We start from the raw sequence: 57,671 nt of genomic DNA, 5'->3' as shown, positions 1-57,671 counted from the left end.
CGGTCACGGGCACCAGCAGGCTATGGCGATCATGCACGCGACCAACCGGGGCGACACCGAGTCCGCCTACCGGCTCATCGACGCCGCGCACGTCGCGCTGCTCGCCGAACGCGACACCCGCACCGAGGTCGCGACAGCCCTTGGCGTCCTGTCCGCCACGACACCGACCCCTGTCGACGGTCGACCGCTCACCGTGGGCGAACTCGCGCGCCGCATCGGCGTGCACCCGGCGACGCTGCGCACCTGGGAGACCGCGGGCATCCTGCGCCCCGCACGCGAGCGGGCAACGGGTTACCGCCACTACGGACCGGACTGCGTGCGCGACGCCGAGATCGCGCGGCAACTACGCCGAGGCGGGTACCTGCTGCACCAGGTCGCGCGGTTCATCGAGTCGCTGCGCGAGGCGGGCGGGACGGATGCGTTGAGCGCCTTTCTCGACTCCTGGCAAGACCGGCTGACCATGCGCAGCCGCAACCTTCTCACCGGCGCGGCCCAGCTCGATACCTACCTCACCATGCTCGATAAGACACAGCAGGGGTGGCCGGCGACGTAGTTGCCCGATGCCCGCATGGCCACGGCCGGCCACCGCGAAGGCCTGCCCCGCGGGCGGTCATCGGAGTCTCCAGCAGTCAGAGCCGGAAGATGCGCGCGCGCACGCCCCACCCGGCGCTGGACCAGTTGGGGCCGAAGCAAGCCACCGTGCCCGCCTGTCCGACAGGCAGGTCTTCGCGCGCTGTGTACTGGCCAAGGGCCGGCGGATTGGCGGTGAAGTCGTATCCGATGCAGTCGATCTCGAGTCGGTAGCTGCCCGTATCGCCTTGGCAGATCCCGTTGTAGGACCATGGGCCGTTCATCGATCCTGAGCAGCCGGGCTCGGCGGCGGCCGTTCCGGTGGCCATCCCCGTGAGGGCGACTGCCACAGCGGGAGCCGCCAGGCACATCGCTATTGCTCGAGCCGAGGTTCGCATACTGAGCTCCGAATGTTGTTGTGGTTGATTACATGGGATGTATTCGAAGCTATGGCGTTTACGTTACAGAGTTGCGGCCGTGGCAACTGTGTGGCTCGCTATTGGCTTGCGTCCCGTCGGGTGCCGTGCGCGGCGTGGCTGGAAAGGGGTTTGCCCTGGCTCGAAGTAGCGGTGCCTTCGCGCACGGGCAGCATCGAAATTCGTTGGCGCGTACGGGTATCTGCTCGAGGTGACGGCGGCCGATCTGGACAAGTTCGGATTCCTGCCCGGTGGCAACGACGGTGAACACCTCCTCCGCCGAGCCCTAACAGTGGCGAGCGCCAGCAGTCCTCACCGTTGCGCGGCGTCGCGGCTGAGTAAGTTCATCGAGCGTGCGGGTTATTCAGTGCGGTTCCCAGGGTTGCGGCTCTCGGAACACTCGAGAGGCAGCTTTGTCAGGCCGTAATCCGCGCCAGGATGGGTGCCGGAGGCGCCCATCCCCGGTCCACTCGGTGAAGGCAACCTCGCCGACGAGTTCGGGCTCGACCCAAATAGCGTCTTTGACGTCGGTGTCGACCGTGGGCGTTTTGCGTTGCAGCGGTTGGAGTTTGGACAGCAGATCGTCGAGCATCGCCTGTGTGAATCCGGTGCCGACATTGCCGATATAGACTAGTTTGCCTCTTTCGTCGTGAACGGCCATCAGCAGCGAGCCGATGCGGTCGGCGCGTCGACCGGTTCCCGGCCGCCAGCCGACGATGACGACTTCCTGGTTGTTGACGTTCTTGACCTTGATCCAGAGCGGGCTGCGTTGCCCGGGCAAGTAGGGGCTTTCGAGGCGTTTGCAGACGATGCCCTCGAGCCCGAGCCGTCTGGATTCGGCGAGCATGTCGGTGCCGGCGCCGCGCAGTCGTGGCGGAACCTGCCAGTGTGCGCCTTTGAGGCCGAGCTTTTCCAGCAGCTCGCGGCGCTGGTCATAGCGTAGATCGATCAGCGGGTGGTCGCCGATGTGAAGCAGGTCGAAGATCATGTAGGTCGCTGGAACCGCTCTGGCGAGGGCTCGGATCGTGGCGGGATTGCGCTGGTGCATCCGCGGTTGCAGAGCCTCGAATGACGATCGGCCGTCGGCAGCGAAAGCGACGATCTCGCCGTCGACGACGAAGGGAGGGATCGCTGGGGCGATGTCGGCGAATTCGGGCCAGGCCGGTGTGATGTTCTTGTCGTTGCGCGACATCAGCCGCAGACCACTGTCGACGTAGCCGATGGCGCGGATCCCGTCGAACTTCACCTCGTATCCCCAGCGCTGACCATCGCCGGGAAGCAGGCCCGGTGTCGCAAGCATTGCCGCGTAGTGCGGCAGTCTTGTCATTTCCGCCTCGCCGCCATCGTCGGCCCCTTCACGAACCTAAGCATTGCTGGCAATTAGCTGTATCATACCGACCGGTCTGACAGTGTGCGATATCGTGGTTCAAACACTGGACGTGTCAGCCCGGGCAGCGCGCGAGCAGGAGGCGGGATCTCCAGCTCGGAACGAAGGCTTTGGTTTTCGGCGATCAGTTCTTTCGTGCGTCGCAGCAGCGCGAGCGCGTCAGGGCCTTCGAGCTGCTGACCCGCGACTGGCGTCCAGGCGGGGTGCAGCGGCGCAGTATCGAGCAGGCCCGCATCCTCACCGCCGCCGAGTGGCCCAGATCGAGCGGGGTCGGTGACGATGGCCAAATCGCAACCGTCGCACGGGCGTTCGTATGAGGTCGTGACCGACGCCCTGATTCGCCGGGTGGGTCCGGCCCGGTTCCCGCGGGAGCCGCAGCGGTGGACGAACTACTTGTGCCCGGTGCACGAGGGCGACGGCCACCACCACAACCCGTCCTTGGGTGTGCGGTATGACTGAGGCGCCGGGAGGGGTTGGGTGCGTGGTTACGTCGGGTGCGGAAGTTGCGTCGAGACCTGCGCCACCTACGGTGGCGTGTTCGCGCGGCGGGGCGCGCTCAGAGATCGCCGCTACTTCCCCGAGAACGCACGCACCCACTTTTTCAGAGGTAGGTAGCTAGTCGATCTTGGCCATCACATGCTTGACGCGGGTGTAGTCCTCCAGCCCGTACATTGACAGGTCCTTGCCGTGCCCGGACGACTTGAACCCGCCGTGCGGCATCTCGGCGATCAGCGCGGTGTGGGTGTTGATCCACACACAGCCGAAGTCAAGCGCGGCCGACACGCGGAGCGCCCTGGACAGGTCCTTGGTCCACAACGAGGACGCCAGCCCGTATTCGACGCCGTTGGCCCATCGGATCGCCTCGTCTTCGTCGGTGAACGCCTGCACGGTGATCACCGGGCCGAAGATCTCGTTCTGGCTCAGCCGGTCATACTGGAGCAGCCCGCCGATGACCGTCGGCTCGACGTAGTACCCGTGGTCGCCCTGCCGGTGCCCGCCGACCACGACCGAAGCGTGATCGGGTACCTCATCGAGGAAGGCGAGCACGCGCTGTAGTTGGTTGGCGTTGTTGACCGGTGGCACCCAGGCGTCCTCGTCATCGGTGGCCTTGCCGAACGTCGTTGTCGCACTGCTGGCTTGCTCGGCCAGCGCCGCGGTCAAATCATCGGTCACCGACGCGTGACCCAGCACCCGGGTGGCCGCCGTGCAATCCTGCCCGGCGTTGAAATAGCCCGAGGCCGCGATACCCTCGGCGGCAGCAGCGATATCGGCGTCGGGGAACACGATGACCGGCGCTTTGCCGCCCAACTCCAGATGCGTGCGCTTCAGGCGGCCTCCGGCCGACTCTGCGACCGCGCGGCCCGCGGCCACCGAACCGGTGATCGACACCATCTTCGGGGTCGGATGCGCCACCACCGCCGCGCCGGTCACCCGGTCACCGGTGACCACATTGAGCACGCCTGGCGGAAGGTGCTTGGAGGCCAGTTCGGCCAGCATCACCGTCGTCACCGGGGTGGTGTCGCTCGGCTTGATCACCACGGTGTTGCCCGCCGCGATCGCGGGAACAAACTTCCAGATTGCCATCATCATCGGGTAGTTCCACGGTGTCACCTGCCCGATGACGCCGACCGGCTCCCGGCGAATCCACGATGTATGGCCCGCGAGGTACTCGCAGGTCGACTTGCCCTCGAGAACCCGTGCCGCCCCCGCGTAGAACCGGGTCTGGTCCAGCATCTGCGGGATCTCTGCGGCCAAGGTGATGTGGTTCGGCTTGCCGGTGTTGCGGCCCTCGGCCGCAACAAGCGCGTCGGCGACATTCTCCAACTCGTCGGCGAAATCGAGCAGCGCCTTCTGGCGGTGCGACGGCGTAGTGCGTTTCCAGTCGCAGAACGCCCTGGACGCGGCTGCGTACGCGTTGTCGATATCCTGTTCGTTGGACGCCGGGGCGGTGCCGTACTGATCGCCAGTGGTGGGGTCGACGAGCGCCATCGTCGCACCGCCGACGGAGTCGACGAGCTTGCCGTCGATGAAGTTCTGGACCACTGTCATGATGCTGCTCCTCGGTTGCTTGTCAGTTGACAATCCTCTGGTGCGGAGCGTTCGGTCGCCGTCGTCTGCTACTACTTGTTCAGTAACATTTCGATGGTATCGATCACCGAAAGAATTGAGCCTACTCCTTTGTTGCTGCTCGGAACGGTGCAGCCGGAGCCTTGCTTATTTGCCGGTGGTGAGCATCGTTTCGTCTCCCATTGCGACGACTTTGTCTTCGCTCCCTGAAGGGCGGCGGCAGGTGATGCCAACAGAATCGTTGATGCTACCGATCGAGCTCCGCTTCCTCCTGACCACCCCGCCGACGTACGGAGCGGCGCTGCGGGCCACCTCGTGTTGGGTGATTCAGGAGCAGATTTGTTCGTACGACACTTCCGCTGGGATATCCAACGCCCACTCGTCGGGCGTGAACAACTCACGTGATTCGGTGCACAGGCGCCTCGCGACGGCGTCGACGTCGATAACGGGGCCGACATCCCATAGGTCCACACCTTCACCGCCGACGGCGAGGGTGGTGTCGTCCGGGGTGAACGCCAATGATTTGCCCGATCCGTACCGACCGATCAGTACGTCACCGAGAGAGTGGTGTCCGGGCACATCCCACAGCCGCACGGCACCGAAAATGTCACTGGTGGCAAGCACGGAATTGTCGTGGCTGAACGCCGCCATGGTGACCTGTGCTGCCGCACCTTTGTCGTCGGTGAGTGAGTTGCCGATCTGATGGTGGCCGGATACGTCCCACACTCGAATCTTTCCGTCGCCGCCGGCGGTGGTGAGTGTTTCGCCGTCCGCACTGAACGTCAACGACAGGACCCAGCTGTAGGCGCCGGAATTCGGTTCCCCGAATCGCAGTGGCTCGCCTAACTCGTGGCGGCCGGGCACATCCCACATTCGCACCATGCCGTGGCCCAAGATATCGCCACTGCCGGTCGCGAGGTTTCTGCCGTTCGGGCTGAACGCCATCGACCAGATCCAACCGGTGTCGGTGCCTAGTGGGTCGCCGATCTGGTGTTGGGTGTCTACATTCCACAGTTGTACCGTGCCGCCGCGGCTACCCGTGGCGAGGTTTTTCCCATCCGGGCTGAACGCCATCGATGAGATCCCACCGGTGTCGGTGCCTGTGAGTGGGTCGCCGATCTGCTGTTGGGTTTCCACGTTCCACAGTCGTACCGTGTTGTCGTAGCTGCCGGTGGCGAGGATTTTCCCGTCCGGGCTGAACGCCACTGACGCGACGTCGCCGTGGCCGACGAGGGGGCCGCCTACACGGCGGCGGTTGATGACATCCCACAGTTGTACTACCTTGTTGCCGCCGCTGCCGGGGCTCGCGAGCGTCCGACCGTCTGGACTGAACGCGAGGGTCGGGCCGGGATTGCCATTGCCGTCGTCGGACAACGGGGTGTGGAGATTACGGCCGCGTACGTCCCACAATCGCACCGTGCGATCACCACTTCCGGTGGCGAGGGTCTTGCCGTCCGGGCTGAACGCCATCGCGTGGACTGTCTCATGGTGGCCGCTGAGGGCGCCACCAACCTCTTGGTGCGTGGCGACGTTCCACATTCGTACTGCGTAATTGTGCTTGCTTGCGGTGGCTAGCGTTTTCCCATTGGGACTGAATACAATCGACGAGACAGAGCTTCTGTCGACGCGTCCGATGAATTGTCCGTCGGCCCTGATCAGATTTGCGATCAGACGCTGATCGGTGACATCCCACATCTCCACGGTGGCATCGCGATTACCCGTCGCGAGAGTCCTGCCATCCGGGGACAGCGCCACCGCGGTGACCGAGATGTGAGCTGCCTCGCCGGTCGAGATCGGGTTGCCGATCTGGTGCTGGCCGGACACATCCCACAGATATACCGTCCCGTCGCCAGCGCCAGCCGCGAGGGTCGTACCGTCCGCACTGAACGCGATCGCATTGACGCCGTGGAAGGCGAGTGGTGTGCCGATCTCACGGCGCCCAGGCACATCCCACAGTTGCACCGAGTCACCGCTGCTGGTGGCGAGAATTCTACCGTCCGCACTGAATGCCATCGACACAACCGATCTGTCGATGAGGTTGCCGATGCGTCGATGACCGAGTACATCCCAGAGAACGGTGCCCTGCTGGTCGCTGCTGATGGCGAGGGTCCCACCGTCCGGACTCGCCGCCACCGAAGCACCCGCGACGTCGATGGGCAGATCGGCTGTCGGGTCATGGCTCGATACGTCCCACAACGCCGCACCTTGCTGGCTTCCGGTGGCCAACGTCTCGCCGTCCTGGGTGAAAGCCACCGATAGAACCTCGCCCGAGTGCCCGTCCAGGATCCCGGGGCGGCTCCCCGCGAGCAGCACCGCGTACCGCGTCTCGGGAGAAGGATGGATCTTCCAGGCCGCCAGGGCTTTCAGCCTGGAAGCAGTGGGGTCGGTGTCCCCGAGGAGCTCGCTTTCGCTGACCAACTCGCGGGCGATCGCGATATTGCGCTGATGGGCCGCCGTGCGCGCGGCTGTATACGCGATGGTGGCGACCACACCGAGGACGACAGTCAGGCTGACGACCAAGGCCGCGATGCCACGTCGGACATGGACACGACGGCGGTGTGCCCGGTTGCTCGCGTCCAGGAATGCGTGCTCATCCCGGCTGAGCGGTGGGTGGCGATCCGGGTCGGTGGCGGAGCGGGCAGCGGTCGCGGTCGCAGCCTCCAGCACACTGCCCGCGTACAAGTAGGAAGGATCGTGGTCGTCACCGGCCCATTCATCGGCGGCTGCGCGCAGCCGGGTGCGCACGATGCGGTCGGCATGGGTTTCCGCGAGCCAGGTGTCGCGCAGTAGCGGCCAGGCGGTGAGCAGTACCTCATGGCTGATCTCGACGGTATCTGCGGCCATTGTGAGCAGTCGTTCGGCGACGAACGCCTCCACCACCGTTTCCACGTCCCGCGCTTCGTGGTCAGCTTTGCCATGCGTCAGATCGGCTCGCCCCGCCCGATCAGCTGTGTCGGTCCCGTCCGCAGCGGTCGCAATCAGCCGAATGAAAACCTGTCTGGCCGCGACCTGTTGCGCTGGGGTCAAACGGTCATAGGTGTGCTGAGCGCTGTCGGCAACGGCACGTTCGATGCCACCGGCCCGCTCGTAGTCGGCGACAGTGAGCCGCTCACCGACGCGGCTTCGCCACGCCCTATCCAGGGCATGTGACAGCAACGGCAGCACACCGGCACCGGACACCGGGTCGAGGAGATGACCTGAGGCTGTGGCGGACACCCGGCTTTCCATATCGTTCAGCAGCAGCTCGACGAGTTCATCCTCCACCTGTGACCCGGCCCGCTTGGCCGGTTCGGTGATCGCCAAGCGCAGTTGCCGCCGAGTCAGCGAGGTCACCAGGTAACGGTTCTGAACCGCATCGGTCAGCTCGGGGTAGTCCGCACAGCGGGCTTCGAAGTCGGCGCGCACCACCAACACCACCAACGCGGGTGCAGCCGAGTCGTTTCGGCGACCGGTCGTGGCGGCATACAGGGCGGTGATGAAGTCTCGACGCTGAGCCTCGTCCTGACACTGCGTGAACAGTTGCTCGAACTGATCCACCACCAGCAATAACCGTGCCGACTCAGCCGACTCCGGCTCGTTCGGATCGCCCGTGGATCCCGCCATGGCCGCCTGACCTGCGGTCAATGAGAACAGGGACGGATCACCATCAAGTCCGTGCCTAACCGATGCCGCATCGACGCCAGCCACCGCCGCTACTCGCGTTGCCAGCTGATCCAACGGGGCGTGGCCCGGCGTGAACACCACACACGGCCACGACCGGGAGCCCGGCCCGGATTGCAGGCCTGCACCGCGAAGACGTGGTAGCACACCGGCACGCAACAGCGAGGACTTCCCCGCCCCGGAGACCCCGGATACCACCATCAGCCCCGGTCCTTGCAGCTGACGCGACATCCGATCCAGCACTTCGGTGGCGGCGCCTTCGCGGCCGAAGAACAACCCGGCGTCACGCTCCTCGAAGGCCGCCAACCCACGATAGGGCGATGTGATCGTTCCGGAAATATCGACCAGCGGGGGCGGAGCCACACCATCGGTCCACGTTCCCGCGGTATAGCTGTAGACGATCTGGGTGTTTCCCTCGCCGACCTGCTGCACTGTCGCCATGTTGATCGTGCCGGCATTGTTGCCCGCGATGTTCACCTGGCGGCCATGTCCTTCGGCCTTCGGATGAAACTCTGCCATAGCGTCAGAGGTTGATGGAGCCGAAGTTGTCGCCTCGAATATTGGCTTGCTTGGCATTGTCGAACGCTTGTGCCACGAAGCTGTTCACGCCTCGGTCTTCGCTGGCCAGCGACACGAGCCGTTCGATCTCGGCAGCGAACACTACGTCCGATCGAGCCGCGGCAGTGATCCGCATTGCCACATCCGACCGGTTCGCCTCGACCGGAGATGCCTCCAAAGCCGCTACCGCGCTTTCGGTTTCGGCATCACCACGGAACTTCCGCGCGATCACCGCCCGTAAGCGATTCACCGCGTTCCATCCACTCGTTCCTGCGTCTTGCGCAAAGCCCTCACCGAACTTCGACGCCAACAACACAGCCGCAGCGAGACCGACCGACACCGGATCCATATCCACCCCACCTCGAACGAACGAACCTGGCCACCACGGTTCGTAGACCCTCCCGCCTACGACAGCCGACTGATGATCAATACCCGCCCCAAGCTATCACCCCCGGCCCATGCGGGGCACGGAAACCGATAACGTTGGGCCGCAAGCAAACCAACATGCCGAGGCACGGGTGCTGACACCTTCGCCCTCTTGCCCGCGGTCTGTCAGCGCAGCGAAGAGGATCGGCGTCCGCGCTACTCACACGCCAGGCCAATAGGCGAAATATTGTTATCTTGCAACAAGTTCGATGAAGCGGGCCGCCATTGATCGAAGGGGCTGGTGTGACGGCTCGTGTCTCGGTCGGCCGGATTGTTCCGCGCGGGAGGCCGCATTCCGCGTTGCGCGTTCCCATGTTCGATGTGCCCTACACGGCGCACAGGAGGACCGCATCTGACCTGGGATTTCTCGATATGGTCATTTTGGGGATTATCTTGAAAATCCCGTTGACCTGCGGAAATGCTGTCGCCGGTTTGTGCCCTCGGCAGGACACGCGAAACATGGGCAACTGGGAAACGCTTGGTCATCGTGAGTACGTATCCCATCTGAGGGGCTGATCAGTACGACACCGTGTGGTTGAGCGAGCGGTGTCGGACGTGGTGTTGCGTTGCATTACGCAGCGGGATTGACACCCCTGGAGGTGATCGCTACGGTCCAGCCATGACTGATGGGGGAGCTTCAACCTCCGGCGCAAGCATTTCGGTTGTGCCAGAGGAGGTTAGAGAGGTGGGGCAATACACCTACGAGCTAGCGGAATCCTTGCAGTCCGCCCTTCGGTCCGTAGCTCAGGACGTCGCGGCTTTGCTCGACGGGGCTGGTCTGGCGGCGCAGCGACCGACTTCTCCGCAGGGTGGTCCGAGGTCCGCGATGGGGGAGGTCAGATCATCACGGCGTTGAGGGAGATGGCTGAAAAGCTTGGTGTTTCCGCCCAAACCTACGAAAGCCGCGACTGGACCAACGCATCAGCGTTGAACACCTCGGGGGACTGCTGCACGATCGGGTGACAGATTCGATCACGCGGCCTGACTGGCCGGTGGGGTCATGATGGTCTCGTATTGGACCGGCGTCAAACGGCCGAGGGTAGCTTGGCGTCGGCGGCGGTGGTAGGTCCGTTCGATCCAGGTGACGATCGCGATGCGCAATTCCTCACGGCTGCACCAGGATCGGCGGTCGAGGACATTCTTCTGCAGCAGCGCGAAGAAACTCTCCATGGCGGCATTGTCACCGGCCGCGCCGACACGGCCCATCGACCCGGCCATGCCGTGACGAGTCAGGGCTCGCACGAATTTCCGGCTGCGAAATTGCGATCCGCGGTCGGTGTGCAGAATGCAACCGGCCACCTCGCCACGGCGAGCCACCGCATTGTTGAGCGCGTGCACCGCCAGCGCCGATTTCATGCGTGAGTCGATGGAGTAGCCGACGATCCGGTTGGAATAGACGTCCTTGACCGCACAAATGTAGAGCTTGCCCTCGCCTGTCTGATGTTCGGAAATGTCGGCCAGCCACAACCGATTCGGAGCCTCAGCGGTGAAGTCGCGTTGGACCAGGTCATCGTGGACCGGCGGGCCGGCCTTGCCCTTTCCGCGTCGCTTCTTGCCGAACGCACTCCACCAGCCCTGGGCCGAACAGATCCGCCATGCAGTGCGGTCGGCCATCGGTTCACCGGCGGCGCGGGCCTCGTCGGCGAGAAATCGGTACCCGAATTCGGGATCGTCGCGATGGGCGTCGAACAGCGCGTTGGCCCGATACGCCTGGTCGAGTTCGGCGGCAGTGACCGGTTCGGCCAGCCATCGGTAGTACGGCTGACGAGCCAGTTTCAGCACCCGGCACGTCACCGTGACGGGGATCCCGTCTTCGGCCAGCTCGCGGACGAGCGGGTAGATCATTTTCCCGGCAGGTTCGCCTGCGCGAAATAAGCGGCGGCCCGTTTGAGGACCTCGTTCTCCTGCTCCAGCAACCGGATTCGCCGTTTCGCCGCCCGCAGCTCGGCCGACTCGCTCGTGCTGGTGCCCGGTTTGGTTCCCTCGTCGACGTCGGCCTGACGCATCCATTTCGACAGCGTCATCGGGTGGATCCCGAAATCGGCGGCGATCTGCTCCAGCGTCACACCATCGTCGCGATTGCGAGCCACACGCACGACATCGTCGCGGAACTCACGGGGATAGGGCTTCGGCACGATGACATCCTTCCAGCCCACCCGAAGGGCAAGCCAACTCGGTTGTCACCTATCCGTGCAGCAGTCCCTGTCACGTCACCCCGGAGCCATCAGGTGGTGCCGCCGTCTTTCTGGGTCGCTTGCCATCATGCGATCTCGAGGAAGGCGTTGGCCTGCTGCTGGGCGAGTGCCTCGCCCTCGGCTTCGTCGAGGATGTCGTGTGAAGGAAAATCAGTCGGGGATGAGAGGGTGCCTTGGCAGAGTGCTCGACATGACTGTCTCCGGCCCCAAAACGGATCTGCACCGTTACCTGCGCTATGCCCCGAAGCCATGCTATGGAAGCTCGACGGCCTGTCCGAGTACGACGTGCGTCGCCCGATGACCCCAACCGGCACAAACCTGCTCGGCTTGGTCAAGCACCTCGGCACCATCGAGTTCGGCTACTTCAGTGACACCTTCGCCCGCCCATACGACGAACCCCTCACCGAACACGACTTCGAGGCCGATCCCACGGCTGACATGTGGGCCACGGCCGAACAGTCGCGCGAGGACATCATCGGGTTCTACCGTCGGGCCTGGGCACATGCCGACGCCACGATCGACAGTCTCGACCTCACCGCCGAAGGCTCGGTCCCGTGGTGGTCCGACGACCAGCGGGACGTCACGCTCCATCGGATCCTGGTGCACGTAGCGGCCGAAACCAACCGGCACGCCGGACACGCCGACATCATCCGCGAGCTCATCGACGGCGCCGCCGGCCTTTTCGACGGCAACGACAACATGCCTACCAGCGACTCGACCTGGTGGCAGCAATATCGAGGCAAGCTGGAGAAAACCGCAAAACAGGCCGCAGGGCTCCGGTGACCGATGAATCCCAGCCTTCTTGACAGCCTGTCCACCAGCGCTCGCTACGAGAATGAGGCAGCCTCGACGCTACCCGCCTGTAGCGGACGGCGCCTCGTATCGTGCGTTGGGTAGTCCCCGGTGACGGCGCTCACTGAATTTCCCCACTGACGCTCACCGAAATTCCCCATTTGTCCCGTGTGGCTCCGCCGTGAAGGGCGGGCCTCCTTCGATGCTGGTGGTTACCACACCTGACCAGCGCTTTCGTTCGGAGGAGGCCCGCTTTTCCATGTTGACACGTGAGGAAGATGTGGAAATCAGTGCCCTACGCGCCCGAGGCTGGACGATCTCCCAGATCGCCCGCCACACCGGCCGCGACCGCAAGACGATCCGCGCCTACTTGGCCGGGGAACGCACCCCCGGCGTCCGCAAACGCCATCTGCCGGACCCTTTCGAGCCGTTCGTCGAGTACGTGACCGCACGCCTGGCCGAGGACCCGCACCTGTGGGCCCAGACGCTGATGGACGAGCTGGAACCGCTGGGTTTCCCGCTGTCGTATCAGTCGCTGACCCGCAACATCCGCTGCCGGCCCGGGCAGCGGCGAGGGTGCCTGCGCGGGCTGTGGCTGCAACAGCAGTTCGAATCGGTGTCCGGGTGCTGCCCGCGGACCTGTCGGATACCCACGGTGTCTTCGCCGAGCGGTCGCCGGAGCGGGTCGTCGACGAGATCGCGGTCAATGTCGGCGCGGTGGTGGCGCTGACTCACGCGTTGCTGCCGGGGATGGTGGCCCGCGGTCGCGGTGCCGTGGTGAACGTCGCCTCGACAGCGGCCTTCCAGCCCATTCCCTACATGGCCGTGTACGGCGCGACCAAGGCTTTCGTGCTGTCGTTCACCGAGGCGCTGTGGGGTGAACTCGACGGCACCGGTGTCGAAGCCCTCGCGCTGTGCCCCGGCGCTACCGACACCGAGTTCTTCGAGGTCACCGGGGAAGCCGCCAGTGTCGGCGGCCGCCAGACCCCGGCCCGGGTGGCCGCGACGGCGATGAAGGCCCTCGACCGCCGCAACAGCCCGCCCAGCGTGGTCTCCGGACTCGCCAACAAGTGGTCGACCCGGCTTCCCCGGGTGTTGCCGCGGCGGACGGTCATCCGGGTCACCCGAGGACTGGTGGCGCCGAAATGACCTTGTACGCACTGCGGCCCAGCTACCTCGACGACATCGCGACGATGCGTCACCATCTGCGGACCGAGCGAACAGTGCGCTCCTCCGCCGATCGGGCCTTCGGCATCCTCGCCACGGGCGAAGGTCAGCGCGAGTGGGCCGAGGGCTATCGGTCCACCACGTGGTACGGCACGACGCCCCACGGCACCGCCACCGTGCGTGACATCCACCTGCGCTGGATCACCGTCCGCGAACGATTCCTCGTGTGGGAGCCGGGCCGCCGGTTCTGCTTCTCGGCCGACGCCATGTCGATCCCCTTGGCGCACAGGCTGATCGAGGACATCACCTTCGAGTCGATCGACGAGCACAGCTGCGTCCTGCGGTGGCAGGTCCACCTGGACACCGCCGCGCTTCTGCGCCCGGTCCAGGAGCGACTCGTGTCGACGACCTTCGCGCCGATGTTCGAACGCTTCGCCGCCGGACTGGCGTCCTACGCCGCAGCCGCGACGACACCACGGGGTGAGATCGGCGGCGAAGCCGCTACCGGCTAACGGGATTCGCTGATGCCGATCCGATCGTGCAGTGCGGCAAAGGGTTTCGGCGCCCACCAGTTTGCACGGCCCATCACGTGCATCGCCGCGGGCACCAGCACGGTGCGGATCAGGGTCGCATCCATTAGTACTGCCAGGGTGAGGCCGAGGCCGAACATCCTCATGAACGGCACCTGCGAGGCCGTCAGCGCGCCGAACGAGATCGCCATGAGCAGCGCGGCGGCGGTGATCACCCGCCCGGTGCGGGCCACGCCCAGCGCCACGCCCTCGTCGTTGGCCTCCGCGGTGCGGTCGGAGGTCTCCCAGTGCTCGCGGAACCGCGACACCAGGAACACCTCGTAGTCCATCGACAAGCCGAACGCGATGCAGAACAACATCACCGGCATGCTGGCGACCAGCGTTCCGGTGGGCGTGGTTCCCAAGCCTCCGAGGTTGCCGTCCTGGAAGATCCAGACGAGCGCGCCGAATGTCGCGGTCAGCGACAACACGTTGAGGATCAGCGCCTTCACCGGCAGCACCACGCTGCCGGTGAGCAGGAACAGCAGCGCGAGGGTGAGGGCGGCGATCAACCCGAGGACCAGCGGCAATCGCGAGGTGATCGCCTCCACGCTGTCGCGGTTGATCTGCGCGAGCCCGGATATCTGGACCGATCGGCCCGCCGGGCCCGCCAGTTCGTGAATCCTGTCCAGCTGCGTGTCGGAGGCGTCGGTACTCATCGGCGCGGTGCTGAAGACCGTCAGATACCCGCTGCCCTCGGCCAGGCCGGCCAACGCGGTGGGCGGCCCCACTTTCAGGCCACCGGCGAACGAGCCGCTCGGGGCCGCCACCGCGGCGACATCGGGCAGGAGCGAGAGGTTCACGGCGTACCGCTCGAGGTCGGCCTGCTCGAGGCCGACCGCGTCGGGGACGACGATGGGAATCGCCGCCGCGGGATCGATGGCGAATTCGCCGCGCAACTGGTCGCCCACCTGGTGTGCCGACATGGAGTCCGGGAGCAGGCGGTCGTCCGAGAATCCCCATTTCATGCCGAGGGCGGGAGATCCGAGCAGCAGGAGCAGCGCGATCACCGCCACGCCGACCGGTACGGCGTGGCGCATGACGCGCTTGGTCGAGCGGTACCAGAACGACTGCTCGATCGGCGTGGCCACCGGATCGGGCCGGCCCCGCAGCCGGCGGGCCAGGCGCCGCACATCCAGGGCGTCCAGCCGGTGCCCCAGCAGCACGATGACCGCCGGCGACACCACGATCGCCGCGATCGCCGCGAAGGCGACGATGGACACTCCCGCGTACGCGAACGATCTCAGGAAGTACATCGGGAACACCGCCAGCACCGACATGGACAGCGCGACGGTGATCGCGGAGAACGCCACGGTCCGGCCCGCGGTGGCCATGGTCCGGAACAGCGCCGCGTTGCCGGTGGCGCCGTCGGCCACTTCGTCGCGGTAGCGGCTGATGATCAACAAGGTGTAGTCGATCGCCAGGGCGAATCCCAGCGCGGTGGCCAAGTTCAGCGCGAAGGTCGAGACCTCGGTGCCGAAGGTGATCAGCCGGAGTACCGACATCGAACCGACAATGGCGATCAAACCGACGGCGACCGGCAGGGCCGCCGCCAGCAACCCGCCGAACACCCACACCAGCGCCACGAAACTCAGCGGAATCGCGATGGCTTCCATCAGCAGCAGGTCGTGCTGGCTCTGCTCGTTGACCTGCGCGTAGGCCAGCGGCGTGCCGCCCGCGCGCACGGTGACATCGCCACGGTCGTGCGCCACTTCGTCCGACAGCGCCTTCGCGTAGTGCTCCGCGTCGTTCTCCGAGCCCGCGAGATTGGCCACGATCAGCCCGGACCTGCCGTCCTTGCTGACCATGGCCGCCGCCGTCTGCTCGGGCGAGGTCCACGCCGACGACAGGTCCATGACGTGCGGCGAGCGTTTCAGCTGGTCGACGACGTCGACGGCGACCTGTCGTCCCTGTTCACCGCGGGCACCGTCCGGGGCGGTCACCACGATCAGCAGTTGCTGATCGCTGACGCCGAACTTCTCCGTCAGCAGCCGGGTGGCCCTGGCCGAATCCGACTCCGGATCATTGAAGCCGCCCGCCGACAGACTCCCCACCGCCGGGATGCCGAATATCGCCGCTCCGACAAACAGCGCCAGCGCGACGGCGACGACCCGTCGTGGTGCGGCGACTGCCAGTTGCGTGATCCGGTGAAACAATGCTGAGTCCTCTCGGGGCGGGAGCTATCGGCGGACGGCTAGGTGATCAGTCGCGCCCCGGCTTGGTTGCCGAGAAATACGCGATCGCGCCCGAACAATTGATGGTGATCTGTTCGAGGCCCGCCGCTCGGAGCCATTCACGGAGCTCGTTCTCCGGATAGACATCGGCGAAGATCCCGCGCCGCTGCCACAGGGACACAAAAAGATCGTTCTTGCGGCCCTTACCGGTGATGACCGTGCTGCCGCGCAATACACCGCCGGGGCGCAGCGCACGCCCGACCGCGGCGATCGCACCCGCCGGGTCGGGCATACAGTGCAGGCCCATGTAACTCAGGCAGAGGTCGAATTCCGCATCGTAGGGAAGTGTCACCACATCGCGTTCGAGCAATTCGAGGTTCGCGATCGCGGATTTCTCCGCCTCTTTGGCGGCGAGTGCGAGCATCGCCGGGGAGACGTCGGCGCCGATGTACCGCTTCGGTGTGGTGCCGGCCAGTGGCGGGAACACCGCACCGCCGCCGCACGGAATATCGAGGACCTCGGCACCGTCGACCAGGCCGCGCACGTCGGCCAGGTCGGTATAGAAACGCCGGTAATCGGATCCGAAAGCGACATATGTATAGACCATCGCAACAATCGGATGTTTCACCGTGTAATCCCAGCCCGAAGTGATGGAATTACCTTTACGCCATTTCTGGGTCACGATTGTCATTGTTTTTGTCATCCTTTTCTTCGTGCGCGGACGTGTGCCGGTCGATGTGCCGAGTTCGAGAGGTGCGCGGGTCGGGTTCAGGAAGCCGCGTGGATTGCGGGATGCTTGCGAAGGTGCCGCGTGGAGAGCCAATTACCTTGGGACACAAGGGTATTGGTGGATGTAACCACATGATCCCGAGTAACGCTCGCGGTCGGTCGGATCGGCGGCCGGCCCGGGTGGAATCGCCCGGGCCCGCCGCGCCGTCGTCGGGCCGGACCGGCCCTGAAAATGCATGCTGACGTGCTGAAACAAATCTACGCCTGGTATGGCGGCCCCCTGCCGATCCGAGTGGTCGAATTGCTCCCCAGGCTTCACGGAGGCCACCATCACCTCAAGCGACTGTGACTTATCTCACAGAAGGCCGGGAAGCTCCTGTCGTACATAGCTGGTAGCTTCCTCAATAAGGGGACTCGGGGCGAGGGAGCGTCGAAGTCACGGTCACGCGGGAGAGTCGTATTTCGTGGTTCGGAGGGGATGATTATGATCAACAATTCTGATATGAAAATCGATGCCGGTGTAGCCCACTGATGCAGCCCGGCGCGGAATCGCTGATAAAAAAGCTTTCTCCGGCCACCAGGGCCGCGCTCCGGCGTGCGCTCGCTGCCGAGGAAGCGAATGTATCCACGTCGGCGGAAACGGACGCTGTCGCGCTCGTGGGCATCGGTTGCAGGTTTCCCGGGCGTATCAACGATTCCGGTGATTACTGGGATTCCCTGATGGAAAAACGGGATACGATCACCGAAGTACCGCCCGGGCGCTGGAATATTCGCGAACAGTACGAACGGCATCCGGGTCTTCCCGAGAGCAGCTCCATGAACTGGGGTGGATTCATCGACGACCCCGCCGGGTTCGACGCCGAATTCTTCGGAATATCCAGCGCCGAAGCGACGGCCATGGACCCGCAGCAACGGGTCCTTCTCGAAGTCGCATGGGAGTCGCTGCAGAACTCCGGAATCCCCGCCGACTCGCTCGGTAACAGCCGGACCGCCGTGATCGTCGGGATGACGAGCTGGGACTACACGATCGTCAATATCGAGCGGCGCAGCGAGCCCGTCGCGCATATGGCCACCGGAAACACCCACAGCACCGCCGCCGGGCGCATCTCGTATCTCCTCGGTCTGCACGGGCCGTCTTTCACGGTCGACACGGCCTGCTCGTCGTCGCTGGTCGCCATCCACCTCGCGTGTCAGAGCCTGCGGTCGGGCGAAAGCGACCTGGCGCTCGCCGGTGGCGTGCAACTGAATCTGGCTCCCTATGCGGGACTGGCGATGTCGCGATGGTCCGCGCTGTCGCCGACGGGCAGGTGCCGGGCCTTCGACAGCGAAGCCGACGGATTCGTCCGGAGCGAGGGTTGCGGTGTCGTCGTGCTGAAACGCCTCGCCGACGCGCTGCGTGACAACAATCGCATCATTTCCGTCATCCGTGGATCGGCGGTGAACCACGACGGACCGACCAACGGGCTCACCGCCCCGAGCCGGGCCGCGCAAACCGATCTCATCCGCGACGCGCTGACCTCCGCCGACGTTCCCCCTGCAACCGTCGGCCTCATCGAAACGCACGGCACCGGAACGCCACTCGGCGATCCCATCGAGTTCGAGGCGATCCGCAGGTCCTACGGCGCCACGGGGATCGGTTGCGCACTGGGCGCGGTGAAGACGAACCTGGGCCATCTCGAAGCAGCGGCCGGGGTGGCCGGGCTGATCAAGGCGAGTCTGGCGCTCTACCACGACGCGATTCCGCCCAACAATCATTTCACCGAGTGGAATCCACAGATCGATGCGTCGGGATCGCGCTATTTCGTTCCGACCGAGTGTACGAAGTGGCCGGTCACCGATCACCCGCGTCGTGCGGGGGTGTCGTCCTTCGGAATCTCGGGCACCAATGCGCACGTGATCGTGGAACAGGCGCCGGAAGTGCCGTTGACAGCGGTGCGGGAACGTCCGGTCACGGCCGTGCGCCTCACCGGGAAGACTCCGGAACGCGTTGCCGCCGAGGCCGATGCCCTCGCGAACTGGATGGTCGGCGCCGGGGCGAAGGTGTCGATCGCCGATATCGCCCACACCGTCAATCGGACCCGGGCGAGCTACCGGCATCAAGCCGTGGTGGCCGGCCGGGACCGCGCCACGATCACCCGCAGGCTCCGGCAGCTGGCCGGGCCGGAAACCGAAGGTGCCGTGGTGCATCGACGGTTCCGCAGCGAGCTGCGGCCTGTGTGGTTGTTCTCGGGCCAGGGATCCCAGTGGGCCGGAATGGGTCGCCGGCTGATGGTGGACGAGCCCATCTTCGCCGCGGAGATCGCGCGGGTGAGTTCGCTGATCGCCGCCGAAGTGGACTTCGATCTCCACGACATGGTGAGCCGCGGCGAGGAATTCAGCGGGATCTCGCAGATTCAGCCCGCGCTGTTCGGCATCCAGGTCGCCCTCGCCGCGCTCTGGCGTTCGTACGGGGTCACGCCGGGCGCCGTGATCGGGCATTCCATGGGGGAGATCGCCGCGGCGGTCGTCGCGGGCGCCATCGACCTACCGACCGGAGTGCGCGTCATCTGTCGTCGCTCCCTGCTGCTGCAGCGAAACGCGGGCCGGGGCGCGATGGCGATGCTGTCGCTCAGCTCGGCCGACTGCGCCGAACTGATCCGCGACTACCGCGGCCTGGACATCGCCGTGCTCGCGGCGCCGAGCCAGACGATCGTCTCCGGCGACGAAACCGAGCTGGCCGACCTGATGGCGCGCGCCGAGCGGGAGTCGGTTCCGGTCTGGTCCATCAAATGTGATGTCGCGAGCCACAGTCCCCAGGTGGACAATCTGCTCGGCGATCTGCGGCAGCGCCTCGCGGGGGTGTCGAAAACCCAAGAGCCGGAATGCGGGTACTACTCCGCGACCTCGACCGATCCGCTGGAGGCGCCGCTGTTCGATCCCGAATACTGGGTCGACAACCTCCGGCAGCCCGTGCAGTTCCACCGAGCGGTGTCGGCCGCAGCCGCCGACGGATATCGGCTCTTCACCGAGATGTCCCCGCATCCCCTGCTCGCCTCACCGGTCACCGACACCCTCGAGTCCGTGTCGGCGGGCGACGAGTTCCTGGTGAACTACTCCATGAAGCGCGACCAGGACGACACCGAGGAGTTCCATTCTCAACTCGAGCGCGTCCTGTCCGCGCTCGCACCGGAATTCGGCGAACTCGGGCCCGACACGGGTCGATTCGTCGATGTCCCGGCGGCGCCGTGGTCGCATCAGACCTTCTGGACGGCTGATCAAGCGCCCGTCGTGGACACCGGCGGTCATCCGCTACTCGGCCGGAACGTCTGTGTCCCGCACACCGGCAGCCACGTCTGGAGTGTCGATGCCGGTACCGAACGGAATCCGTGGCTGAACGATCACCGGGTGCACGGAATGCCGGTGCTGCCGGCGGCGGTATTCCTCGATATGTGCCTGGGCGCGGCCGGTGACGTATTCGGTCTCGGCTCCGAACAATTGGCTTTGCGCGATTTCACCGTCGACCACATGCTCGTGCTCGACCAGACCCTCACCCTGACCACGCACCTGACCTGGCGGGTCGCCGATCGAACCGCCGAGATCGAGATCTTCTCCCGGTCGGGTGAAGGCGACTGGCTCCGGCACGCCGGGGCAGTGGTGAGCCGCGTCGATGAGGTGACCGGCGATGACGACCGGGCTTCCGACGAGATGGCCAGGGAGCCGGGCACTTCCACGAAGTCGGTGCCGGTGTCGGCGCTCTATGCCCTGTTGCGGCAATCCGGTCAACTGCACGGGCCTGCCTTCGCGGCGTTGACCAGGATCGAACGGCACGGTGGGGGAAGGGCTTCCACCACGATCGAACTCCCGGCCTCGGCGCCGCGGAACCTGCGATTCACGGCGCATCCGGTCATCCTCGACGCGGCCCTGCAGAGCATCGGCGCCGCGCTGAGTGACACCTCCTCGACGCTGCCCGCGGACGCCACCTATCTGCCGCAATCGATCGAGTCGGTCCGGGTCTTCGAACCGATCGGCCACACGGTCGGGTGCCGGGTGCGGGTACGGCAGTCCGACGATGTGGACGGCGGTGTCCGGGCATCGGTCCAGCTCGTGAACGAGGCCGGTCGGGTGGTGGCGGAATTCGCCGGTATCGCCCTGAAGCGGGTGAGCTCGCGGAGACTGGATCTCCCGATCGGGCACAAGGTCTTCGACACCACCTGGACCGCCGAACCGGTGGCGGCCCCGGTGAGTTCGTTCGATGGAAGCAGCTGGATCCTGGTGACCGACGGCGATGATTCGTCATCGACCGCGTCCGCCGTCGCCGCCGCGATCGGTGAGAACCAGGGGCGGGTTCTCACCGCCACGCTCGCGGACGAGCGATCATTGCTCGCGGCTTACGAGTCGGCCGCCGACGGTGCCGGCACCTCCCCGGCCGGGATCGTGATCTTCCTCGATTCCGCCGGGCCACGGGAGGCAGCCACCGCGGCGGGGATCGCGCGCGCACAGGGGTGGGTGCGGCACTTGTCGTCCGTCGTCCGGACGATGGTTCAGCACCCCGCCGAGCAATCGCCACGGCTGTGGCTGGTGGCTCGGGGCGGCCTCGCCGTGCACGATGACGAAGCCGGCGAACCCGGGGTCGGGGCACTGCGCGGGGTGATCCGGACGCTCGCGTTCGAGCATCCGGAATTGCGTGCGACGCTCATCGATCTCGACCCCAACGCCGACGGTGCCGCGGACCTGCTGCCCGAACTGAGGGCAGGCGCCGGAGGCGACACGGTCGCCGTACGCGGTGGTCTCAGATATGTCGAGACCCTCACCAGAGCGCAACTCGGTCCAGAGGTTTCGAGCGAGACGGTGCGCGCCGACGGCTCGTACATCATCACCGGCGGCCTCGGCGGGCTGGGACTCAGCATCGCGCGACGGCTCGTGGAACAGGGTGCGGGCCGCGTGGTCCTCAACGGCCGGTCCGCGCCGTCCGCCGAGGTAGCGGCGCTGCTGGCGGAGTTCGGCGGCAGCACCGAAGTGGTCGTCGAACTCGGCGACGTCTCGGCCGCCACGACCGCGGAGAAACTGGTCGCGGCCGCCGAGCGGACCGGTCGGCCGTTGCGGGGTCTGATTCACGCGGCCGGTGTGCTCGATGACGGAATATTCCTCTCACTGAACGACGAGAGCTTGACAAAGGTGTGGCAACCGAAAGCGGCAGGCGCGGTGGCCCTGCACAACGCCACTGCCGACCGGGAACTGGATTGGTGGATCGCGTTCTCGTCGATGGCCTCGATGCTCGGATCACCCGGCCAGGCCGCCTATGCCGCGGCGAACGCGTGGCTGGATGGCTTCGTTCGCTGGCGGCGTGCACAGGGCGCACCGGCCTCGGTGATCAATTGGGGCCAGTGGTCGGGGGTCGGATTGGCGACGTCGGTGATCCTTCCCGTCGTCGACCCGCTCACTCCGGCGGAAGGTGTCGACGCGTTCGCCACACTGCTTGCCCGCGACCCGGCCCGTATCGGCGTCGCCCGGCTACGGCTGGATCGGGCGCGGGACCTTCCGGAACTGAAGCAGCTCAGCTATTTCCGGGAGGTGACCCAGGTATTCGATCATGCGGAAGTATCGGAAGAATGGATCGGCCCGGACGGTCTTCGGAAATTGGACCCCGACGAGGCGCGTCAGGCGATAGCGCAACGATTGGCCTCCCGCCTGAACGCCATTGTCGGCGCTACGTCCTCGGCGGGAATCGATGCGAGTGCTTCCCTGTTTTCGGTGGGCATGGATTCGCTCATGGCGATTCGTATCAAGAACGCCTGTCGCGGGGACTTCGGGGTGGAACCGGCGGTCGGACTGCTGTTGCAGGGCGCTTCATTGCAGGATCTGGTGCAGGACATCGTCGGTCAGCTCGGGTTGAGCCGGTCCGAGCAGATCAAGGAAAACGACGAAACCCACAATCGGCCGGTGGCACGTGCACACGCTCGTCGAAGCGCACGGGCACGACGGTCGCGTGGCGGAGAATAGGATTGCGTGAGTAAGGTGACAGCAGCGGACGATTCCGGTATCGAGAACTCGACTGCGATCGTCGGTATCGCGGGGAAGTTTCCCGGCGCCGAATCAGTGGAAGAATTCTGGGACAATCTTCGTGCCGGTCGCGAATCCATTGTCGATATTTCCGACGACACGCTGATCGAGTCGGGTGTTCCGGAATCGGTCTTCCGGCGTCCGAATTATGTTCGGCGTGCCCCGATTCTGGCCGACATCGACAAGTTCGACGCTGAATTCTTCGGGTTCACGCCGCGGGCTGCACGGATCATGGATCCGCAACACCGGCTGTTCCTGCAGACGGCCTGGAAGGCGCTCGAGGACGCCTGCTGTGACCCGTACCGCTACGACGGCGCGATAGGAGTGTTCGGCAGCAGCGCGGCCAGCGGATACCTGCTGCACAACCTACTCTCGCACGGTGACCTGCGCGAATCGATCGCGCAGGGGGCGAACGCGGAGCTGCTCAACCTGTTGATCCACAACGACAAGGACTATCTGGCGACCCGGCTGTCGCACCAGTTCAATCTCCGGGGCCCCAGCCTCACCGTGCAGACGGCGTGCTCCTCGTCGCTGGTGGCGGTGCACATGGCGTGTCAGAGCCTGCTGTCCAACGAATGCGATATGGCGCTCGCGGGTGCCGTATCGCTTCGGATACCGCACCACGTCGGGTATTTCTACGAACCGGGATCCATGGCGTCGGCGAGCGGACACTGCCGACCGTTCGATGCCAGGGCCGACGGCACCGTCTTCGGCAGCGGTGCGGGCATCGTGGTGCTGAAGCGGCTCGAAGACGCCCTGGCGGCCGATGACATCGTGCACGCCGTGATCGCCGGTTCCGCCGTCAACAACGACGGGTCACGGAAGATGGCGTTCACCGCGCCCAATGTCGCGGCCCAGGCGGATGTCATCGCCGAAGCACAGGCTGTCGCCGGTGTCGACTCGTCCGATATCAGCTACATCGAAGCCCACGGCACCGGGACGCCGCTGGGCGACCCCATCGAACTGGACGCGCTGCGCCGGGCTTTCGAGATCTCGACGAAGCAGCGGTCGGCGCCCTGTTACATCGGCTCCGTCAAATCCAATATCGGACACCTCGAGGTGGCGTCCGGTGTAGTCGGCCTGATCAAGACCGTGCTGAGCCTGAAGAACCGCGCGATTCCGCCGACACTGCATTTCGAGAAGCCCAATCCCGAACTGCGGCTCGATCGCAGTCCTTTCGTGGCTCCGACGGAATATCGCCCGTGGGAGTGGGACGGCCTTCGGTACGCCGGGGTGAGCTCGTTCGGAGTGGGCGGGACGAACGCGCACGTCGTGGTGCACGAGGCCCCAGCCGTCGCGGCCGCGCCCTCGCGCTTCGGGCCGCAGGTGCTGTTGCTGTCGGCGAACACCCGCGAGGCCCTCGCGGAATCACAGGGGCGCCTGGCCGCGCACCTGGATGCGAACCCGGAGCTCGACCTTCTCGATGTCGCGTACACCCTCGACCGGGGACGAAAGCCGCATCAGGTGCGAGCAGCCACCGTGGTGAACGACCGGGGTACGGCGGCGCGGGCGCTGACCGGTCGCGGAAACGAGCCGAAGACCGTGCTCGACCCGGACCCAGCGGTCGCCTTCCTGTTCCCCGGCCAAGGAACTCAGCACCTGGGGATGGCCCGGGACCTGGTGGAATCGGAGCCGGTGTTCGCCGAGACCTTCAACCGGTGTCTCGACGAGTTCCACAGACTGTCGGGCCGCGATATCCGCTCGGCGATATTCGGCTCGGACCCCGCGCGATTGAACCGGACCGATTACGCGCAGCCGGCGATCTTCGCCGTCGAGTACGCCTTGGCGAAACTCCTGGAGTCCTACGGCGTCCGGCCCGCGGCGCTGATCGGGCACAGCATCGGTGAATATGTGGCGGGCACGGTGGCCGGGGTCTTCGATCTCGACACGGCGATCCGGGCGGTGGTCGCGCGCGCCGACCTGATGCATGCCGCGCCGACGGGCGCGATGCTCGCTGTCGCGTCCGCGGTCGGTGACCTCGCGGACGGGCTCGGGCCGGAGCTGGATGTCGCTGCGATCAATGACCCGCACCAATGCGTGGTATCGGGGTCGACGCAGCGGGTCGAGGAGTTCGAACGCTGGTCGGCGGGCCGCGGAATCCTGACCCGCCGCTTGGATGTCTCGCACGCGTTCCATTCGGGCCTGATGGAACCGGTGGTGCCGAAGTTCGAGGATGTGCTCCGGGAACTGCCGCTCGCCGAGCCGAAGATCCCGCTGCTGTCGAACAGGTCCGGTTCGTGGATGTCGGCGGCGGAAGCCACCGATCCGGCCGTGTGGGCGCGGAGTATTCGCGCGACCGTCCGGTTCAAGGACAATATCGAACACGCCCTGGACACGGCGCCCTACGTGTTCGTCGAGGTCGGCCCCGGTGGATCGCTGAGCGCGTCGGTGAAGCGGCACCAGAGCTGGACCGAGGACAATCACGTCGTTCGGCTCATGCGCAGGCCGTCGGAGAATACGAACGATCGCGAGGTCTTCCTCGGCGGACTCGGCCTGCTGTGGACCGCCGGAGTGGGTATCGACTGGTCCCCGCGGTATTCCGGCGCCACCGCGCGCTGGGCGTCGCTGCCGACGTATCCGTTTGCCCGCGAACGCTATTGGATCGACGCGGCCCCCGTTGTCGCGGGTGAGCCGGGTGCGGTCGACGCCGCTGAATCGCCGCGCGACGTGTCCGGGCGGGTCTCTGCCCCGAGCGAGACCGCTGAAGATGTGGGCGGTGTCCGGGCGATCGAGATCATGCTCAGCGAGATCGCGAACGAGGTGATCGGGGTGGATCACCTCGATCTCGACATGAACTTCTTCGATCTCGGGGTCGACTCGCTCATGGCGGTCGGCTTCGTCCGGCGGGCGCTGGAGTCCGGGGCGGATATCGAACCACAGGATCTGCTGGAGAATCAGACGATCCGATTGCTGGCGCGGGCCGTATACGAGCGCTCGTTGTCGAGTGAGGGCGAGAGCGCGGCCACACCCGAAGCGGAAGCGGCGGATTCGGTGACCGGCCCGGACATCCTGGCGGAATTCACCGCTGCCGAACTCACCGCGATCGCCGATCAGCTAGGTGGACCTCGCCCGGGAACACCCTTGTCCGGCAACGAGATCGAAGACATCTATCCGCTGTCTCCGGTCCAGCGGGACACCCTGGAACACGTCCTCGCGGACGGGGGCGCCGGTGTCTTCCTCGAACAGCTGGTGGCGACCCTGGTCGGCCCGCTCGACGTCGAACTGTTCCGCGAGGCGACACAGCGAGTGGTCGACCGGCACCCGGCCCTGCGAACCTCGATCGCGTCGAACGGGGATTCCGGGCCGCTACAGGTGGTTCGCCGCCACGCGACGATTCCGTTCGTCGTCGAAGACGCGACGACATCGGAGGGCCGCGCGGTGGCCGAGCGCGAGCGCGAGTTCATCGCCCGGGATCGGCGGCAGGGCTTCGATCTGGCCTCGGCGCCCCTCATCCGGATAACGATCGTCAAGGTCGCCGAGGACCGGCACCGAATCGTGTGGACGCATCATCGGATGCTGCTCGACGGAACCTCTTTCGCGATGGTCGTCGCGGAAACCGCCGCCCGCTACCAGGGTCTGAAGGCGGGGCGACAGAACGCGTCGAAGGCCGCTCGGCCGTTCCGGGACTACATTTCGTGGGTGCGCGAACTCGACGGCGATGCCGACGAGGAGTTCTGGCGCGCCGAGCTGAACGGTATGAAGTCCAACGCGCTGAAGCAGATTCGTCCCGCGCAAGCCCCCGCGGCTTCCGGCGAAGGTGACGCGCAGCCGGTTGTCGCCGTCGAGCTCACCGCCGCCCAGACCGCACACGTGACCGAAACCCTGCGTGCTCAGCGCGTCACCCTGGCGACCGTGGCCTACGGGGCGTGGGCCGGTGTCGTCGGGCGGCACAGCGGCGAATCGGACGTCACCATCGGCGCGGCCGTGTCCGGGCGGTTCGGTCCCTCGGCCGGCATGGAGCAGATCGTCGGTGCGTTCTCGAATGTGCTCCCGCTGCGCGTTTCCATCGATCCGTCGGTGTCCACCGGGGACTGGCTGCGGCAGCTCCAATCCCATGTCACCTCGCTCCGGAGTTTCGAGCACGTCGCACCGCCCGCGCTGGCGCCGTGGTCGGGCGTGCCGGCGGGGCGTCCGCTGTTCGAGACCGCGGTGTCGGTCGCGGTGCACGCGTACGAGGGGATGGATGTCGGTTTCGCCGACGTATCGTTCGAGGACGTCGACGTTCATCTCCGCTCGAATATTCCCCTCTGGGTGATGGTGATTCCCGGCGCCGAGATCTCCTTCCGGGTGATCTATCACCCCACCCGGATCGACGCGGCGGAGGCGAGATCGCTGCTCGAGGACTGGGTGTCGATGTTCCTGGAGCTGGTCGGGGAGGAGCGGCCGGGTGTCGACGGCGAACAGTGACGAGCCCGATCGGGTGGCGGTGCCGGTCGTTCCGTGGGTGATCTCGGCCAAGAGCGCTACCGCATTGGCCGCGCAGGCGGCCAAGCTGCTGGCTCATCTGGAGCGGCACCCGGGGCTGGACCCGGTCGATATCGGCTATTCGCTGGTGACGACCCGCTCCACGTTCGATCACCGGGCTGTCGTGCTGGGCAGGGACAGGGACCAACTCGTCGCGGGACTCACGGCCTTGGCGCAGGACGCCACCGCGCCCGGACTCGTGACCGGCCGCACGACGGCCGGGGGCAGGACCGCCTTCCTGTTCCCGGGCCAGGGCAGTCAGTCGACGGGCATGGGGCGGCTGCTCTGGGAACGGTATCCGGCCTATACCAGGGCATTCGACGCCATCTGTGCCGAGTTCGACGGGGAACTCGAGACTTCGCTGCGCGAGGTGATCTTCGCCGAACCCGGGTCCGCCACCGCCGAGTTGCTGCATCAGACCGTGTACACGCAGGCCGCGCTGTTCGCGGTGGAGGTGGCACTGTTCCGGCTGCTCGAGTCCTGGAACGTGCGGCCGGACTGTGCGATGGGCCATTCGCTGGGTGAGATCACCGCAGCCCATATCGCCGGTGTCCTGTCGCTGAAGGACGCCTGCACCCTGGTGGCCGCACGCGGGCGGCTCATGCAGTCCCTCCCGGCCGGCGGCTCGATGCTGGCGGTATCGGCGGCGGAGGATTCCGTCGTCGCCTCGCTGGCGGACTATGGGGACAGGCTCGGTATCGCGGCGGTGAACGCGCCCACCTCGGTGGTCGTCTCCGGCGACGACGACGCGGTCGGGGAATTCGAGGCGGCGCTGGCCGCCGCCGGAACCAAGACGAAACGACTGCGGACCAGCCACGCCTTCCATTCCGCGCGAATGGACCCGATCCTGGCCGAGTTCGCCGAGGTCTGCCGCGGCCTCGACTACCACGTGCCCGGTCTCGAAGTCGTGTCCAACCTCACCGGAGAGCCCGCCGACCAGCTCGGTTCACCGGACTACTGGGTTCGGCATCTGCGCGACCCCGTCCGATTCATGGCGGGCGCCCGATACCTGGGCCGGGGCGGTGAGCCCGGCAACTTCCTCGAAATAGGCCCCGGCACCGCGCTTTCCGCGATGACCCGGGAAAGCCTCGCGGCGGCGGACGACGCGACGCCACCGCAGGTCGTCACGTCGATGCTCCGGCTGAACCGCGACGCCGACACGGCCTTCGTCACCGGTGTGGCGGAAGCGTTCGTGGTCGGCGTCGGTGTGGATTGGGCCGCTGTCTTCGCGGGAAGCGGTGCGGGAGGGGTCGACCTGCCGACCTACGCCTTCCAGCGAAAGTCGTTCTGGCTGAACGAGACCACGACCACGAATGTCGGTGCGGCCGGTCTGTCCGCGGCGGGTCATCCGTTGCTGGGCGCGGTGGTCGATCTCGCCGGCGGAACCGGGGTGTTGCTCTCGGGCCGGTTGGCATTGCGGACGCACCCGTGGTTGGCCGGTCATCGGGTGGGTGGCGCGATCGTGCTGCCGGGGGCGGCGTTCGTGGAGTTGGCACTGCACGCGGGCAGTGTGGTGGAGGCTCCGGTGGTGGAGGAGCTGATCCTGCGGGCGCCGTTGGTGGTATCGGACGCGGGCGCGGTCGAGCTCCAGGTCGCCGTCGACGAGCCGACCGGGTCCGGGCAGCGTTCGGTGACGGTGTTCTCCCGCCCCCAGGTCTCCGGTGCGGCATGGGTATGCCATGCGACGGGCGTATTGCGTTCGGAGAGTCCGGGTTCCGGAAGTTCGGGCGATTCGGCGCCGTGGCCACCGGCGGGTGCGTCGGTGGTCCCACTGGGTGAGGTGTACGGCGATCTGGCCGAGGCGGGTTACGAATACGGATCGGTCTTCCGGGGACTCCGGTCGGTGTGGCGCCGGGGCGACGAGACGTTCGCCGAGGTGAGTCTGCCGGAGGATGCGCGGGCGGAGGTGGAGGGGTTCGGCATTCACCCGGCCTTGCTGGACTCCGCCCTGCACGCGCTGCTGGTCACCGGTGCGCTCGGCGCCGGAACCGCCGCCGGGGACATCCGCCTGCCGTTCTCCTGGGAGGACGTTTCGCTGTCGGCGGTCGGTGCTACCGATCTGCGGGTTCGACTGCGGGGCGGGGGACCCGATCGGGTCGAGATCGAGTTGTCCGATCCGGCGGGGAGACCGGTGGCGCGCGTCGGCGCGCTGACGGTGCGCGACGTTTCGCCCGAATCGTTCGGTGCGGCGGCGCAGCGCTTTTCGGTCGGAGACGCGCTGTTCACGACGAACTGGCTCGCGGTGCCGTCCACGGAAGCCGTTGTGCCGCCGGGTGAGTGGTCCACCGTGGCCGACGATTCCGGCCTGCCGCTGGAGCGGTGCGTAGTCGACGGCACCGAATATCTGGTGGTGCGGTGCTTCTTCGCCGGGATCGGTGCGGAGGGCGCCCGCGGGGTACGCGCCGGTGTGACCGACGTCCTGGCGCTGTTGCAGAACCCGCCGGGGGAGGATCCGGCGCCGGTCGTCGTGGTGACCTCGGGTGCGGTCGCGACGCATCGCGCCGAGCAGGTCGACGATCTGGTGGGCGCCGCCGTATGGGGGCTGGTCCGCAGTGCCCAGAACGAGAACCCCGGACAGATCGTGCTGGTCGATGTCGGGGATCGCGCGGACTGCCGCTCCGGGGTCGTCGCCGCGATCGCGCATCGTGGTGAACAGCAGAGCGCCGTGCGGGACGGGGATCTGCTCGTGCCACGGCTGGCCCGTGTCGGCGCCGACGTCCTCGGCGCCGCGGAGCTGGTGACCGCGGGCGGCGATTGGCAGCTGGTGACGCGAGGACGCGGGACGCTGCACGGCGACAATATGATCGCCGTTCCCCAGGATCCGCCGCGCGCGTCGTTGCGGCCGGGCGAGGTCCGGGTCGGATTGCGGGCGGTCGGCCTGAATTTCCGCGATGTGCTCATCGCGCTGGAGATGTACCCGATTCCGGACACCCCGGTCGGCGGCGAGGGCGCCGGTGTGGTGCTCGAAGTGGCCGAGGATGTGGTGGATCTGGCACCCGGTGATCGGGTGATGGGAATCTTCGCGGGGATCGGGTCGACGGTGGTGGCAGATCAGCGGATGATGGTCCGTCTTCCCGAAGCGCTGTCGTTCGAAGAGGCCGCCGGGGTGCCCGTGGTGTTCGCGACCGCGGTCTACGCGCTGCGAGATCTGGCGCGGGTGTCGCCGGGTGAATCGGTGCTGGTCCATTCAGCGACCGGGGGCGTCGGCATGGCCGCGGTGCAGCTGGCGCGCCACTGGGGACTGGAACTCTATGTCACGGCGAGCGTTCCGAAATGGGATGTCCTGCGCGCCGCGGGATTCCCCGGCGATCGGATCGGCGACACCCGCAGCACCGGCTTCTCCGCCGAATTCCTCCGGAGCACCGGCGGCGCGGGCGTCGACGTGGTTCTCAATTCGCTGACCGGCGACAAGATCGATGCCTCGCTGGAACTGCTCTCGCGCGGTGGCCGGTTCATCGAAATGGGTGTCACCGATATCCGCGAGGCCGATCAGATCGCCGCGCGGTATCCGGGCGTCGAATACCGCCAGTTCCTGCTGCCCGAGGCGGGCGCCGACCGGATTCACGAAATCCTGGTCGAGGTGGCGGAACTCTTCGACGCCGGTGTGTTGCGGCCGGTGCCGGTCACGGTGTGGGATGTGCGGCAGGCGCCGGAGGCATGCCGGTTCCTGAGTCAGGCCAGGCACATCGGAAAGAACATCCTGTCCCTGCCACGGAGCCTGAACCCCGACGGGACCGTGCTCGTCTCCGGTGGCACCGGTGGTCTCGGTGGCAGGCTGGCCGAACATCTGGTGGCCGAGCGCGGTGTGCGCCATCTGGTGCTGACCTCACGTCGCGGAGCCGACGCCCCGGGAGCCGGTGAATTGGCGTCGCGCTTGGCGGAACTGGGTGCGCGGGTAGAGGTACTCGCCTGCGATATGGCGAACCCCGCGGCGGTCCGAGCACTGGTGGCGGGCATCGATTCGTCGCACCCGCTGACGGCGGTCGTTCAGGTGGCCGGTGTCGTGGACGACGCGGTCTTCTCGTCGCAGACACCGGGACACGTCGAGCGGGTGATGCTGCCCAAGGTGGACGCGACCTGGAATCTGCACGAGGCCACTCGCGATCTGCCACTGGACGCGTTCGTCATGTACTCCTCGGTGGCGGGCCTGTTCGGCAGTCCCGGCCAAGCGAACTACGCTGCGGCGAACGCCTTTCTGGATGGTCTGGCGCACCACCGCAGGACGCTCGGCTTGCCTGCGACGTCCATGGCCTGGGGCGTCTGGGAGCGGCCCACCGGGATGACCGGGCACCTGCGGGACGCGGACCTCGACCGGATGCGGCGCGGCGGTTTCGCACCGATATCGGACGTCGAGGGCATGGCCTTGTTCGATGCGGCGCTGGCCACGGGTCTGCCGTCGACGGTGCCTGCCCGCATGGAGCTGGAGGCGATTCGCCGCCGGATCCTCGACGCGGACGACATTCCGCCGCTGCTGCGCGGACTGGTCCGGGTCACCAGGCGAGCTTCCGACAACGATTCGGGTGCCGCCGCGAAGCTGTCGGCGGAATCGGCCGGGCTCAGCCGCGCCGAACGAGAACGCCTGCTTCTCGACGCGATCCGTGCGCACGCGGCGACGGTGCTCGGGCACGACTCACCCGACGACATCCCCGCCGACTCCGCCTTCGCCGATCTGGGATTCGACTCGCTGGGCGCGGTCGAGTTCCGCAACCGGGTGCAGTCCGCCACCGGTGTGAAACCCTCGGCGACAGCCGTTTTCGACTATCCGACACCCGCGGCCTTGGCCCGCTACCTCGGCGAGCAGCTCGTGCCCGACGACAACCCGGCAGCCCGACTACTCGGTCAGCTCGACTCGCTCGCCGACACCTCGCTACTCGGGGATCTCGAGGACCGAGACCTCCGGATTCTCGCGGATCGCATGGAGGAGATGGCCCGCCGGGTCAGGGCGAAACTGCCCGGAGGCGTCGTCGCGAGTCGTGAGATCGATCCGGAAGAGGACATAGATTTTGATGAAGACGACGCGATATTCGAGTATCTGGACCGTTCCGATCCCACGTTCAACTGAGTCGAGAGGTCTGTGGTCGTGAGGGAGGACGAGCTCCGGGACTATCTGAAGAAAGCCGTCAAGGATCTGCAGAAGGCGCGCCAGCGTCTGCGGGACATGGAGGCGCAGGCGCACGAGCCGATCGCCGTCATCGGCATGTCCTGCCGCTATCCGGGCGGTATCGAATCACCCCGGGACCTCTGGGAGACGGTTCTGAACGGTCGCGATGTCATCACGGAGTGGCCCACCGACCGCGGGTGGGACAGCCTTCTCCGAAACGGGGTCGGGCCCATCGATTTCGACAAGATCCGCAGCCGAACCGGTGGATTCCTCACGGCGCCCGGTGAATTCGACGCGGAATTCTTCGGGATCACGCCGGCGGAGGCGACGGCGATGGACCCACAACATCGCCTTGTTCTGGAAGCCGCGTGGGAGGCTGTCGAATACGCCAGGATCGATCCACGGACATTGCACGGCAGCGACACCGGCGTCTATGTCGGCGCGGGCAACGACCAAGGCTATGGATCGCTGGAGGCGCAGGGGGAGTACGGCGACACCGACTCGACGGCCTATCTGACCGGCAGTGTCGCGGCGCTGGCCTCGGGGCGGATCTCCTACCTCCTCGGCCTGAGAGGGCCCGCGATAAGCCTGGATACCGCGTGTTCGTCGGGTCTGGTGGCCGTGCACACGGCCGTGCGGGCGCTGCGTGCGGGCGAATGCTCGCTGGCGCTGGCCGGTGGCGGCTCGGTCCTGGCGACGCCGGGAGTCTTCGCGCTGTTCGAGGGCGGTCTCGGACTGGCCGGGGACGGGCGGGTGAAATCGTTCGCGGCGGGCGCCGACGGGACCACCTTCGCCGAAGGCGTGGGAATGCTGGTGCTGGAACGGTTGTCGGACGCACAGCGGCTCGGCCACGAGGTGCTGGCGGTGGTGCGTGGATCGGCGGTCAATCAGGACGGTGCCTCGAACGGGTTGATGGCGCCGAACGGTCAGGCCCAGCAGCAGGTGATCCGCGCGGCGCTGGCCGACGCCGGGGTGCCGGCCGCCGAGGTGGACGTGGTGGAAGGGCACGGGACCGGTACCGCGCTGGGTGACCTGATCGAGGCGCAGGCGCTGCTGGCGACCTACGGGCAGGGCGGGCAGCGGGAACAGCCGCTGCTGCTGGGTTCGATCAAGTCCAACATGGGCCACACCCAGCTCGCCTCCGGGATCGCGGGGGTGATCAAGATGGTGGAGGCGATGCGTTGCGCGACAGTGCCTTCGACGCTGCACGTCGATGAACCCAGCCCGCACGTGGACTGGGCGGCCGGGGGTGTGCGGCTGGTCACCGAGACGCGGTCGTGGCCGGACAACGACCGGCCGCGCCGGGCCGCGGTGTCGTCCTACGGGATCAGCGGTACCAACGCGCACGTGATTCTCGAGCAGGCCCCCTCGCACCTTCCCGCCGACGCGGCAGATCCGGTCGCGCTGCCGGTGATTCCGTGGGTGATGTCGGCCAGGAGCGAGGCGGCACTGGTGGCGCAGGCGGCGAAGCTGCGTGCTCATCTGGAGCGGCACCCGGAGCTGGATCCGGTCGAGATCGGCTGCTCGCTGGCGACGACACGATCGGCGTTCGAGTACCGGGCCGTCGTCCTCGGTCAGGACAGGGACGAACTCGTCGCCGGACTGACGGCATCGGCCGAAGGTGCCACCGTGGCGGGACTTCTCACGGGCCGGACGGCAGCCGACGCGACGACCATCTTCCGCTTCCCTGGCCGGGATATCGGTGCGGGACAGTCGCTGTACGAGGAATTCCCGGTCTTCGCCGCCGCGTTCGACGCGGTCGCGGCCGAGTTCGGCGCGGAGCCGGTGACGCCGTTCGCGGTGGAGGTGGCCCTGGTCCGGTTGCTGGAGTCCTGGGGTGTGCGGCCGGATTGTGTGGTGGGCAGTGCGCGGGGTGAGATCACCGCCGCCCATGTCGCCGGCGTCTTGTCGTTGACGGATGCGTGCGCACTGGTGGCCGCTGGCGAATCGCCCACGCCACCAACCGATCTCACACTCGCCGAGCCGTCGGTTCCGTTCCTCGCCGCGTCGGGCGAAGCGGTCGGGCGGTTCGGTTCCCGGTACACCCCGGATCCGGCGCGCGAGGTGCTGGAACGTCCCGGCACCATCATCGTCGACATCGGCTTCGATACCCCGCGGGCGCTGCTCGAGGTCGTCGCGGATGGCTGGACCCGGGGGCTGCGGGTCGACTGGGGAACCGTCTTCGGACGGCGGGGCACGGTGGCATTGCCCACCTACGCATTTCAGCGGCAACGCTACTGGCGTGGCATCGCCCTCGGAGAGAAGGAATCCCAGTGAGCCATGATTCTTCGGGAGCCGCCGCCGACTCGCGGCCGGTGAACGCTCCCGGCGAGCAGGAGATCCGTTCCTGGTTCATCGGCACCCTCGCGGAGAAGCTGGCGGTACCGCGGGCGGAGATCGACACCACCGTGCCGTTCGCGGAGCTGGGACTGACATCGCTGCAAGGCGTACGGATGTCGGACGAGCTGGGTCGATGGCTCGGCATCGCGGTATCGGCTGGAGTCGTATTCGACTTTCCGACAATCGATCTGCTGGCGCGTCACCTCGCGGAGGCGATCGGCGAAGGCGACTCGGCCGAGGCGCCGGATCTTGGCGACGAGGGCGCCGAGGAAAGCCTGGAAGACCTGGCGGAACTGCTCCGGCTGCTGGACGAGGACGCCGGCGGGGACGGTCACGGGGAGACCGACTGAGTACTGCGAACTCTCTTCGCAGCGTGAATTTGGATGGGTGCGTATATGTTCGGTTCGTTCTTGGATCTGTTGATGCTGCGGAAGGCGGAGCAAGGATCCGACCTCGCCTTCCGATTCCTGAAAACGGGCGATATCGGCGGTGACATCGATGAACTGACCTACGCCGGACTGGAACGCCGGGCCGTGGCGATCGCGGCACGGTTGCAGGCCGAGGGTTTCGCGCATCGGCGTGCCCTGCTGCTGTATCCACCGGGGATCGAGTTCCTCTCCGGGTTCTTCGGCTGCCTGGCCGGTGCCGTGGTGGCCGTGCCGGTGCCGTTGCCACAGCGGCACGAGGTCGATCGCGCACTGCGCCGGTTGCGCCAGGTCATCGCGGACGCCGACATCCAGGTGGTGCTGACCACCCGATCGGTCATCGACGCGCTCGGCGCGGTGGTCGAGCACGTGCCGGAACTGGCGAAGCTGCGCTGGATCGCGACCGACGAAGTTCCCGGCGAGATCGCCTCGACCTGGTCCGATCCCGGGGTGGGCCCGGACACGGTCGCCTTCCTCCAGTACACGTCGGGTTCCACGAGCGCACCGCGAGGCGTCGTCGTCACCCACCGCAACCTCTTGCACAATCAGCAGGCGATCGCCGAGGCCATGGACCACAGCCCCGAGCGGGTGGCGTCGTGGGACGGTTCGTGTTTCGTCAGCTGGCTGCCGGTGTACCACGACATGGGCCTGATCGGGCCGGTACTGCAGACGGTGTATCTGGGCGCCGACGCGGTGCTGTTGTCGCCCTTGCACTTTCTGCAGAAGCCGGAGCGGTGGCTGCACGCGGTCTCGCATTTCCGGGCGCACACCAGCGGCGGTCCCAACTTCGGCTACGAACTGGCCGCCCGGCGCGCCACCGCCGAACTGGCGCGACAGCTGGACCTGAGCCGATGGCGGGTGGCGTTCAACGGGGCGGAGCCGGTGCGCGCTGGCACCCTGCGCCGATTCGCGGACGCGTTCGCGCCGTCGGGTTTCCGGCCGCAGACCTTCCAACCGGTTTACGGCCTGGCCGAGGCCACGCTGCTCGTGACGGGCGCTCCCGTCGATCGCGCACCGACCGTGACGGAACATTCCGCCGATGCCGACCCGGCCAGGTCTCACGAGGTGGTCGGGGTGGGGATCCCGCCCTGCGGCGTCACGCTCGCGATCGTGGACCCGGAGCGCGGCGTCGAATGCGGCGACGGCGAGGTCGGCGAGATCTGGGTCTCCGGCGACAGCGTGGCGGCGGGATATCTGAACGATGCGGACAAGACGGCCGAGATCTTCGGCGGCGTGCTCGTCGACGGCCGGGGGCCTTTCCTGCGGACCGGCGATCTCGGGTTCCTTTCCGGCGGTGAACTGTTCGTCGTGGGGCGGAGCAAGGATCTGCTGATCATCGACGGCAAGAATCACTATCCGCAGGACATCGAGTTGACGGCCGAATCCGCGCACGGCTCGGTGCGGCCGGGCTGCGTCGCGGCGTTCCCCGTGGACACCGGCGATTTCGGGGAGCGACTGGTACTGGTCGTCGAGGTGGCCGCGACCGAGGCCGACGAGCTGGACCACATCCGGGCCGCCGTCCGGGGCGCCGTCGCTACCGAACACGCCATCGCCATCCACGATGTCGTGCTGATCCGCCCGCGCACCATCTTGAAGACGAGCAGCGGCAAGGTCCAGCGCCGGGCTTGCCGCACAGCCTATCTCGACGGCGAACTGGATACGGTCGAGGTTCCGGCAGACGCTGTGACGGCCGAGAACCAGGAGACCGGGCCCATCGCGGACGTGGCCTCGGCGGCGCGGATCCGGGCGTGGCTGATCGCCGCGGTGGCGGCGGAGACCGGCCTGCACCCGGACCGGATCGACGTCGACCGGCCACTGGCCGAATTCGGCTTGGGCTCCAGCAGTTTGGTCCGGCTCACCGCGACACTCGGCGAAACCATCGGCCGGGATGTCGATCCGAGCGTGATCTTCGAGCATCCGACCATCACCGCCCTCGGCACCGTGCTCGCCGAGGTGGCCACACCGCCGGACGGCGAACAGCCCGGCACCCGCGACAGCGCGGTGGCGATCGTGGGGATGGCATGCCGATTGCCCGGCGGGGCAGACGATCCCGAAGCATTCTGGCAACTGCTGGCCGACGGGACGGACGCGGTCGGCGAGGTGCCGGAAGGCCGGTGGAATCTCGACGGGCTGCACCATCCCGACCCCGATGTCGCGGGCACGGCCTACACCCTGCGGGGCGGATTTCTCGAGCGGATCGACGAGTTCGACGCCGCCTTCTTCGGCATCACCCCGCGCGAAGCCGCGGCGATGGACCCGCAGCAGCGCCTGCTGTTGCAGACCAGCTGGGAGGCGATCGAGCGGTCCGGGCGTGATCCTCGCGCGTTGAGCGGTACCTCGACCGGTGTGTACCTCGGGCTCTACGGCAGCACCTACCTCGCCGGTGCGGCGCTGGCCCAGCTCGACGGTTATGTGGGCACCGGTTCGGCGACCAGCGTCGCGGCGGGCCGGATCGCCTACCAGCTGGGCCTGCACGGCCCCGCGGTGACCGTCGACACGGCGTGCTCGTCGTCGCTGGTGGCCCTGCATCTCGCCGCGCAGGCGCTGCGTGCGGGCGAATGCGATCAGGCCCTCGCGGGTGGGGCCACGGTCCTGGTGGGCCCGGAGACACACGTGGAGTTCAGCAGGTTGCGCGCGATGTCGCCGTCCGGGGTGTGCAGGCCGTTCTCCGCCGATGCCGACGGCATGGTGTGGGGCGAAGGCTGCGGTGTGGTGGTGCTCAAGCGCCTCGACGACGCCGTGCGCGACGGCGATCCGGTGCTGGCGGTGCTGCGGGGCTCGGCCGTCAACTCCGACGGTCGCAGCCAGGGCCTCACCGCCCCGAACGGTATCGCGCAGGAACGGCTCATGCGCGCGGCGCTGGCCGCGGCGGGTCTGAACCCGGCCGACATCGACTACGTGGAGGCGCACGGCACCGGCACCACCCTCGGCGATCCGATCGAAATGCGGGCGCTGGCCAGGGTGTTCGGTCCCGGTCGCGAACCGGGACGCCCGCTGGGGGTGGGCTCGGCGAAGTCGAACCTAGGGCACACCCAGGCCGCAGCCGGGATCGTCGGCGTGATCAAGACCGTGCTCGCGCTGCGGCACGGGACACTGCCCGCCTCGCTCCACGCCGAGCATCCCATCGAGCGGATCGACTGGGAGACAGCCGGTGTCGCTGTCCAGAACCGGCCCGCGCGGTGGCTTCGGGGTACCCGGCCGCGGCGGGCCGGGGTGAGCTCGTTCGGAATCAGCGGCACCAACGCGCATATCGTCCTCGAGGAGGCGCCGTCCGCGGTCGCCGAACCGGACAGCGCGGGCACCGCGACCCTGTTCCCCCTCTCGGCCCGCGGCGATGCCTCCCTGCGCGGTCAGCTCGAGCGCCTGATCGGCCTGGTGGAATCGGATCCGGACCTCGCGTTGCCGTCGGTGGCGCGATCACTGGCCCTGCATCGCACGCACTTCGAGCGACGGGCAGTGGTCGTGGCCGCCGATCGCGCGGAGTTGCTCGATGGGCTGCGGGCAGCCGCGCTGGGCGATCCGGCGCCGAACACGGTGGGTCCCGAGGACGCGGTGATCTCGGGCAAGGTGGCGTTCGTCTTTCCGGGGCAGGGCTCCCAGTGGCTGCGGATGGGCCGCGATCTGTGGTCCGAATCCCCGGTGTTCCGGGCCGAATTCGCGCGTTGCGACGAGGCGTTGCGCCCACACACCGGCTGGTCGGCCGTGGGTGTGCTGTGTGGTGACGCGGACGCGCCCCCGCTGCGTGACGACGATGTCGTGCAGCCGATGCTGTTCGCGGTGATGGTGTCGCTGGCCGCGATGTGGCGGGCGGCCGGTGTGCTGCCGGACGCGGTCGTCGGCCACAGCCAGGGGGAGATCGCCGCGGCCTGTGTCGGCGGTGCCATCGGGCTGGCGGACGCGGCAGCCGTGGTCACCCGGCGCAGCCGGGCACTGTCGACCGTCAGCGGTGGTGCGATGGCGGCGGTCGGCCTGCCCGCCGCGGTACTGGAGCCGCGGCTGGGCAGCGGGGTGTCGGTGGCCGCGGTGAACAGTGGCGCCTCCACCGTGCTGACCGGTGACCGCGAGGTCTTGACGGCACTGCTGGCGGAACTGGAGCAGGAGAACGTCTTCTGCCGCCTGCTGGCCGTGAACTACGCATCGCACTGCTCGGACATGGACCCGCTGCGGGAGCCGCTGGCGGCCGAGCTCGCCGGGATCGTCGCCGTTCCGGCCTCGGTCACCTGGTACTCGACGGTCTCCGCGGAGCCACTGCCCACCGAGCCGCTGGCGCCGGACTACTGGTACCGCAATCTGCGCGAGCCGGTCCGTTTCGCCGACACGATCGAGCGGATGATCGCCGACGGCTACCGGGTCTTCGTCGAGGCGAGCCCGCATCCGAGCCTGACCACGGCCGTGGAAACCGTTGCCGCGGAAGGTGATCACGCGGTGCTCGCGGTCGGTACCCTGCGCCGTGGCGAAAGCGGTCCACGGTGTCACGACCGTGCCCTGGCGCAGCTCTATGCCGGCGGTTTCGGGCTGGATTGGACCCGCCTGGTGCCCGGGGCCGGCCGCGTGGATCTGCCCACCTACGCCTGGGATCCGCAGTCGTACTGGACCGAGCCGAGGGGCATCGGCACGAGCGGGTCGGGGCTGTCCACGATCGGACACCCCCTCCTGGATGTGGTGGTGGCGCAACCGGATTCCGGTGGAGTGGTCGTGGCGGGCCGGGTGGCCATGACGTCGGCCGGCTGGCTTCGTGACCACACCGTGGGGGACTCGGTGCTGCTGCCCGGTGCGGCCCTCGTCGAACTGGCCGTACGCGCGGGCGACGAGGTGGACTGTCCGGTAGTCGCCGAACTCGTGCTGCACGCCCCGTTGGTGGTGCCCGCGGTCGGCGGCGCGTACCTGCGGGTCGTGGTCGGCGGTCCGCAACAGGGCGGAACGCGTGCGGTGTCGGTGTATTCGCGCCAGGAGGGCGGGACCGACTGGGTGTGCCATGCTTCCGGCGAGCTGTCGCCGCAGACCTCGGCGCCGACGACGCCCGACCTGGCACAGTGGCCACCGGCGCGTGCGGCCGAATCCGATCTCGGGCGTTTCTACGCGGACCTCGCCGAGCGGGGATACCGGTACGGCCCGGCGTTCCAGGGGGTACGCGCGGCGTGGCGGCGCGGCGCGGACGAGGTGTTCGCGGAGGTGGCATTGCCGGAGCCGGAGGACGTCGGCCCCTATGCGCTGCACCCTGCGCTCTGGGACGCGGCGGTGCAGGTGATCGCGCTGGCCGGGTTCGCACCGGCCGACGGGTGCGCGCTGCTGCCCTTCTCCTGGTCCGGGGTGTCGATCCACGCGGTCGGCGCGACCGCGTTGCGGGTGCGGCTGACCCGCACCGGAGACCGCCAGGTGCGGGTTCTCCTGGCCGATCCCTCGGGCGCGCCCGTGGCCTCGATCGAATCTCTCGCCGTGCGGGACATGTCGCTGTCGCAGATCACTTCGACCGCCCCGGGAGCCGGATCGCACTTCGCGGTCGACTGGGTGCGGCTCCCGTCGCCGGAGCACACCGGAACCGTGGCACCGACGGTCTTGACGGTGCGCCCGCCCGACGTTCCGGACGATGTCCCGGCCGACCTGGCCGCGTCGACGCGGACCGCGGTCGCCACGGTGCTCGAACGGGTGCGGCGATGGCTGTCGACCGGGCCGGAGACCCCCCTCGTGGTGGTGACGTGCCGGGCGGTGCCGGTCCACGGCGAGGACGTGGTCGATCTGAGCCGCGCGCCGGTCTGGGGACTGCTGCGTTCGGCCCAGACCGAGAATCCCGGGCAGATCGTGCTGGTCGACGTCGAGAACTGGACCCAGGTCGACACCGCGGTCGCCGCCGCGCTGGCGGTCGACGAACCGCAGGTGGCGTGGCGCGACGGTGCGGTACTGGTACCCCGGCTGATCAGGGACAACGGACAACCCACCCTCACCACGCCCGACAGCGGCGCCTGGAGCCTGGTCACCCTCGGCACCGGCACCCTGGACGCCGACAACCTGGCCCTGCGTGCCTGGCCCGCGGCCGAGCGGCGGCTCGGCCCCCGCGAGATCCGCCTCGGCGTGCGTGCCAACGGGATGAACTTCCGCGATGTGCTGATCGCGCTCGGCACCTACCCCGACCCGGACGTCGCGGTGGGTGCCGAAGGCTCGGGCGTGGTCCTCGAGGTGGGGGAGGAGGTGACCGACCTCGTGCCGGGAGACCGGGTGATGGGGTTGTTCACCGGCGCCGGTTCCGTGGTGGTGGCCGATCGCCGCACGGTGGCACCGATTCCCGCCGGGCTGAGTTTCGCCCAGGCCGCCGCGATTCCGGCGGCCTTCCTCACCGCCCACTACGCGCTGACCGAACTCGCGGACCTCCGAGCCGGCATGCGCGTTCTCGTACACGCCGCGACCGGCGGTGTCGGGGTGGCCGCGGTCGCGCTGGCGCGCCATCGGGGGCTGGAGGTCTTCGCCACCGCCAGCCCGGGCAAGTGGGACACGTTGCGGGACATGGGCTTCGACGACGAGCACATCGCCTCGTCACGCACCGCCGAATTCGAGGGCCGGTGGCGCGCGCAGTTCGGTTCCGCCGGAGCGGACGTCGTGCTCAATTCCCTCACCGGCGACCTGCTCGACGCGTCGTTGCGGCTGATGGCGCCCGGCGGCACCTTCATCGAAATGGGCAAGGCTGACCTCCGCGATCCCGCACACGTGGCAGCCACCTACGCCGGAGTCCGCTATCGCGCCTTCGATCTGACCAGCGCCGACCCGGATCGGTTGCAGCGGATGCTGGGTGAGATCGTCGCGCTGTTCGAGTCGGGCGCGTTGGCGCCCTTGCCGATTCGCGCCTGGGATCTGCGGGAAGCCCCCGCGGCGTATCGATTCATGGCGCAGGCACGGCACATCGGAAAACTGGTACTGACCGTGCCCCGGCCGATGGACCGGGACGGCACGGTGCTGATCACCGGCGGCACCGGAATGCTCGGCACACTGCTGGCCCGGCACATGGTGTCCGCACACGGTGCCCGGAATCTGCTGCTCATCAGCAGGCGAGGACCGGCGGCGGCAGACGCGCGGGCCGTCACCGCGGAGTTGGCGGCGCTGGGTGCCGAGGTCACCCTGGCCGCCTGCGACGTCGCCGACCGGGACGCCCTGGCCGCCGTCCTGGCGGAAATCCCGGACCGGCACCCGTTGACAGCCGTGATCCACGCGGCCGGAGTCCTCGACGACGCCGTCTTCGACGCGCTGACCCCGGCGAGGCTGGACGCGGTGCTGCGGCCGAAGGTGGACGCGGCGTGGCACCTGCACGAGCTCACCCTCGACGCCGATCCCGCCGCCTTCGTGCTGTTCTCCTCGATGGCGGGCGTGGTGGGTGCGCACGGTCAGGCGAACTACGCGGCCGCCAACGCCTTTCTCGACGCGCTGGCGCAGCATCGACGGCACCGGGGTCTGCCCGCGGTCTCGATGGCGTGGGGACAGTGGGACCAGGCGAGCGAGATGACCGGCCACCTCGACGATCGGGACCGGGCCCGGCTGAGCCGGGGCGGCATGGTCGCGCTGTCCGCCGACGAGGGCTTGCGGCTGTTCGATACGGCGCTGGCGAGTACGCGTGCGGTCGTGGTGCCCGCGCGGATCGACACCGCCGCCCTCGCTGCTCTCGACGATGTCCCCGCGCTGGTGCGCGCGCTGGTGCCGGTCCGGCGAGCGGCTCACGTGCCGCGGCCGACGGCGGGTGCCGTGTCCACCGGCGCCACCGCCGCCGAACGGGAACAGCGGATGCTGGCCGCGATCGTCGAACACGCCAGTGCCGTACTCGGTTCCGAACAGCGGTCGGTGCAGGTCGATCGCTCGTTCACCGAACTCGGGTTCGACTCGCTCAGCGCGGTGGAATTCCGCAACCGGCTCCAGCGGGCCACCGGCGTGCGGCTGCTGGTGACCGCGGTGTTCGACTACCCGACTCCGGCGGCCCTGGCCCGCCACCTGACGGCCGAGATCACGCCGCGGCCCGCGACACCTCCGCCGTCGAGCCCGGCGGTCCGGCCGGACCGCGACGATCCGATCGTCATCGTGGGCAGCGGTTGCCGGTATCCCGGCGGGGCGGACTCGGCCGAGGAACTGTGGGAGATCGTCGCCCAGGGGCGCGACGTGCTGAGCGGGTTCCCCGAAGACCGCGGATGGAACCTGGCCGATCTCTACCATCCGGATCCCGACCACACCGGTACGACCTACGCCCGCGCCGGTGGCTTCCTCGACGGCGTTTCCGAATTCGACGCCGACTTCTTCCGGATCAGCCCGCGCGAGGCGCTGGCGATGGATCCGCAGCAGCGGATGCTGCTCGAGGTGTCGTGGGAAGCGCTGGAGCGCGCCGGAATCGACCCGGCGTCACTGCGGGGCAGCGCGACCGGGGTGTACGCCGGGATCACCTACGCGGACTACGCGGCCCGGCTGCTGAACAACGCGCCGCCCGAAGCCGAGGCGTACCTGGGTGAGAGCTCCACACTCAGCCTGGGCTCCGGCCGGATCGCCTACTTCCTCGGTCTGGAAGGCCCCGCGTTGACGGTGGATACGGCCTGCTCGTCCTCGCTGGTCTCGCTGCACCTGGCCGCGCAGGCACTGCGGTCGGGAGAGTGTTCGATGGCGCTGGCCTGCGGCGCCACGATCATGGCCTCGCCGGGGGTGTTCATCGGGTTCTCGCGCAAGCGCGGACTCGCGCCGGACGGCCGGTGCAAGGCGTTCGCGGACGCGGCCGACGGCACCGGATTCTCCGAGGGCGTGGGTGTTGTCGTGCTGGAGCGTCTTTCGGACGCGGTGCGGCTGGGTCATCCCGTGCTGGCGGTGGTGGCGGGCTCCGCGGTCAATCAGGACGGTGCCAGCAACGGACTCACCGCACCGAACGGACCGGCCCAGCAGGCGGTCATCCGCGCGGCCCTGGCCGATGCGGGCTTGGCGCCGAACGAGATCGACGCGGTCGAGGCGCACGGTACCGGCACCACGCTCGGTGATCCGATCGAGGCGCAGGCCCTGCTGGCCGGCTACGGGCAGGATCGTCCGGTGGATCGGCCGTTGTGGCTGGGCTCGGTGAAGTCGAATATCGGCCACACCCAGGCTGCTTCCGGGCTGGCGGGCGTCATCAAGATGGTGGAGGCCCTGCGGCGCGGCGTGCTGCCCGCGACACTGCACGTGGACGAGCCGAGCCGCCACGTCGACTGGGCGGCCGGCGCGGTGAACCTGCTCACCGAGGCCAGGGAGTGGCCGGCCGCCGATCGTCCCCGGCGGGCCGGGGTGTCGTCCTTCGGGCTCAGCGGTACCAACGCGCACGTGATCCTGGAGCAGGCACCGTCCGGCCCCGCCGCGCGCTATGCCGGAGCGGAGCCGCCGCGGGTCACACCGTGAGCGGCGAGGGCCTTGCGGTCGACCTTCCCGTTTGGATTGAGTGGAAACGCCCGTACTTCCACGAATTCGGCGGGGACCATGGCCTGCGGCAGCACGGCGAGCAGCTCCTTGCGCAGTCGAGGGGTGTCGAGTGTGCCGGTCGTCGGGATCACGAAGGCGACCAGCCGCAGCTCGTCGGCACCGTTCGCCACCGCGACGACGGCCGCGTCGTGGACCGCACCGTTGCGCCGCACGGCCTGGTCGACCTCGCCCAGATCGATCCGGTGACCGCGGATCTTCACCTGCGAGTCCATCCGGCCGACCAGGACGAGCTCGCCGCCGGGCGTCACATGGCCCCGGTCGCCGGTGCGGTACACGGGAATCGCCATCCCGTCCCGCTCGATCTCCGTGAACCGGGCCGAGCCCTCTTCCGACGGGTTGACATAGCCCGCGCCGACACTCACCCCGGAGATACAGATCTCCCCGACCTCGCCGGGCCCCACCTCGTCCAGCTGCTCGTCGAGCAGATGGATCGTGGTGTTGTACACCGGCTTTCCGGCCGGTGTCACGCCCGCGGCGGCGTAGCTTGGATAGTCGGTCATCGGGTGCGAGGTGGCGACGTCGGTGCACTCCGCGACGCCGTACTGGTGCAACAGGACACAGGTGTTCCCGGGCCGCGTCGCCCACGTCGAGACCCGCGTGGCGGACAGCGCTTCGCCACCGATGAACACGTACCGCGACTCCGACAGCGCCGTGCCACCGCGTTTCATCTCCCGATCGACCAGCAGGTAGAGCGTGCTCGGGGCACAGTGCAGTGTCCGCACCGCACGCTCACCGAGCAGGCGATAGGCCAGCGACAGGTCGAAGCTGCGGCTGCCGAGCAGATGCACGGCGGCGCCCGAGAACAGGGGCGTCATGATGCTGCGCTGCGTGATGTCGAACCCGAACGAACTCACCACCAGGCTCGACGAGAACTGATCCAGACCGTATTCGAGGACGAGCCAGTTCAGCAGGTTGTACCAGCCGCGATGACGCACCGCGGTCGCCTTCGGAGTCCCGGTCGAGCCCGAGGTGAACACCACGTAGCACAGGTCATCCGGTGTCACCGCCGACCGCGGATTACTCACCGGCGCATCGCGAATCGCCTGATCGCGGTCCTCGTCGGAGATCAGGATCGTCTCGGGGCGGTCGGAACCGAGCATCGCCGCGGTCTCGGCCGAGGCGATGACCAGGGCCGTGTCGGGCAGTTGCGCCAGCATCAGCCGCAACCGTTCGGGCGGGTAGGAGGTGTCGAGCGGCACATAGGCGGCACCGGCCTTGAGCACCCCGAGGATCGCCTCGATCAGGCACGGGGTCCGGTCCAGGCAGAGGCCGACCAGGGAACCGGGCCCGATCGACCTCGACCGCAGATGATGCGCGAGCTGATTCGCCCGGGCGTTGAGTTCCCCGTAGGACCGGACCACCGGACCGCACGTCACCGCGACTCGCTCGGCGGCGGCAGCGGCGTGGCGTTCGAATTCGAGGTGGACGAGTGGGCGTTCGGCGAGCGCGACGGTATGTCCGGACAGAGTCATACAGGGTGTCCTCGATGGTGGTGGCGATGCGATCAGTGAACCGGCTCCGCGGAGACTCCGCTGCGAACCTTGTTCACCGCGCTGATGACGGCGCGCACTTCCGCGTCCGTCGCCGAATCGTCCAGCCCGACTCCGAAGGACGGCACCTGGTCGACGATCAGTTCGCAGTAGACGGCGTTGCCGTGCGGGTGGCTCCGCCCCGCGGGCGCTTGACGGGTCACATCGACAAGGTCGATGTCGTGCCCCGCGCGGCGCATTCCGTCGACGAGAGCGGAGCTCGGATCCGCACCGGAACCCTGGAATTCGACCCGGCGGCCGTCCTCGGTCGCCGTGACCGTGACCGTGACCCCGGAGCCGCTCTGCTCCTCGCCGCACTGCTCGAACAGCAGGGGTGTTTCCACGTCGACGTATTCCGCGCGGAACACGTTCCAGAGCCGACCCGGGTCCAGCTCGGTTCCGCTGGCGTCCACCAGCAGCTGCACGGTGTCGGCGAAATGGCGGCGCAGAGCCTTGGGCAGGCGGAGACCGTGCCGGGTCTCGAGAACGTGGGCGATGCCGCCCTTGCCGGACTGGCTGTTGAGCCGGACGATCGACTCGTAACTGCGCCCCACATCGCCCGGGTCGATCGGCAGGTAGGGAACCTTCCAGGCCAGGGAGCGCACGTCGCGGTCGGTCTCGGCGGCGCGCTGTCGCAGGGCCGCCATGCCCTTGGCGATCGCATCCTGATGGGTGCCGGAGAAGGCTGTGTAGACGAGTTCGCCGACGTAGGGGTGGCGCGGGTGCACGGGCATCCGGTTGCAGTACTCGACCGTCGCCCGGATGTCGTCGATGTTCGAGAAGTCGAGTTCCGGATCGATTCCGCGGCTGAACAGATTGAGCGCCAAGGTGGCCAGGCAGACATTGCCGGTCCGCTCACCGTTACCGAACAGCGTGCCCTCGACCCGGTCGGCACCGCTGAGCAACGCGAGTTCCGCCGACGCGACGGCGGTCCCGCGGTCGTTGTGCGGATGCACCGACAGGATGATCGATGCGCGATCCTCGAGATTCCGGTCCATCCATTCGACCTGGTCGGCGAACACGTTCGGGGTATCGGTCTCGACTGTCGTGGGGAGGTTCAGGATCAGCGGCCGATCGGGTCGCGCGCCGCAGATGGCCGCCACCGAGTGGGTGATCTCCAGCGCGAACTCCGGCTCGGTGATGTTGAACGTCTCCGGGGAGTACTCGAACATGAGCCGTGCCGGATCGAACGCGTCGGCACAGCGCATCATGTGCCGGGCGGCGCTGTCGGCCATCCGGCGGACGTCGCTCATCGACATGTCGAACACGACCTCACGCCAGAGGCACGCCGTCGCGTGGCACAGGTGCACGACCGCGCGGTCCGCGCCACGCACAGCGTCGAACGTCCGATCGATCAGTTCCGGCCTGGCCGGAGTGAATACGCCTATCGTCACATCGTCGGGAATCCGGTCTCCGTCGATGAGGCTGCGGACGAAATCGAAATCCGCCTGGCTCGCCGACGGATAGCCAACCTCGATGTCCTTGAATCCGATACGGACGAGAAGATCGAACATCTTCCCTTTACGGTGCAGATCCATCGGATGCGCCAAGGCCTGATTGCCGTCGCGCAAGTCCACCGAACTCCACCGCGGCGCATTGTCTATCGTTCGGGTCGGCCACAATCGGCCCGCCGGCGCATCCGTCAATTGTGTCGGGAGCGCCGGGCGAACATATCTGCCGAACGGCATCGGCGAGTTCACCTGCCGATTGCGGAACGGCCGAGTTGTCGGCGCGGGCCGAGGAGGTGGCATGTCACCACTGGTTGTTGTCATGTGCACCCCCGTCGCATGTCGGTTCAGCATTGCACAGGTTGTCAAGTGCTGCAAGGCAATCGGCGGCAGATGACGACTTCTGGAACATTCGACAAACCCTGGCGCCCGGGGGAACGGGCGCGCTAGTATTCGGTTGACCGGGGGCCACGGGCTCGATCCGACTACACGATCGCCTGTTACTCGCACGAATGTGCACCGCGAGGGGGAAGTGTCATGGAATTCGTGTTCGAGCGCTATTGACGCTGCGCCTCTCGGCAAATATAGACAAATCCGGAAGCCGCTGCTGTATATCGCCGAGCGGCTTACCGAAATGGCATGGGTTCAGATGGGAGACTGCCATGGGAGAAAAGTCCGAACTCACTGTCGGGTCCACAGTGTGGGAAAATATCGCGTGGCCGGGAATCGTTCACCTCGCCACGCAACTCAGCGGTGGGCCGACCGAGCTCAACGACACGCTGCGAGTACCGCGCGAACTCGGTCTTCGATCGGATACCGAAGAACAGCAGGGTGACCTGTTCCAGCGCGCGCTCATCGTCGACGTATTGACCGAGTGCGCCGACCTTCTCGGCGACCAGGCGAAACCGCTGATCGACGGCGAACTCGACTATCTGCTGAATCGTCGACGCGGTGACGGGCGCGGCTGGAACTACTTCCCCGACCTGCCGGAATTCCCGCCGGACGCCGACACGCTGTCCTGCATCACCATCGCCCTGTCGCAGGCCGGCCAGCGCGCCGATGTCGAGAAGTATTGCGTCCCTGCCCTGGAATTCGCGCTGGACAACTGTGTCGGGCCGAACGGTCTGGTCCGCACCTGGTTGGTGCCCGACTTCGAACGGAAGGCCGACGGTCGCCTTCCCGAACCGTGGACGAATTGCCTGTGGGAGGACTCCGGTGACGCCGATGTGTTCCCCAGCCTGCTGTTCGCCCTGCACCTGAGCGATCCGGAGCGGTTCGCCGGACCGATAGCGCGCGGAATCGACCACCTCGAACAGGTCCAGCGGCCCGACGGAGGCTGGGCGAGCCCGTTCTACTGCGGCCGGTTCTTCGCCATCTACGTGGGCCTGCGGCTGCTGTCGGCGGTGCGGCCGGATTCGCCGGCAGTGCTGTCGGCGGTGAATCTGTTGCGAAGCACCCAGCATCCGGATGGTGGCTGGGGCCGCCGCTCCTCGGGGAGCGAGCCGCTGAGCACGGCGCTGGCGTTGCTGGCCCTGGCCACCGTCCCCGACCTGCTGAACAGCGAAGATCTCGAGCGGTCCGCCCGGGCGGCCGACTACCTCGCCGGTTCTCGCGGAGCGGATCGGCTGTGGCCGGCCGGTTCGCTGTACTGGATCCTGGACGAGGTCGGTAAACCGCCGACCATGACTCCCTTCGCGAGTTCCACCTTGACCGCGGCGTTCGTGGTGAAGGCGAGCTCGGCGTGGCGCCGGATCGACTCCCGCCCCTCTGCGTGATCGGTGTGGGCACCCACCTGACCGCGCACTGGGAAACATGGCGGCCCTACACGCTGGCTTATCCGGTGATGCTCGCGCTGGCCGGGGTCGGTTCGACGGGTTCTGACGATGTCGGCTGGAATGTCGTGATGTCGTGCGTCGGGCTGTCCGCCGGCTGGCTCGGCGCGCACTATCTCGGGGATCTGCTCGATCGCGACCTCGATGCGATCGCTAAGCCGCACCGACCGATACCCTCCGGACGGCTGACACCCACCGCGGCCGCGGTATCCGCGATGGTGTGTTTCGGTCTGCTCGTCGGGATCGGTATCGCGATCGATTGGCGTACGATTCCGGTCTCCGCGGCGATCATCGTGGGAATCGCGGGCTACAGCGCGAGATTCAAGGCGCGGGGATTCTCGGGTAACGCTGTGCGCGGCTCACTGGGAGCTTTCGGATTGCTCTACGGTGCGATGGCCGTGTCCTCCTGGGCGACATGGACTCTGCTGGTGTCGGCGTTCGTATTCTGCTGCCACGACATCAGTTCCAACCTCGTCGGCACCCTGCGCGACGCGGAGGGCGATCGAGCGGGCGGTTACGATACCGTCGCCGCGGTGCGCGGGACGACATTCACTGTCGCGCTTGCCCGTTCCCTGTACGCCGCGGCGATTGTCGCGGCGGCGGCCGTACCGTGGTTGCTGGCGAAGAACAACGGCGCGTACGTCGTGTCGCTGGTCGTTTCCGCGGTGCTCGGCTGGTACGCCTTCCGCCTGCTGAGTCGTTCCGATCGCCCGCAGCGAATTCAGGCATTGCGAGCGCACGCGATTCTCAATATCGAGCGGCTCGTGCTGACCGCGGGCTTCGCGACCTATGCGGTCGATCTGGGCGCGGTGGTGCCGGTACTGCTCGTTTCGATTCTGTCCGCTGTGGTCCTGCATCGCCTCATGCGGGAAAAGCACGAATTCGGCGCGAAGCACCCGGCGCGGGCGAAGACCTCTACCGGTCCGGGCTGACGATCAGCGCGGCCACCGCCCGGTCGGCGATCCGGCCGGCGCGCTCCGCCGACATCAGACCTTCGATGAACGTGAAATTCCAGTACAGGTCTCCACCACTGATCGTTACGACCGAACGCAGGCAGCTGAGACACGAGATTCCGGCGGCCGCCTGCACGCCGGAGACCGCCCACTCGCCGATTCGGCCGGGCATGTTCAACCGTCCGAAATTCGAGATGGCGATGCCCCGCGACGTCTTGTGGTCGATGAGGTCGATGAGCGGCCCGCTGGATTCGATCGACGGCGGAGCCATGAACGACAGGGCGGCGAAAGCCGACAGATGCTGCCCGAACCTCGAGCGTCTGGCCAGATCGCGATCGAATTTCCGCGCCGCGGTCCAGAAATCGGTCGCGGGATCGGCGGCGACGTGCGATACCACTCCGCTCGCGTACGAACCGAGTTCCTGGTTGTCGACGCGTGGCACCAATTCGTGCCGCAGACTGATCGCCGAGATGACGGATACCCTGCCGACTCCGGCGGGGTCGATCTCGGTTCCCACCCCCCGCGCCGTGGCGGCGGTCAGGGCACCGTGCAGGGTGACGCCTTCGCGCCGGCAGCGCGCGAGCAGGACGTCGAGGTCCGCGGCCGGCAGTATCCGCCGGATGAACCGCGTGCGGCGCTGCCGCGGCGGCACGGTAGCCTCGGGTTCGAGCGACCGCGGTTTGCTCAGCGTGTTGATCGCCCGATCCACGCGCGAGACGACCTTCGCCCGGGCGATGCTCCGTAGCCGGCGTGGCAGCAGGTCTTCCGGAACCGGAAGGGGATTTCGCGACCGCACAGTCGTTTTCGTCGAAGCGCCGTCCCCGGTCGACTGCGCGGCGTGTTCGAGTAGGCGCCGCAACAACGACGTCATGCCCATGCCGTCGGTGATGAGATGCGCCGTCGTCAGAATCAGGTCGTGCGACTCGTCGGGCGTGCCCGCGCCCCGGACGATGTCGACGATCCGGGCCAGCGGGCCGGTTCGCCAGTCGATGCGCTCGTGCAGCTCCACCGTGTCGACCTCGATGTCGGCTGCCTGCGTGTCCTCGGCCGCCACGTGAACGGTCCGGATCGGGATGCGCGGCTCGGCCGTCGGTACGAACCGCGGATTCGTGCCGTCGGGGTCGGTCGCGACGTGGACTCTCAGCAGCGGATGTTCCGCGACCACCGCCTCGGCGGCCAGGACGAGTTGCCGGTGTTCCATCCGGCCGCGCAGATGTACCCAGACGATCGCGTTCATCGGGGAGATCTGGTCGATGATCCAGAGCCATCGCTCCGACGGCCCCAGCGGTCGCCTCATCTGCGGAGTATCGGACGTGCGCGTACCCGCGGTGCCCTCCTGGGTTTCCATGAATACTCCCCCTCACAGCTCGCTGTACAAAGATTCGAGACGCTTCCCGTACTGTTCCTTCAGGGCCGGGCGCAGCAGCTTTCCCGAACTCGACAGCAGTCCGTTCGTTCGGGTGAAATCCTGCGGCTCGACGAGGAAATCCCGAGGGATTTCATAGAAAGCGAGCGCGTTGTCCGCGGCTACCCGCCGGAGTGCGGCAGAGATCTCGTTCTTGCAGTTCCCGGGCTCGACGAAATCCCGATTCGGCACGACCACCGCCAGCAGGAACGGCTGTGCGCTGTTGCCGTAGATGTAGATCTGGCGCAATTCGGGCGCGCCGGAGTAGATTGCCTCCAGCTTGGACACCGACACGAAACCCACGGCCGCGAGTTTGAGAATATTCGACGCTCGATCGATGTAGGTGAGGCGGCCGGGTGACACCTCGGCCATGATATCGCCCGTCTTGTAGAAGCCGTCGGCGTCGAAGACCTCGGCGGTGTCCTCCGGGCGCCGGTAGTAGCCGCTGAAAGCGCAGACGGACTTGATGTACAGTTCGCCGCGCGGGTGTGGTCGGTCTGCCGTCGTGTAGCCGCTGTCCAGCACGTCGACGAGCTTGTAGTCGACCACCGCGGGCAGTATCCGGCCGTTCTCCGTGACCGTGGTCCCGGCTTCCGTCGAACCGTAACCGTCGACGACCTGGATGCCCAGGCATTCCTGCACGAAATCCCGGATCGTCGCCGAAAGCGGCGCGCCCCCACAGCATGCGGTGACCACGCGTCCCCCGAGCACATCGACCCGGATCGTTCGCATCGCGGACTCGGTCGCGGCCGCCTGCTCGATTCCGAGCTCGCGGAGCCGGCTCTGCTCGTTCTGGAACAGCCGGAAGATTTCGCCGCACAGCTTGGGGACCATCACCAATTCGGTCGGCCGCACGAGTGCGAGATCTTCGAGAAACGTGGAATTGTCGCTCCCGGCGGTGAAATACCCGGTGCCGCCGTTGGACAGGGTCGATGCCAGCCATTGCCGCCCGCCGAGGAAGCTCAGTGGCAGATTCTGCAGATGCAGGGCGGGGACGGACGGGTCGGGGCGGCCGACGGATCGTCGCCAGTAGTGCTTGATCCAGCTCGTCGGGAACATCGCGCCCTTCGGCGTACCGGTGCTTCCGGAGGTGTAGATGATCGTGGCCAGGGTGTCTTCGCCGTCGGGCACATACACCGGCGGGGGTGGCGCGTGGTCGTTCCCGGCGGCGATCTCGTCCGGTAGCGAGGTCAGCGTCAGTTCCGGTCGCACCGCGCCGAGGCGGGTTCGAGCACGTGCGAGCGCGGCCCGATGACCGTCGTCCTCCGGGACGTAGTCGAAAACGACGACACGCTCCACCGTCGAATTCCCGGCGAGTGCCTCTATTGCCACCGGCAGCGATTCGACGCTGACCGCGAGCACTCTGGGTGCGGTTTCGCGAAGGATCGGCACGATCTGATGAGCGTCGAACGTATTGTGCAGCGGCACCGTGACAAATCCGGAGAGCGTGCACGCCAGGTCGACGACAGCATAGTCGGCACTGGTGAATCCGAGCGTGGCGACGAAATCACCGGCGCGCAATCCGCCACCGGACGGAGCGGACCAGCGGGCTCGCAGACAGTTGATCGAAGAATGGAATTGCCGATAGGTGATGACGTCGAAAGAGCCGGATCTTCGGTGCCCCAAGGCGGGACGGTCCGCGTAACCGCGAAGGTAGGTCTCGATCATCTGCGCGGCACTCAGATCCGGATCACCGGCGGCCGCCCTCACCTCTGCCGACGGTGCGGACGAGGCGAACTGTTCGTCGGTGTTCCGAAGGGTCTCGGCGAGGCCGTAATTCACCTGCGGGTAGGGGTGGAGCGAAGTCAGATGATCACTGATCGATTCGACGGTTGCCCGCCGGAACAATTCGTCCATCGGTACCTCTATATCGAAATGATCGATGAACGCTTCCTGGATCCTGGCCATGGTCAGCGAATCACCGCCGAGAACGAAGAAGTCGTCCTCGTCGGAGAAATCGGTGAACCCCAGCTCGCGAGCCCAGATACCGCGTACGGCCTCTGTAATCAACGGCATTTCCTTATGACCGAGGAGCAAGGTGTGTCCCAGCGCCATGGTGTGTCCTCGGGGTCGGAGTTGTCAACAGTTCCAGCGGTCGGCCGAGCGGTCGTGTGCCCGAACCGGCCCCGACCTGGCGCGACGATGGTCATCCCGGTGAACCGTTGATGAAAGTCGTTCCGGGGCGCTAGCATTCGGTTGTCGGGGGCGATGCCGAGGGGGGATTCTCATGGAAACCTGGCTCAGGAGCTATTCCGCGCCGCACGGCGCACCGACCGAGCGCCTGATCTGTTTTCCACACGCGGGCGGTACCGCGCACGCTTTCAGGGGCTGGCCGCAGCGCATGCCCGCCGGCGTCGAGACGGTCGTGGTTCAGTATCCGGGCCGACAGGATCGCCTCTCCGAGCGATGTCTCGAGGACATCGACGCGATGGCCGACGCGCTGGTCTCCGAGCTCGCCGACCTGACCGACCTGCCGATGTCGATGTTCGGGCACAGCATGGGATCCGCGGTCGCCTACGAGGTCGCTCTGCGGCTCGAGCGCGATCTCGGATTCCTCGTCGACACGGTCTTCGTGTCGGGGCGGACCGCACCGCATCGGCGCCACGGCGAAGACGACCATCGCCTCGGCGACGAGGATCTCGTCGCCGCGATGCGGCGGCTCGGCGGTGGCGACGACGATGTGTACCGCAACCCGAAACTGTGGCCTCTCATCCTCCCGCCACTACGCTCGGATCTGCGGCTGCTCGATGCCTATCGTCCGGTCACGCTGACGTCGCTACAGGCCGGCTTCGTCGCCTTCGGCGGACAAGCGGATCAGACCTGCCCCGTGGCCGATCTGCACGCGTGGACCGCGGCCACCACCGGGGATCTCGAGATCCGGACCTTCCCCGGCGGCCATCACTACCTCGTCGCGGCGGAGGCCGAGGTTGTCGCCGCTGTCGTCAGCCGTCTCGCGACCCGGCCGCCACTCACCGCGACGGAGCAGGACGTGGTCGACATCTGGGCAGAGCACCTCGGAATCTCCGGTATCGGCGTGGACGACGACTTCTTCAGCCTGGGCGGACACTCGCTCGTCGGCATGAAGATCCTCGACGACATCGACCGCCGCCACCACGTCGAGATCTCGCCCGTCGAGTTCTACCTGCGGCCCACGCCGGCGGCGCTCGCCGCGCGGATCCGTCAGTCGATCGGCACACCGTGATGCCCGCCGGAGTCATCGGCACCGCTGCCGACCTCGCCGCGGTCGACCTTCTCGACGCCGGCTTTCACACCGGTGACCCGCACGCCGTCTGGACGTACATGCGAGAGCACGCCCGGCTGCACCGGCAGGAGTATGCCCCGGGGCGAATGTTCTGCTCCGTCACACGATATGACGACGTGTGCCGGGTCCTCGGCGACCACGACGCGTTCACCTCCGAACGCGGCACCGTCATCACGCAACTCGGGCACGACGACATCGCCTCCGGCCTGCTCATGACCTCCTGCGACCCGCCCCGCCACACCGAAGTGCGCCGACCGCTCGGCAAGCGGCTGAGCGCGGGGGCGGTACACGCGATGGAATCCGGGATCCGCCACGCCGTCGACCGGGTCTTCGCCGACGTGCCCCACGATCAACCGTGGGATCTCGCCGAGCGCGCGCTGCGCCTGCCGATGGTGGTCGCGGGCCGCCTGCTCGGCGTACCGGAGTCGGACTGGGACAACCTGATCCGGTGGGCCGCGATGGCCGCCGCGCCCGAGGACCCGGATTTCGCGATCGGTGCCCGGACCGCGACGCTGACCGTCGCGCACCACCAGATCTTCTCCTACTTCACCGAGCTCATCCGTAGTCGCCGCGCGAGTATCGGCCACGACGATCTCCTCGGCCACCTCCTCTCGATACAGGCCGGTGCCCAGCCGCTGTCGGACATCGAGGCCATGTACAACAGCTACAGCCTGCTGCTGGGCGCCAATGCCACGACACCGCACACCGTGTCCGGCGCGGTGCTCGCGCTCGCGCGGAACCCCGGCGCATGGCGATCGGCCCGCGACGACGAGGCGCGCGTCCCCGGCCTGGTCGAGGAGGCGCTCCGTTGGACGTCCGCGGCGAGCAACTTCATGCGCTACGCGACCCGGCCGACGCGCCTGAGCGGCGGGATCGTCGAGACCGGGGAGCCGGTCGTGGCCTGGATCGGGTCCGCCAACCGCGACGAGGCGGTGTTCCCGGACCCGCACACCTTCGACATCACCCGGCACCCGAACCGGCACATCGCGTTCGGATACGGCCCGCACTACTGCGTCGGCGCACCGCTGGCCCGGCTGACCTTTCGCGTCGTGTGCGAACAGTTCCTGCGCCGGTTCGAGTCCGTCGAGATCATCGGCGAACCGCAACGGCTGCGGTCCTCCTTCATCAACGGCACAACACACCTGCGGGTCCGGACTACGGGGAGGGAGCAAGCGTGACTCGTTCGACCACGACTGTCACCGGCGGGACGCGCTGGTTGCTGCGCCCGCCGGATCCGGAGGCGACGGCACGACTGTTCTGCCTGCCGTATTCGGGGGTCGGCGCGTCGATGTTCGCGCAGTGGCCGCGGCGGATCGGAGGTACCGAGATCTGCCCGATCCAGCTGCCCGGCAGGGAGAACCGGATCGGTGAGCGGCACTTCGGTTCTTACGAGCAGCTCGCGGTAGACCTCACCGAGGCGCTGAAGCCTTGGCTGACAGTGCCTTTCGCTGTCTTCGGTCATTGCTCCGGCGCGCTGCCCGCATTCGAGACCGTGGTCAGGATCGAGGAACTCGGCCTTCCGTCACCGGAAATGCTGTTCGTCTCCGGCCAGGTCGCCCCCCATGATTGCCCGTTCGACCGCCTGCTCGACCTGGACGAGGACGGGCTCCGCGCCGAACTGTCGGAGGTGATCCGCAGCCGCGGCGCGGTGGCTCGTCCGGCGCTGGTGGAGGCCGCACTGACGGTATTGCGCGACGACCTCGCGGCAACTCGCCGATACCACCGGTCCCCGCCGGTCCGCCTCGGGTGCGGGATAACGGCCATACATTGGGACCGCGATGTCGAGATCGAGCGTCCGCAACTCGACGGATGGCTGCGGTACAGCGACACCTGCCGGATAGTCGAACTGTCCGGCGGTCACTATGACGTCCTGAACGCGCCGGACCCGCTGCTGCGGGCGATATCAGCCTGGGGAAAGGACTAGTGGCAGGTTCGTCAGCCCGCGGACGAGGAGGCTTCTCCGCCATGACAGGGTCGCGCCGGCGGCGAGTCGAATATCGGGATACCGGTCCAGCAGAAAGGTGATCGCGATGACCGCCTCCAGGCGCGCCAATTGTGCACCGACACATTTGTGCATCCCGTACCCGAAGGCGATGTGATTGTTCTGCGCACGATCCATATCGAAGCGCTGGGGGTCCGGGAATCGCTGTGGGTCACGGTCGGCGGCGGCCATCGACACCATGACGAGTTCCCCAGCGGGGATCTCGGTGCCGCCCAAGTCGGTAGGGACTGTCGTATACCGGAAGGTGGCTTCACAGGCCGACGATTCATAGCGCAGAACTTCTTCGACGAAATCCGGTATGCGACCCGGGTCGGCACACAGTGACCGATGGACTTCGGCATCGGCGAGCAAGATCGCGATGGCGTTGCCGATGAGATGCGCTGTGGTCTCGAACCCGGCGACGAGGAGCATGAACACCATACTGACCAGTTCCCGATCGGTCAGCCGGTCGTCGTCTTTTCTGGCCGCGACGAGTTCGGACAGCAGATCGGTGCCCGGGGCCGAGATCTTCGTCTCGATCAGCTGTCGGATATAGGCGACGAACTCCTGCATGATCGCGAATTTGTCGCCCGTGGAATGCTCGCCGGAGAAGATGACTGTCGTCCACGTGCGGAATTTGTCGCGATCGCCACGCGGCACTCCGAGCAGCGACGAAATAACCATTGTCGGTAGCGGAATCGCGTAGGAATCCAGCAGGTC

The 57,671-nt window shown here is 67.3% G+C and carries 29 protein-coding genes and 4 pseudogenes (2 of these 33 cut by a window edge); 19 read left to right on the top strand and 14 right to left on the bottom strand.

The window, feature by feature from the left end:
* Positions 1-553, top strand: partial view of a MerR family transcriptional regulator gene (locus OHA40_RS34465; RefSeq protein ID WP_330234476.1) — the 3' portion only. 164 nt of this gene lie to the left of the window's left edge; 553 of the gene's 717 nt are visible here — the last part of the coding sequence; the start codon falls outside the window, past its left edge; the stop codon is at positions 551-553.
* 76 nt (positions 554-629) lie between these two features.
* Here the strand turns inward: OHA40_RS34465 and OHA40_RS34460 are convergent, their stop codons facing one another.
* The 3 genes from OHA40_RS34460 to OHA40_RS34450 all read right to left on the bottom strand — a co-directional run bounded on the left by OHA40_RS34460 (position 630) and on the right by OHA40_RS34450 (position 2,660).
* Entirely contained in the window at positions 630-899 is a 270-nt protein-coding gene (locus OHA40_RS34460) for a hypothetical protein (RefSeq protein ID WP_330230977.1), read from the bottom strand.
* Positions 900-1,350: 451 nt separating this feature from the next.
* The gene (ligD, locus tag OHA40_RS34455; RefSeq protein ID WP_330230976.1) at positions 1,351-2,313 is read right to left on the bottom strand and encodes a non-homologous end-joining DNA ligase; all 963 of its coding nucleotides are present in this window, start codon (positions 2,311-2,313) and stop codon (positions 1,351-1,353) included.
* A 62-nt stretch (positions 2,314-2,375) separates the two neighbouring features.
* Positions 2,376-2,660 carry a hypothetical protein gene (locus tag OHA40_RS34450; RefSeq protein WP_330230975.1) on the bottom strand — a complete coding sequence of 95 codons (285 nt, stop codon included), beginning with the start codon at positions 2,658-2,660 and terminating at the stop codon, positions 2,376-2,378.
* Positions 2,661-2,694: 34 nt separating this feature from the next.
* On the opposite strand from OHA40_RS34450, the gene OHA40_RS34445 reads away from it, so the two are divergent.
* Complete coding sequence (locus OHA40_RS34445) at positions 2,695-2,832, top strand: hypothetical protein (protein ID WP_330230974.1); 138 nt, start codon at positions 2,695-2,697, stop codon at positions 2,830-2,832.
* A gap of 156 nt (positions 2,833-2,988) precedes the next feature.
* Here OHA40_RS34445 and OHA40_RS34440 read toward each other — a convergent pair whose 3' ends face one another.
* The 3 genes from OHA40_RS34440 to OHA40_RS34430 all read right to left on the bottom strand — a co-directional run bounded on the left by OHA40_RS34440 (position 2,989) and on the right by OHA40_RS34430 (position 9,007).
* A complete protein-coding gene (locus tag OHA40_RS34440) occupies positions 2,989-4,422 on the bottom strand; it encodes an aminobutyraldehyde dehydrogenase (protein ID WP_330230973.1) in 1,434 nt (477 codons plus the stop codon).
* A 345-nt stretch (positions 4,423-4,767) separates the two neighbouring features.
* Positions 4,768-8,619: an nSTAND1 domain-containing NTPase gene (locus OHA40_RS34435; protein ID WP_330230972.1), complete on the bottom strand. Its 3,852-nt coding sequence runs from the start codon at positions 8,617-8,619 to the stop codon at positions 4,768-4,770.
* 4 nt (positions 8,620-8,623) lie between these two features.
* Positions 8,624-9,007: a hypothetical protein gene (locus OHA40_RS34430; RefSeq protein WP_330230971.1), complete on the bottom strand. Its 384-nt coding sequence runs from the start codon at positions 9,005-9,007 to the stop codon at positions 8,624-8,626.
* Positions 9,008-9,777: 770 nt separating this feature from the next.
* On the opposite strand from OHA40_RS34430, the gene OHA40_RS34425 reads away from it, so the two are divergent.
* A complete protein-coding gene (locus OHA40_RS34425; RefSeq protein ID WP_330234475.1) occupies positions 9,778-10,047 on the top strand; it encodes a WXG100 family type VII secretion target in 270 nt (89 codons plus the stop codon).
* A gap of 9 nt (positions 10,048-10,056) precedes the next feature.
* Here OHA40_RS34425 and OHA40_RS34420 read toward each other — a convergent pair.
* Positions 10,057-11,219 (bottom strand): IS3 family transposase gene (locus tag OHA40_RS34420; RefSeq protein WP_330230251.1). Its coding sequence is split into 2 segments (ribosomal slippage): positions 10,057-10,932 and positions 10,935-11,219, totalling 1,161 coding nucleotides; the frame shifts between segments, so codons are not numbered across the junction.
* Between the two features lie 250 nt (positions 11,220-11,469).
* Here OHA40_RS34420 and OHA40_RS34415 point away from each other — a divergent pair.
* The 4 genes and pseudogenes from OHA40_RS34415 to OHA40_RS34400 all read left to right on the top strand — a co-directional run bounded on the left by OHA40_RS34415 (position 11,470) and on the right by OHA40_RS34400 (position 13,750).
* Positions 11,470-12,062, top strand: a pseudogene (locus OHA40_RS34415) (mycothiol transferase).
* A gap of 268 nt (positions 12,063-12,330) precedes the next feature.
* Positions 12,331-12,630 (top strand): annotated as a pseudogene (locus OHA40_RS34410) (IS21 family transposase); the annotation flags it as partial.
* A 32-nt stretch (positions 12,631-12,662) separates the two neighbouring features.
* Positions 12,663-13,220 carry an SDR family NAD(P)-dependent oxidoreductase gene (locus OHA40_RS34405; RefSeq protein ID WP_442943875.1) on the top strand — a complete coding sequence of 186 codons (558 nt, stop codon included), beginning with the start codon at positions 12,663-12,665 and terminating at the stop codon, positions 13,218-13,220.
* Positions 13,217-13,750, top strand: coding sequence for an SRPBCC family protein (locus tag OHA40_RS34400; RefSeq protein WP_330230970.1), 534 nt, complete (start codon positions 13,217-13,219; stop codon positions 13,748-13,750). The genes OHA40_RS34405 and OHA40_RS34400 overlap by 4 nt, the downstream gene beginning before the upstream one ends.
* On the opposite strand, the gene OHA40_RS34395 is transcribed toward OHA40_RS34400, so the two are convergent.
* Complete coding sequence (locus OHA40_RS34395; protein WP_330230969.1) at positions 13,747-15,963, bottom strand: MMPL family transporter; 2,217 nt, start codon at positions 15,961-15,963, stop codon at positions 13,747-13,749. The genes OHA40_RS34400 and OHA40_RS34395 overlap by 4 nt on opposite strands.
* A 46-nt stretch (positions 15,964-16,009) precedes the next feature.
* Positions 16,010-16,663: a class I SAM-dependent methyltransferase gene (locus OHA40_RS34390; RefSeq protein ID WP_330230968.1), complete on the bottom strand. Its 654-nt coding sequence runs from the start codon at positions 16,661-16,663 to the stop codon at positions 16,010-16,012.
* Positions 16,664-17,241: 578 nt separating this feature from the next.
* Here OHA40_RS34390 and OHA40_RS34385 point away from each other — a divergent pair.
* The 7 genes and pseudogenes from OHA40_RS34385 to OHA40_RS34860 form a co-directional block, all read left to right on the top strand.
* Positions 17,242-22,689 carry a type I polyketide synthase gene (locus OHA40_RS34385; RefSeq protein ID WP_330230967.1) on the top strand — a complete coding sequence of 1,816 codons (5,448 nt, stop codon included), beginning with the start codon at positions 17,242-17,244 and terminating at the stop codon, positions 22,687-22,689.
* 6 nt (positions 22,690-22,695) lie between these two features.
* Entirely contained in the window at positions 22,696-27,156 is a 4,461-nt protein-coding gene (locus OHA40_RS34380) for a type I polyketide synthase (RefSeq protein ID WP_330230966.1), read from the top strand.
* Positions 27,137-32,275: an SDR family NAD(P)-dependent oxidoreductase gene (locus OHA40_RS34375; protein ID WP_330230965.1), complete on the top strand. Its 5,139-nt coding sequence runs from the start codon at positions 27,137-27,139 to the stop codon at positions 32,273-32,275. Before OHA40_RS34380 ends, OHA40_RS34375 begins: the two co-directional genes overlap by 20 nt.
* Before the next feature lie 18 nt (positions 32,276-32,293).
* Positions 32,294-34,591, top strand: coding sequence for a type I polyketide synthase (locus OHA40_RS34370; RefSeq protein WP_330230964.1), 2,298 nt, complete (start codon positions 32,294-32,296; stop codon positions 34,589-34,591).
* Positions 34,588-35,004 (top strand): acyl carrier protein, encoded by a 417-nt coding sequence (locus OHA40_RS34365; protein WP_330230963.1) that lies wholly within the window; start codon positions 34,588-34,590, stop codon positions 35,002-35,004. The genes OHA40_RS34370 and OHA40_RS34365 overlap by 4 nt, the downstream gene beginning before the upstream one ends.
* 33 nt (positions 35,005-35,037) lie before the next feature.
* Positions 35,038-41,928, top strand: a pseudogene (locus OHA40_RS34360) (beta-ketoacyl synthase N-terminal-like domain-containing protein); the annotation flags it as partial.
* A gap of 24 nt (positions 41,929-41,952) precedes the next feature.
* Positions 41,953-44,442: pseudogene (locus OHA40_RS34860) on the top strand (type I polyketide synthase); the annotation flags it as partial.
* Here the strand turns inward: OHA40_RS34860 and OHA40_RS34355 are convergent.
* Positions 44,424-46,013, bottom strand: coding sequence for an amino acid adenylation domain-containing protein (locus tag OHA40_RS34355; protein WP_330230961.1), 1,590 nt, complete (start codon positions 46,011-46,013; stop codon positions 44,424-44,426). The pseudogene OHA40_RS34860 and the gene OHA40_RS34355 overlap by 19 nt on opposite strands.
* Positions 46,014-46,045: 32 nt before the next feature.
* Positions 46,046-47,842, bottom strand: coding sequence for a 2-isopropylmalate synthase (locus OHA40_RS34350; protein WP_330230960.1), 1,797 nt, complete (start codon positions 47,840-47,842; stop codon positions 46,046-46,048).
* A gap of 338 nt (positions 47,843-48,180) precedes the next feature.
* Here OHA40_RS34350 and OHA40_RS34345 point away from each other — a divergent pair, with 338 nt between their 5' ends.
* Together OHA40_RS34345 and OHA40_RS34340 are read left to right on the top strand one after the other, a co-directional pair.
* On the top strand, positions 48,181-49,293 hold the full coding sequence (locus OHA40_RS34345; RefSeq protein WP_330230959.1) for a prenyltransferase/squalene oxidase repeat-containing protein: 1,113 nt from the start codon (positions 48,181-48,183) through the stop codon (positions 49,291-49,293).
* Entirely contained in the window at positions 49,260-50,282 is a 1,023-nt protein-coding gene (locus OHA40_RS34340; RefSeq protein ID WP_330230958.1) for a UbiA family prenyltransferase, read from the top strand. Before OHA40_RS34345 ends, OHA40_RS34340 begins: the two co-directional genes overlap by 34 nt.
* Here the strand turns inward: OHA40_RS34340 and OHA40_RS34335 are convergent.
* Together OHA40_RS34335 and OHA40_RS34330 are read right to left on the bottom strand one after the other, a co-directional pair.
* Entirely contained in the window at positions 50,266-51,651 is a 1,386-nt protein-coding gene (locus tag OHA40_RS34335; protein ID WP_330230957.1) for a hypothetical protein, read from the bottom strand. The two genes, OHA40_RS34340 and OHA40_RS34335, sit on opposite strands and share 17 nt — an antisense overlap.
* A gap of 12 nt (positions 51,652-51,663) precedes the next feature.
* Positions 51,664-53,718: an AMP-binding protein gene (locus OHA40_RS34330; protein ID WP_330230956.1), complete on the bottom strand. Its 2,055-nt coding sequence runs from the start codon at positions 53,716-53,718 to the stop codon at positions 51,664-51,666.
* A 217-nt stretch (positions 53,719-53,935) separates the two neighbouring features.
* Between OHA40_RS34330 and OHA40_RS34325 the strand changes: the two genes are divergently transcribed.
* From OHA40_RS34325 to OHA40_RS34315, 3 genes are read left to right on the top strand one after another with little or no spacing between them, the layout of a single operon-like run.
* The gene (locus OHA40_RS34325) at positions 53,936-54,910 is read left to right on the top strand and encodes a thioesterase II family protein (RefSeq protein ID WP_330230955.1); all 975 of its coding nucleotides are present in this window, start codon (positions 53,936-53,938) and stop codon (positions 54,908-54,910) included.
* Positions 54,910-56,148, top strand: a complete 1,239-nt coding sequence (locus tag OHA40_RS34320; protein WP_330230954.1) for a cytochrome P450 — start codon at positions 54,910-54,912, stop codon at positions 56,146-56,148. Before OHA40_RS34325 ends, OHA40_RS34320 begins: the two co-directional genes overlap by 1 nt.
* Complete coding sequence (locus tag OHA40_RS34315) at positions 56,145-56,894, top strand: thioesterase II family protein (RefSeq protein ID WP_330230953.1); 750 nt, start codon at positions 56,145-56,147, stop codon at positions 56,892-56,894. The genes OHA40_RS34320 and OHA40_RS34315 overlap by 4 nt, the downstream gene beginning before the upstream one ends.
* On the opposite strand, the gene OHA40_RS34310 is transcribed toward OHA40_RS34315, so the two are convergent.
* Positions 56,874-57,671, bottom strand: partial view of a cytochrome P450 family protein gene (locus OHA40_RS34310; RefSeq protein ID WP_330230952.1) — the 3' portion only. The gene runs 423 nt beyond the window's last position; the window shows 798 of its 1,221 coding nt (coding positions 424-1,221); its start codon lies off the right edge, out of view; its stop codon occupies positions 56,874-56,876. The genes OHA40_RS34315 and OHA40_RS34310 overlap by 21 nt on opposite strands.

This window comes from Nocardia sp. NBC_00508 (assembly GCF_036346875.1).
Taxonomy (GTDB): Bacteria; Actinomycetota; Actinomycetes; order Mycobacteriales; family Mycobacteriaceae; genus Nocardia.
Note: the sequence above shows the minus strand (reverse complement) of the source record. Positions and strands in the feature narration are given on the sequence as shown.

What these genes read in the sequence shown, in the direction of transcription:
- OHA40_RS34460 (WP_330230977.1), bottom strand. Translation starts at nt 899, where the DNA reads ATGGCCACCGGAACGGCCGCCGCCGAGCCCGGCTGCTCAGGATCGATG.
- ligD (WP_330230976.1), bottom strand. Translation starts at nt 2,313, where the DNA reads ATGACAAGACTGCCGCACTACGCGGCAATGCTTGCGACACCGGGCCTG.
- OHA40_RS34440 (WP_330230973.1), bottom strand. Translation starts at nt 4,422, where the DNA reads ATGACAGTGGTCCAGAACTTCATCGACGGCAAGCTCGTCGACTCCGTC.
- OHA40_RS34435 (WP_330230972.1), bottom strand. Translation starts at nt 8,619, where the DNA reads ATGGCAGAGTTTCATCCGAAGGCCGAAGGACATGGCCGCCAGGTGAAC.
- OHA40_RS34430 (WP_330230971.1), bottom strand. Translation starts at nt 9,007, where the DNA reads ATGGATCCGGTGTCGGTCGGTCTCGCTGCGGCTGTGTTGTTGGCGTCG.
- OHA40_RS34400 (WP_330230970.1), top strand. Translation starts at nt 13,217, where the DNA reads ATGACCTTGTACGCACTGCGGCCCAGCTACCTCGACGACATCGCGACG.
- OHA40_RS34385 (WP_330230967.1), top strand. Translation starts at nt 17,242, where the DNA reads ATGCAGCCCGGCGCGGAATCGCTGATAAAAAAGCTTTCTCCGGCCACC.
- OHA40_RS34355 (WP_330230961.1), bottom strand. Translation starts at nt 46,013, where the DNA reads ATGACTCTGTCCGGACATACCGTCGCGCTCGCCGAACGCCCACTCGTC.
- OHA40_RS34350 (WP_330230960.1), bottom strand. Translation starts at nt 47,842, where the DNA reads ATGACAACAACCAGTGGTGACATGCCACCTCCTCGGCCCGCGCCGACA.
- OHA40_RS34345 (WP_330230959.1), top strand. Translation starts at nt 48,181, where the DNA reads ATGGGAGAAAAGTCCGAACTCACTGTCGGGTCCACAGTGTGGGAAAAT.
- OHA40_RS34335 (WP_330230957.1), bottom strand. Translation starts at nt 51,651, where the DNA reads ATGGAAACCCAGGAGGGCACCGCGGGTACGCGCACGTCCGATACTCCG.
- OHA40_RS34325 (WP_330230955.1), top strand. Translation starts at nt 53,936, where the DNA reads ATGGAAACCTGGCTCAGGAGCTATTCCGCGCCGCACGGCGCACCGACC.
- OHA40_RS34320 (WP_330230954.1), top strand. Translation starts at nt 54,910, where the DNA reads ATGCCCGCCGGAGTCATCGGCACCGCTGCCGACCTCGCCGCGGTCGAC.